Annotated in this window: 49 protein-coding genes and 3 tRNA genes (2 of these 52 running past the window's edge); 32 read left to right on the top strand and 20 right to left on the bottom strand. The window is 36.3% G+C overall.

The features are described from left to right. On the top strand, nt 1-847 hold the 3' portion of the coding sequence (locus tag DEU39_RS22380) for an MBL fold metallo-hydrolase (RefSeq protein WP_120233423.1). The gene continues 326 nt to the left of window position 1, outside the view; the window shows 847 of its 1173 coding nt (coding positions 327-1173); its start codon lies beyond the left edge, outside the window; its stop codon occupies nt 845-847. 312 nt (nt 848-1159) lie between these two features. On the opposite strand, the gene DEU39_RS22385 is transcribed toward DEU39_RS22380, so the two are convergent. Beyond that, a complete protein-coding gene (locus DEU39_RS22385; protein WP_082798828.1) occupies nt 1160-2191 on the bottom strand; it encodes a M23 family metallopeptidase in 1032 nt (343 codons plus the stop codon). A 224-nt stretch (nt 2192-2415) separates the two neighbouring features. On the opposite strand from DEU39_RS22385, the gene DEU39_RS22390 reads away from it, so the two are divergent. Further along, the gene (locus DEU39_RS22390; RefSeq protein WP_062675514.1) at nt 2416-3456 is read left to right on the top strand and encodes an NAD(P)H-dependent glycerol-3-phosphate dehydrogenase; all 1041 of its coding nucleotides are present in this window, start codon (nt 2416-2418) and stop codon (nt 3454-3456) included. Nucleotides 3457-3532: 76 nt separating this feature from the next. Here the strand turns inward: DEU39_RS22390 and DEU39_RS22395 are convergent, their stop codons facing one another. The 3 genes from DEU39_RS22395 to DEU39_RS22405 are packed head-to-tail and all read right to left on the bottom strand — an operon-like array spanning nt 3533 to nt 6255. Next, the gene (locus DEU39_RS22395) at nt 3533-4276 is read right to left on the bottom strand and encodes a hypothetical protein (protein ID WP_147367636.1); all 744 of its coding nucleotides are present in this window, start codon (nt 4274-4276) and stop codon (nt 3533-3535) included. A 38-nt stretch (nt 4277-4314) separates the two neighbouring features. Continuing rightward, on the bottom strand, nt 4315-5136 hold the full coding sequence (locus DEU39_RS22400; RefSeq protein ID WP_062675512.1) for a hypothetical protein: 822 nt from the start codon (nt 5134-5136) through the stop codon (nt 4315-4317). A 15-nt stretch (nt 5137-5151) separates the two neighbouring features. Further along, on the bottom strand, nt 5152-6255 hold the full coding sequence (locus DEU39_RS22405; RefSeq protein ID WP_147367637.1) for a hypothetical protein: 1104 nt from the start codon (nt 6253-6255) through the stop codon (nt 5152-5154). Between the two features lie 501 nt (nt 6256-6756). On the opposite strand from DEU39_RS22405, the gene mqo reads away from it, so the two are divergent. The 3 genes from mqo (at nt 6757) to DEU39_RS22420 (ending at nt 9599) form a co-directional block, all read left to right on the top strand. Then, nucleotides 6757-8262, top strand: coding sequence for a malate dehydrogenase (quinone) (mqo, locus tag DEU39_RS22410; RefSeq protein WP_062675510.1), 1506 nt, complete (start codon nt 6757-6759; stop codon nt 8260-8262). 67 nt (nt 8263-8329) lie between these two features. Further along, complete coding sequence (locus DEU39_RS22415) at nt 8330-8731, top strand: hypothetical protein (RefSeq protein WP_034693615.1); 402 nt, start codon at nt 8330-8332, stop codon at nt 8729-8731. A 1-nt stretch (nt 8732) separates the two neighbouring features. Continuing rightward, nucleotides 8733-9599, top strand: coding sequence for an AadS family aminoglycoside 6-adenylyltransferase (locus tag DEU39_RS22420; RefSeq protein WP_120233426.1), 867 nt, complete (start codon nt 8733-8735; stop codon nt 9597-9599). Between the two features lie 2 nt (nt 9600-9601). On the opposite strand, the gene DEU39_RS22425 is transcribed toward DEU39_RS22420, so the two are convergent. After that, the gene (locus DEU39_RS22425) at nt 9602-11182 is read right to left on the bottom strand and encodes a GMC family oxidoreductase N-terminal domain-containing protein (RefSeq protein ID WP_120233427.1); all 1581 of its coding nucleotides are present in this window, start codon (nt 11180-11182) and stop codon (nt 9602-9604) included. Between the two features lie 131 nt (nt 11183-11313). On the opposite strand from DEU39_RS22425, the gene DEU39_RS22430 reads away from it, so the two are divergent. The 4 genes from DEU39_RS22430 to DEU39_RS22445 all read left to right on the top strand — a co-directional run bounded on the left by DEU39_RS22430 (nt 11314) and on the right by DEU39_RS22445 (nt 16071). Further along, nucleotides 11314-11931, top strand: a complete 618-nt coding sequence (locus tag DEU39_RS22430) for a DUF1684 domain-containing protein (RefSeq protein WP_120233428.1) — start codon at nt 11314-11316, stop codon at nt 11929-11931. Between the two features lie 4 nt (nt 11932-11935). After that, complete coding sequence (locus DEU39_RS22435) at nt 11936-12409, top strand: GNAT family N-acetyltransferase (protein WP_228432395.1); 474 nt, start codon at nt 11936-11938, stop codon at nt 12407-12409. 73 nt (nt 12410-12482) lie between these two features. Beyond that, the gene (locus DEU39_RS22440; protein ID WP_120233430.1) at nt 12483-13292 is read left to right on the top strand and encodes a glucose 1-dehydrogenase; all 810 of its coding nucleotides are present in this window, start codon (nt 12483-12485) and stop codon (nt 13290-13292) included. 106 nt (nt 13293-13398) lie between these two features. Then, nucleotides 13399-16071, top strand: coding sequence for an MGH1-like glycoside hydrolase domain-containing protein (locus DEU39_RS22445; protein ID WP_120233431.1), 2673 nt, complete (start codon nt 13399-13401; stop codon nt 16069-16071). Between the two features lie 6 nt (nt 16072-16077). Here DEU39_RS22445 and recO read toward each other — a convergent pair whose 3' ends face one another. The 4 genes from recO to DEU39_RS22465 are packed head-to-tail and all read right to left on the bottom strand — an operon-like array spanning nt 16078 to nt 20726. Beyond that, nucleotides 16078-16764 carry a DNA repair protein RecO gene (gene recO / locus DEU39_RS22450; RefSeq protein ID WP_120233432.1) on the bottom strand — a complete coding sequence of 229 codons (687 nt, stop codon included), beginning with the start codon at nt 16762-16764 and terminating at the stop codon, nt 16078-16080. Next, nucleotides 16764-19016 (bottom strand): hypothetical protein, encoded by a 2253-nt coding sequence (locus DEU39_RS22455; protein ID WP_120233433.1) that lies wholly within the window; start codon nt 19014-19016, stop codon nt 16764-16766. The genes recO and DEU39_RS22455 overlap by 1 nt, the downstream gene beginning before the upstream one ends. Before the next feature lies 1 nt (nt 19017). Continuing rightward, nucleotides 19018-19968, bottom strand: coding sequence for a bifunctional metallophosphatase/5'-nucleotidase (locus DEU39_RS22460; RefSeq protein ID WP_062675502.1), 951 nt, complete (start codon nt 19966-19968; stop codon nt 19018-19020). A 2-nt stretch (nt 19969-19970) separates the two neighbouring features. Next, the gene (locus tag DEU39_RS22465; protein ID WP_062675501.1) at nt 19971-20726 is read right to left on the bottom strand and encodes a 5'-nucleotidase C-terminal domain-containing protein; all 756 of its coding nucleotides are present in this window, start codon (nt 20724-20726) and stop codon (nt 19971-19973) included. 107 nt (nt 20727-20833) lie between these two features. Here DEU39_RS22465 and dapA point away from each other — a divergent pair, with 107 nt between their 5' ends. The 4 genes from dapA (at nt 20834) to DEU39_RS22485 (ending at nt 23643) form a co-directional block, all read left to right on the top strand. Further along, nucleotides 20834-21706 carry a 4-hydroxy-tetrahydrodipicolinate synthase gene (dapA, locus tag DEU39_RS22470; protein WP_120233434.1) on the top strand — a complete coding sequence of 291 codons (873 nt, stop codon included), beginning with the start codon at nt 20834-20836 and terminating at the stop codon, nt 21704-21706. A 118-nt stretch (nt 21707-21824) separates the two neighbouring features. After that, nucleotides 21825-22328: a GNAT family N-acetyltransferase gene (locus DEU39_RS22475; RefSeq protein ID WP_062675499.1), complete on the top strand. Its 504-nt coding sequence runs from the start codon at nt 21825-21827 to the stop codon at nt 22326-22328. A gap of 294 nt (nt 22329-22622) precedes the next feature. After that, the gene (locus DEU39_RS22480) at nt 22623-23204 is read left to right on the top strand and encodes a helix-turn-helix domain-containing protein (protein ID WP_062675498.1); all 582 of its coding nucleotides are present in this window, start codon (nt 22623-22625) and stop codon (nt 23202-23204) included. Further along, nucleotides 23197-23643 carry a response regulator gene (locus DEU39_RS22485; RefSeq protein ID WP_062675497.1) on the top strand — a complete coding sequence of 149 codons (447 nt, stop codon included), beginning with the start codon at nt 23197-23199 and terminating at the stop codon, nt 23641-23643. The genes DEU39_RS22480 and DEU39_RS22485 overlap by 8 nt, the downstream gene beginning before the upstream one ends. A 613-nt stretch (nt 23644-24256) precedes the next feature. Here the strand turns inward: DEU39_RS22485 and recG are convergent. The 6 genes from recG to DEU39_RS22515 all read right to left on the bottom strand — a co-directional run bounded on the left by recG (nt 24257) and on the right by DEU39_RS22515 (nt 33214). After that, nucleotides 24257-26344: an ATP-dependent DNA helicase RecG gene (gene recG, locus DEU39_RS22490; protein ID WP_120233435.1), complete on the bottom strand. Its 2088-nt coding sequence runs from the start codon at nt 26342-26344 to the stop codon at nt 24257-24259. A gap of 165 nt (nt 26345-26509) precedes the next feature. Continuing rightward, nucleotides 26510-27043 (bottom strand): thioredoxin family protein, encoded by a 534-nt coding sequence (locus DEU39_RS22495; protein WP_120233436.1) that lies wholly within the window; start codon nt 27041-27043, stop codon nt 26510-26512. Nucleotides 27044-27084: 41 nt separating this feature from the next. Next, nucleotides 27085-28596 (bottom strand): peptide MFS transporter, encoded by a 1512-nt coding sequence (locus tag DEU39_RS22500; protein ID WP_062675494.1) that lies wholly within the window; start codon nt 28594-28596, stop codon nt 27085-27087. Between the two features lie 23 nt (nt 28597-28619). Continuing rightward, nucleotides 28620-29612, bottom strand: coding sequence for a YhcG family protein (locus DEU39_RS22505; RefSeq protein ID WP_120233437.1), 993 nt, complete (start codon nt 29610-29612; stop codon nt 28620-28622). Nucleotides 29613-29669: 57 nt separating this feature from the next. Then, complete coding sequence (locus tag DEU39_RS22510) at nt 29670-31424, bottom strand: peptide MFS transporter (protein ID WP_120233438.1); 1755 nt, start codon at nt 31422-31424, stop codon at nt 29670-29672. Nucleotides 31425-31558: 134 nt separating this feature from the next. Next, complete coding sequence (locus tag DEU39_RS22515; RefSeq protein WP_120233439.1) at nt 31559-33214, bottom strand: peptide MFS transporter; 1656 nt, start codon at nt 33212-33214, stop codon at nt 31559-31561. 262 nt (nt 33215-33476) lie between these two features. On the opposite strand from DEU39_RS22515, the gene DEU39_RS22520 reads away from it, so the two are divergent. The 3 genes from DEU39_RS22520 (at nt 33477) to DEU39_RS22530 (ending at nt 36132) form a co-directional block, all read left to right on the top strand. After that, a complete protein-coding gene (locus tag DEU39_RS22520) occupies nt 33477-33665 on the top strand; it encodes a hypothetical protein (RefSeq protein ID WP_120233440.1) in 189 nt (62 codons plus the stop codon). Nucleotides 33666-33738: 73 nt separating this feature from the next. Continuing rightward, complete coding sequence (locus DEU39_RS22525) at nt 33739-35298, top strand: vitamin K epoxide reductase family protein (RefSeq protein ID WP_120233441.1); 1560 nt, start codon at nt 33739-33741, stop codon at nt 35296-35298. A gap of 6 nt (nt 35299-35304) precedes the next feature. After that, nucleotides 35305-36132 (top strand): GLPGLI family protein, encoded by an 828-nt coding sequence (locus DEU39_RS22530; RefSeq protein WP_120233442.1) that lies wholly within the window; start codon nt 35305-35307, stop codon nt 36130-36132. A 56-nt stretch (nt 36133-36188) separates the two neighbouring features. Here the strand turns inward: DEU39_RS22530 and DEU39_RS22535 are convergent, their stop codons facing one another. After that, nucleotides 36189-38318 (bottom strand): S9 family peptidase, encoded by a 2130-nt coding sequence (locus tag DEU39_RS22535; protein WP_120233443.1) that lies wholly within the window; start codon nt 38316-38318, stop codon nt 36189-36191. Between the two features lie 221 nt (nt 38319-38539). Between DEU39_RS22535 and DEU39_RS22540 the strand changes: the two genes are divergently transcribed. The 5 genes from DEU39_RS22540 to DEU39_RS22560 all read left to right on the top strand — a co-directional run bounded on the left by DEU39_RS22540 (nt 38540) and on the right by DEU39_RS22560 (nt 44018). Then, nucleotides 38540-39013 carry a hypothetical protein gene (locus tag DEU39_RS22540; RefSeq protein WP_062675487.1) on the top strand — a complete coding sequence of 158 codons (474 nt, stop codon included), beginning with the start codon at nt 38540-38542 and terminating at the stop codon, nt 39011-39013. 13 nt (nt 39014-39026) lie between these two features. Continuing rightward, entirely contained in the window at nt 39027-39215 is a 189-nt protein-coding gene (locus tag DEU39_RS22545; protein WP_062675486.1) for a DUF6496 domain-containing protein, read from the top strand. A gap of 440 nt (nt 39216-39655) precedes the next feature. Then, nucleotides 39656-41251 (top strand): sulfatase, encoded by a 1596-nt coding sequence (locus tag DEU39_RS22550; RefSeq protein ID WP_183037463.1) that lies wholly within the window; start codon nt 39656-39658, stop codon nt 41249-41251. Nucleotides 41252-41267: 16 nt separating this feature from the next. After that, complete coding sequence (locus DEU39_RS22555; protein WP_228436880.1) at nt 41268-42878, top strand: sulfatase; 1611 nt, start codon at nt 41268-41270, stop codon at nt 42876-42878. A gap of 42 nt (nt 42879-42920) precedes the next feature. Further along, nucleotides 42921-44018: a formylglycine-generating enzyme family protein gene (locus DEU39_RS22560; RefSeq protein WP_228436882.1), complete on the top strand. Its 1098-nt coding sequence runs from the start codon at nt 42921-42923 to the stop codon at nt 44016-44018. Between the two features lie 2 nt (nt 44019-44020). Here DEU39_RS22560 and glgP read toward each other — a convergent pair whose 3' ends face one another. Further along, nucleotides 44021-45685 (bottom strand): alpha-glucan family phosphorylase, encoded by a 1665-nt coding sequence (glgP, locus tag DEU39_RS22565; protein WP_062675482.1) that lies wholly within the window; start codon nt 45683-45685, stop codon nt 44021-44023. A 205-nt stretch (nt 45686-45890) separates the two neighbouring features. Between glgP and DEU39_RS22570 the strand changes: the two genes are divergently transcribed. From DEU39_RS22570 to DEU39_RS22590, 5 genes are all read left to right on the top strand, one after another. Then, entirely contained in the window at nt 45891-46688 is a 798-nt protein-coding gene (locus tag DEU39_RS22570; RefSeq protein ID WP_062675481.1) for a hypothetical protein, read from the top strand. 191 nt (nt 46689-46879) lie between these two features. Further along, entirely contained in the window at nt 46880-48982 is a 2103-nt protein-coding gene (locus DEU39_RS22575; RefSeq protein ID WP_120233463.1) for a T9SS type B sorting domain-containing protein, read from the top strand. An 84-nt stretch (nt 48983-49066) separates the two neighbouring features. Next, nucleotides 49067-49585 carry a DUF1572 family protein gene (locus tag DEU39_RS22580; protein ID WP_183037464.1) on the top strand — a complete coding sequence of 173 codons (519 nt, stop codon included), beginning with the start codon at nt 49067-49069 and terminating at the stop codon, nt 49583-49585. A 138-nt stretch (nt 49586-49723) separates the two neighbouring features. Beyond that, nucleotides 49724-51070, top strand: a complete 1347-nt coding sequence (gene mtaB / locus DEU39_RS22585; RefSeq protein WP_120233447.1) for a tRNA (N(6)-L-threonylcarbamoyladenosine(37)-C(2))-methylthiotransferase MtaB — start codon at nt 49724-49726, stop codon at nt 51068-51070. Between the two features lie 54 nt (nt 51071-51124). Then, nucleotides 51125-52642 (top strand): FMN-binding glutamate synthase family protein, encoded by a 1518-nt coding sequence (locus DEU39_RS22590; protein ID WP_120233448.1) that lies wholly within the window; start codon nt 51125-51127, stop codon nt 52640-52642. A gap of 67 nt (nt 52643-52709) precedes the next feature. On the opposite strand, the gene DEU39_RS22595 is transcribed toward DEU39_RS22590, so the two are convergent. Further along, a complete protein-coding gene (locus DEU39_RS22595; protein WP_062675477.1) occupies nt 52710-53483 on the bottom strand; it encodes a hypothetical protein in 774 nt (257 codons plus the stop codon). Between the two features lie 55 nt (nt 53484-53538). On the opposite strand from DEU39_RS22595, the gene DEU39_RS22600 reads away from it, so the two are divergent. Then, complete coding sequence (locus DEU39_RS22600; RefSeq protein WP_062675476.1) at nt 53539-53976, top strand: RNA-binding S4 domain-containing protein; 438 nt, start codon at nt 53539-53541, stop codon at nt 53974-53976. A gap of 18 nt (nt 53977-53994) precedes the next feature. Here DEU39_RS22600 and DEU39_RS22605 read toward each other — a convergent pair whose 3' ends face one another. Continuing rightward, nucleotides 53995-54510 (bottom strand): shikimate kinase, encoded by a 516-nt coding sequence (locus DEU39_RS22605; protein WP_034693808.1) that lies wholly within the window; start codon nt 54508-54510, stop codon nt 53995-53997. A 115-nt stretch (nt 54511-54625) separates the two neighbouring features. Here DEU39_RS22605 and DEU39_RS22610 point away from each other — a divergent pair. The 3 genes from DEU39_RS22610 to DEU39_RS22620 all read left to right on the top strand — a co-directional run bounded on the left by DEU39_RS22610 (nt 54626) and on the right by DEU39_RS22620 (nt 54944). Then, nucleotides 54626-54698: transfer RNA gene (locus DEU39_RS22610), tRNA-Lys, on the top strand. 35 nt (nt 54699-54733) lie between these two features. Continuing rightward, nucleotides 54734-54816 (top strand) — tRNA-Leu (locus tag DEU39_RS22615). Between the two features lie 55 nt (nt 54817-54871). Next, nucleotides 54872-54944 (top strand) — tRNA-Lys (locus DEU39_RS22620). A gap of 248 nt (nt 54945-55192) precedes the next feature. Here DEU39_RS22620 and panC read toward each other — a convergent pair. After that, nucleotides 55193-56041: a pantoate--beta-alanine ligase gene (gene panC, locus DEU39_RS22630; protein ID WP_120233450.1), complete on the bottom strand. Its 849-nt coding sequence runs from the start codon at nt 56039-56041 to the stop codon at nt 55193-55195. A gap of 171 nt (nt 56042-56212) precedes the next feature. Here panC and DEU39_RS22635 point away from each other — a divergent pair, with 171 nt between their 5' ends. Together DEU39_RS22635 and DEU39_RS22640 are read left to right on the top strand one after the other, a co-directional pair. Next, on the top strand, nt 56213-56983 hold the full coding sequence (locus DEU39_RS22635; RefSeq protein WP_034693703.1) for a glycogen/starch synthase: 771 nt from the start codon (nt 56213-56215) through the stop codon (nt 56981-56983). A gap of 13 nt (nt 56984-56996) precedes the next feature. After that, nucleotides 56997-57671, top strand: partial view of a DUF4270 family protein gene (locus tag DEU39_RS22640; protein ID WP_120233451.1) — the 5' end (the start) only. 969 nt of this gene lie beyond the right edge of the window; the window shows 675 of its 1644 coding nt (coding positions 1-675); the start codon lies at nt 56997-56999; its stop codon lies off the right edge, out of view.

Consider the following 57671-nt stretch of genomic DNA (forward strand, 5'->3'; position numbering starts at 1 on the left):
TGCTTACCTTATATCAGCATCAAAAGATGATAAAATGGGAGTGTGGAAACCACAGCTGAAGGCAGATGCCCCATCAGAAATTATAATTCCTGAAGCAGTTACTTCAATTCCTGATCTTGAAGGAAACAAAATTGAAATCAGACAAAATCCTGAAGATCCTGCACATAGCTTTCTTTGGATTCCGTCCATCAAAACCATTGCAGGCGGGATTTCAGTTTCTGTTGGCTCACATCTCTGGATGGCAGATACACAGAATGTCAAAGCCATTGATCAATGGATAGGGCAGATTGATGCTATGAAAGGTTTGAAACCGGAAAAAGTTATTCCTTCTCATTTTGCAGAGCTTTCCACATCACCACAATCTCTTGATTTTGTGAAAAACTATCTGGAAAATTATAAACAGGCAGTTACTGAAAACAAAACTACATCCGCAATTGTAGATTTCATGGTAAAAAAATACCCTGATCTGCCAGGAAAAGAAGAGCTGGAAATGGGAGTAAAGGTTTATCTTAAAGAAATGGACTGGGATCTTAAATCACCCTATCCGGCAATAGGACAAAAAGTGGAAGTGGACTTTGGAGAAGTTAAATTCGTTCTTGATTTTAAAGATAATAAAACCATGACATTCACAGGAACAGCCGGAAGTTCAAAAAACAGTACGGACACTGTAGAATATACTGCAGTAGAAGTAGCAAAAAATGTTTTTATGATCTACTGGCATGAGCCACACCTTGGTTTCAATGTAACCCATATTCAGGATTATAATAAAAATATCATCTTCTCGAATATTGCAGGTCCCGACGGTACATTTACCCACCCGAAAGGAACGCTTAAAATTTTAAAATAAAAAGACAGCTGCATTGGCAGCTGTCTTTTTTGTATCATAATAGTTACAATAAAATATCACTAAAGCTCATCAAATCAGCTTGCTGATTCTAACTTTGCCTCTTTAGCCTCAAAAGAAAGCAAATTAAAAACTTTGAATTAAAATAATCTCTCGCAGATTTTATAGATTTTGAAGATCTATGATCATGAGAATTATATTAGTGATTGGTTATATTCGTGGAACTATTCGTGTTCTTCGTGTTTAAAAAAGGTCTTTAAATGAATACTCTATTTTGTAAAACTAAAAAACTGTCTCATGAGAGACAGTTTTCTTTTATAGATTCATAAACAATTTCGGGTTAATCGGAGTATTGTTTTTGTGTACTTCATAATGAAGATGAGGTCCTGTAGAACGCCCGGAATTTCCGGATTTTGCAATGACCTGACCAACTTTTACTTTATCATTTACTTTTGCAATAAGCTGAGATAAATGTCCATATAAAGTAGCCAGCCCGTTTCCGTGAGAAACAATTACACAGTTTCCATAGCCTCCTTTTTGTCCGGAAAAAATGATTGTTCCGGCAGCAGCAGCTCTTACATCAGAACCATAGGCAACAGCAATGTCCAGTCCTTTATGGAACTGCATCTGATCAGCTTCAGCAGGTGGATTGTTTTTTTCAGCGACAGCAGTTTTAGTTGCAGGCGTTCCGGAAGCAGCTTTTGTTGTGGTTGCAGGAGCAGAAGTTGCAGCTACAGGAGCCGTTTTTGGGGTTACCATTACTTTTACTTCTCTCTTATTTCCATAGCTGTCTGTAAGTTCTATAATTTTCTCAACAGGTTCAGCTTTTACTTCAGGCTTAGCTGCTGCCACTACTGTTGGTTTTGCCTCTGTTGCTGCACTAGATCTTACCGAAGCAAAAACAGTTTTGAAAGGAATAGGATTTTTTCTTATCCCGAAATTAGAGGAAATATAGCCATCAGTAGGCATTCCTAAGGGAACCTGCATGAGTTTTTTCTGAAGATCCATCAGATATTGGCTGTATCGGTTAGCCTGTTTGGAAAGATAAATAGAGTTTGAAATACTGTCCTGGTTGAGCATCATTAGTTTTTCATTAGTGATGTCTTTGGACTTCAGGAAGGAGTTGAGCTGAGCAACGGTTTGATCTACAAGAGTAAGATCACTTTTCATTTTTAAATAATCTACACTGTCTTTTTCAGTGTTTATTTTTACAAGGTTTACTTCGTAGGTTTTGTCATCTCTTTCAGAAAAGAGTTTGGCAATGAATACACCTTGTGCAAAAACTACTAGTAAAAGTCCTCCCAGGAGAATGTTTACGTTCTTCTTGCTGTTTAGAAATTTTTTCATATTTCTTCTCTTAGTAAGTTAAAACGGTTTTGAAGCTGCAAATTTAATTAAAAATAAGCTTTGTGAGTTATTTTTAATTAAAATTCAGTTTTTTCTGTATTTAACGGCTAATTAGCTATTTAATTGTGTTGTAGTGTTAATTTTTTCAGAAAATGGTTTTTATCATAGTTTCAAAGCCTGCGTTACGTCTTTGTTTTAATATCTTTGCAGTTCACATTCCAATTATGGCTAAAAAGAAAATTATTTCAGAATCTTCGAATCCAAAAAAGAATAAAAAGGATATTTCTGTAGGAGTTGTAGGAAGCGGAAGTTTTGCAACCGCTATTGTAAAAATGCTTGTTGAAAACTGCAAAGTAGTACACTGGTGTGTAAGAAATGAATTTGTAAAAGGAGCTATTGAGCTTCGTGGACATAACCCAACTTATCTTACGGCTGCCCATTTTAATCTTAAAAGTTTAAAACTGACAACAGATATTAACGAACTGGTTACTGCCTGTGATGTTATTGTTCTTGCAACACCGTCTATCTATCTGTCTGATACGTTGGATAAAATGACCTGTGAATATTCAGATAAGATCTTTATTTCAGCAATTAAAGGAATTATTCCTAAAGTAAATGACGTGGTAGCGCACTATCTGCGTGATGAATTTAAAATTGGTTTCAGAAATCAGGCCGTTATTGCAGGGCCATGTCATGCTGAAGAGGTGGCTATGGAAAGACTTTCTTATCTTACTATTGCGGCTGTAGAAGATGAGACTGCTGAAAAACTTGAAGGAATCTTCAGTTCAGATTTTATTAAAGTTCATACAAGCAAAGATATTTTAGGAAATGAATACAGCGCCATTCTTAAAAATATTTTTGCCATCGGAGCGGGAATAGCAAGTGGATTGGGTTATGGTGATAACTTTACAGCAGTCTTTGTTTCCAATGCTATCCGTGAAATGGAAACATTCCTGGAAGCGATTTATGAGGCACCAAGAGACGTGAATGAAAGTGCATATCTGGGTGACCTTTTGGTAACGGCATATTCACTTTTCTCAAGAAACAGAAACCTTGGAAACCTTATTGGGAAAGGATATACCGTAAAATCTGCCATTCAGTCTATGAACATGGTAGCAGAAGGATATTACGCTGCAGATTCCATTTATAAAACGGCAAAACAGAAAAATCTTAAACTTCCGATTATTGATACCGTATATGCTATTTTGTATGAAGGTAAAAATGCTGAAAAGCAGTTTAAAAAATTGACCGCAAAATTGAATTAAAAAACAGGACTTTAAAAATTAAAGTCCTGTTAAACATAAATAATGAAACTTAAGCATTTTTCATGCTTAAGTTTTTTTATAGACTCATCTTGGTAATGACAAGTGATAATGATGATCTTACATTAAGATTACTGGCGGTAAAACCGTTTCCTGTATCAAATTCGAACTTCTGACGGATCGTTGTTGGAGAAGCCAGTGTTAAAAAATAACTTCCCTGGAAAAATGTAAATGAGCTTGATAACTGGCACATTCTGTTGGTTTCCGTAATGGTTGCACTGGTAGCGGAATTAATCAGATAAGAACGGGTACAGGTAAAATTTTGAGAAAGATACTGGGTGTTAGCCGTTCCGTTATTATTATTCGCATTGCTGGAATCCACAGAATACCGTACAATATATGTTCCGGCAGGCAAGGTAATCGTGGAATTATCCGCGCCTAGTGAAGCTCCTGTAATTTTATTCGAAGTAACCGCAAAGTTCCCTAATGTATTATTCGTGCTTCCGGTAGGAATAAGTACTCCCGGACTGATAAGCAAAGACATGATCTGAGGTTCTGAACCGGAAACTATAATACGTTGCCATTGATTTCTTACCCAAACATAATATCCTTTCGGAAAAGTAGATGCTCCTCCGCTATTGTAAATAATAAGCCCGTCTGCAGGATTCACAATGGGAGTGGAGGTACTGTTCAGAACAAGCAGATCATATTGTGGAAGAAGAACTCCTTTATTAGAAGAACTAATGTCCAGAACACTGCTTGAATTAGGCGTGTTTGTATTAATACCAACTTGTGCATTTGAAAAAATGCTTAACAGTATCATACCGATTATGTAAATAGATGTTTTCATTGTGCTATAAATTATTGATTAAGTGCTGATCTTTGAATATCAACTTTAGCATTCGTGATGATGATTTCTCCGTTATTAGGCGTTGTTCCTCCGGATCCGTTCTGGTAAGTTCCTCCCGCATCATGAGCAATGGCAGGAACTAAAAGAATAGGAGCTGCTGAAGTAGTTACAAAAGAGAAACTCATATTCAGAGTATGGGTCTTATTACTGGCAATTGATTGTGCATTGATACTAATTGTTTTACCATATTGATTTCCTGTGGACGGATCAATAAGTTTTACAAGATACTGATGCAGATGAACAGAAGTTCCTCCTATTCCGGCAGTCGTACTTTCAAGAGCTGTTCTGATGTTAAGACATACATTCACCAGATAACCGCTGTTTCCGGGAAGTGTGATAATTCCTGTAGAAGTATTGTATAAAGCTCCGATATCATTAGATACAACAGTAAATGCGGCATCATTGAAATTTTTGTATGTACCGTTGGCAAGACCTCCAAGTATTGAATAATCAGAGGTGCGTTGAAGCATCATATAACTTACCAGGTTATACGTATCAGAAAGCTGAGTCCACATATTGCTTTTCCAGATATAAAGACCGGGGCTAATGGAGTTCCCTTTATTATAAACAACCAGTCCTTCTGCCGGATTATTTACCGGAGAGGTATTATTCAAAACATCTATAATATCTACTCTTGGCAGAAGTACTCCTTTATTGGTGGTCTGTGAAACTTCCAGCACAGCTGAGCTGTTTACTGAGGTTTTCCCAATAGCAACCTGCGCATATATGGTATGAGCTATAATCAATAATAGCAGGATATAACTTTTTTTCATATGTTGATTGTTTTTTTATAGCTGAGATATTTTAATATAAGAGCCAGTAGGAATTACATTCACAAGATCGTAGAATGTACTGTTCTGCATTCTTCCAAGATTGAGTCTTAATCCTCCTATAATATTGGCGTTCACATTAGCCGGAACAGTGTAATAATAGGACCAGGTGGCAAGATGATTGGTGTTGACTTTAGAAACAATAGGAACTTCTTTCCTTGTAGCACCTCCTCCGGTAAAGGTATTCGTTGTATTATTATAGGTATCGTTGATGAAATCTATAAAATATCCCATCAGATAATAAGTACTCCCGGAAAGAGGTGCTGTACCTCCCTGTCCGGATGGACTTTCCTGAGGTGAATTTAAATTCAGGTTAACCTCTACCAGATATTTTCCCTGTGGAAGAATCAGGGAATATCCTCCGGAAGTGTTCGGAAGAACTTTAAATCCACTGATATTTGATACCCCCGAAACGGCAGGATTATTAACTATAAGCTGAGTGCTGGCACCTGCTATCGCATTGTCAAGAGCCGATAGTGATCCGGTAAAATCAAGATAGGCAACCTTGGGAGTGTTTTGTGCATCAATTGTGCTTTGCCATGAATTGGTCGTGCTATTAAAAAAATGAAGAGCTTTGTTGTTACTGTTAGTTCCTCCATTGAATCCAATAAGTCCATTGGCAGGCGAGACAACAGGACTTGTCGTACTGGTTAGGTTAGCAATATTCAGGTTGGGGAATAATACTCCTTTATTACCTCCGGAAACAGTTACTTTAGGAGCTGTAGTATAGCCACTACCTCCGTTGTTAATCGTTATACCTGTTAGCTGACCGTTGGAAATGACTGCTGTAGCACGGGCTTTTGAACCTCCATTCACCACAGATCCTCCTCCATAAAAATTAATTGTTGGTACCGAAGTATAGCCGCTTCCTCCGTTGCTGATGGTAATCCCGATAACAGCACCTCCCGAAATGGTGGCTGTAGCTGTAGCTGGGGTTCCACTGAAGTTCTCAATGTGCAGAATAGCACTGGGGTCCGGTGTGGACGTGTTGATTCCTACACTTCCGCTCTGGGCAAATCCCATTGTAGCGAACAATGTACTCGCGAAGTTAATAATTCTCATCTTTAGTATGTTTATGAAATAATTTTAATTAAATACTTGTTGGAATAGGTATTAAATCAATTGAAAGGTACGTAAAAAAAACAGTTTTTCAATGTGGCATGTATAGAATTGTATCTATAAAATTGCATATTTATCAATAAAAAGTGATATTTTATAATTTTAGTATAATTATTTGTCACTTGTTGTTGATAAAATAAAATAGTGTAAATAGTTATGATTGCAGTATTTAATATGATGAACTTAAATAAACTTAAATTTTTTAAAATTTTTACTCTTGAATTATTCATTAATTAGTTACCATTCAGTGAAATAAAAAAATAAAAAATTAATATTTTTATAAAGAAATATTTTACATTATCAATCATTTCAATGGGACTTTATTGAAATTTTCCATGGTTTTTTGTTGTGTACTCAATAAGTGTTTTGAACAAAAAAATAACGTGTTAAAATCGTTCCGCTTTTTAAAACTTTTCCCGAAATTTGAAGTAAAATTTTAAAATTATGTCACAATCGCTTACAAGCAGAACACCGAAACCTAAATACGACGTTGTACTGATAGGCGGCGGAATCATGAGCGCCACTTTAGCAACGCTGCTTCATGAATTTGATCCAAATCTTGAAATCGCTATCTTCGAAAGACTCGGAAGGTTTGCCAAAGAAAGTACAGCTGCATGGAACAACGCCGGAACAGGACATTCCGCTTTTTGTGAGCTAAATTATACTCCTGAAAAACCAGACGGATCTATTGATATTTCCAAGGCAGAAAGCATTGCAGAGCAGTTTGAAATTTCAAAACAATTCTGGTCTTATCTGATTACCAAAGGATATATCCGTGAGCCTAAAGAATTTATCAATTCCTGTGCACACATGAGTCTGGTATTCGGAGAAAAAGATGCTGAATACCTTAAAAAGCGCCACGATAAAATGGCAGAATCTGTCCTTTTTTCAGGAATGGAATTTTCTACAGATCATGAAAAGCTTAAAGAATGGATTCCTTTGGTGATGAGCAAAAGAAATCAGTCTGAAGTAATGGCTGCAACGAAGATGGATATGGGAACAGATGTGAACTTCGGAACATTGACGAGAAAAATGGGAAGACATCTTCTGGAAGATTCCAATGTTGAGGTTTTCTTATACCACGAAGTAAAAGATATCAGCCCTAGAGAAAACGGGACATGGGAAATGAAAGTGAAAGACAGAATCCATAGCCATAAACAGGAAGTGGTAGCAGATTTTGTATTTATCGGTGCGGGAGGATACGCGCTTCCGTTACTGGACAGCTCAGATATTAAAGAAAGTGAAGGATACGGAGGTTTCCCGGTTTCCGGCCAATGGTTGGTCAGTCATAATCAGGAGCTGGTAGAAAAACACCATGCTAAAGTATATACTCAGGCTACGGTAGATGCTCCGCCAATGTCTGTTCCACACCTTGATCTTAGAATCATCGATGGGAAAAAAGCCCTTCTTTTCGGACCCTTTGCAGGATTTTCAACTAAATTCTTAAGAGAAGGAAGCTATCTGGACCTTCCTGAAAGTGTTAATACCAAAAACTTAAAATCACTTTTCGGAGCATGGTGGCACAACATTCCATTAACGAAATATCTGATCCAGCAGGTTGCCATGACGAAGTCTCAGAGAATGCAGCATTTGAGAGAATTTATAAAAGATGCTAAAGAAGAAGACTGGGAACTGAAAGTAGCAGGACAGAGAGTTCAGATCATCAAAAAAGATGAAAAAGAAGGAGGTAAGCTGGAGTTCGGAACCGAAGTTGTGGTGAACAAGTCTGGAACCATTGCTTCTTTATTGGGAGCTTCACCAGGTGCATCCACAGCAGTATATGCCATGCTGAACGTGCTGGAAAAATGCTTCCCTGAAAAACTGCATGGAGAATGGAAAGGAAAGCTGCTTGAAATGATTCCTTCTTACGGACAAAAACTGGCTGATAACCCTGAGCTGACCCATGAAGTACGAAATTACACCAAAGAAAAATTAGAATTAGAATATTAACATCAATAATGAGCAATAAGTAATAATCGCTATTACTCATTGCTCATTACTTATTACTCATAAAAAGGTGGAAGAAGTAATTGTAAAACCAGTCATTGCAAAGGAAATCCTGGAATCTCTTCAGGCGAAAACAGAAGAGGAGAGGCAGGTTATTGTACACTGTTGCTTTCCGGCGTCACCGTTTCTGGGAAACCTGATTAGGATCTGGCATTCGACCTATCTTTTTGACAACCAGTCTGAGCATAGAAGCAAAATGATTCATGCGGAAAATATTTCAATTTCGCCCTATTGGACACCAGTTCCCTTTATGAAAGACTTTTGGTTTACCCTTATATTTTCAGGTCTCCCGAAAGACTGCAAAAGTTTTGATCTGAAAGAAGTTATTCCTGAGGAAGGAGGATTCTTTGTAGAATCAATCAAGAGAAATTCTTCTGACGTATATCGTGTAAAAATATCAGAATCTTATTAATATGAAAGTAAGGGAAGAAAAGCTGGAACAGATTATTCACTGGGCTGAAAACAATCCTGATATCCGTGCTGTTCTCCTGACCAGTTCATTGGTAAATCCTTATGCTCCGGTAGATGATTTCAGTGATCTAGATGTAGAACTTGTTTTTGGTAACAGAGCAACTTATGAATCCGGAAATGAGTGGATCAGACTCTTTGGTGAACCTATTTCCATGATTGAAGAAGACGATCGTGTTTTTGCCGGAAGGCATGCTATGAAAATGGTGTTGTACAAAGACGATGTGAAAGTTGATTTTAAGCTGTATCAGGTAGCAGAGTTTATTGAAGAAATTAAAGAAGAAAATCTTCCTGAAGACTGGGATGTAGGGTATAAAGTTTTAGTAGATAAAGATGACCTGACTAAGAATCTGAAACCACCAACGTATCAGTCAATCATGATTCAGAAGCCAAAGGAAAAAGAATTTCAGCAGCTGATGAATGATTTTTGGTGGGATACAACCTATGTTGCAAAGTGCCTGAAGCGTGGAGATATTTTTTATGCCAAATTTATGTCTGAAAACATTCTCCGCACAGATTATCTCGTCCCTTTGATTGAGTGGCATATTGCCGGAAATCATGAGTGGAATAATATCACAACCAATAAACACGGAAGGCTTTTCAAAAAATACCTGTCCGCTGATCTATGGAATAAAGTGGAAAAAACTTTCTCAGGAAGTAATATTGAAGAAAACTGGAATGCATTGTTTGCCTATGCAGATCTGGTTCATGAGTTGGGAACTTCACTGGCTGAAAAGCTTCATTTTATCTATCCGTCAAAGCTGGAGGATGATATTCGGAACTATCTTAAGAATGTGAAGACAATGTCTTAATTTCAGGCAAATTCATTCTGTTTAATAAGGTTTTCAATACAATATTCTGCAATAGCCGTAATAGTTACAAACGGATTCACACCAATGGTTCCCGGAATTAAAGATCCGTCCAGAACATAGAGATTTTCATGATCTTTGAGTTTTCCATATTCGTTGGTTGCTTCTCCTAAAACACACCCGCCAAGCGGATGATAGCAAATATCTGCTCCAAAACCATTATCGAAAAGAAGATGACTTCTGGTACCGCCATTGGCTTTATTCATTTTCCGGATAAAATATTGGGCATTTTCTTTCATTTTAACAGTATTGCTTTCGTTCCAATTCAATGTAAGAGACTGGCTGGCTTTATTGTATGTGACTTCACCTTTTTTCTCAACTCTGTTGATAAGCAGATACAAAGCGGTAGCGACATCCATTCCCATAGGCAAAGGAGCAATTTCTGTGAAAAACGGATGTTCAGGATCATCCCAGTTATCAATTCCTCCCACAGGGATAGTAGATTGCTTAGCTCCGGTGCCACCAGACAAAGGCTTCACCCAGTTTCGCCCCGTCATAAAATTTCCGTTATTTCCCCAGTTTTTACCAATCTTTTCATGGATGGGAAATCCGTTCTCTGCATGAGATTGTAACAGAAGTTGTAAAGTGCCCATTGTTCCTGCAGAAAGAATCAGTTTTTTACAGGTAAAGACTTTGTCAGTAAGCAAAGCACCTGAAGTATCAATCTGCTGGACATTCAATGTATAGCTTTTGTCATCATTCAAGTGAATGGTCTGGACACGATGAAGATCAAGGATTTCCAGATTTCCGGTTTCAAGGGCTTTTCTGAGATAGGTTTTATCTAAACTGTTTTTCCCGTGATTGTTTCCATAAATCACTTCAGTATTAAGAGCTGAACGGGGAACTTCATTCCGGAATTCTTTTTCCATGTATTTAAAGTCATACACATTGGGAACCCTTATTGTTTTAAAACCAGCTTTATGGGCTTCTTCTTCACCTACCCGGGTGAATTTATAATAAGGACAGTCTTTCAGAAACTGTTCGTCAATAACATTTACTTTTAGTTCTTCCTGTACCAGAGGAAAATAATGATTATAAAATTTTTCAGCATCAAGATCAGGAAAAACCTCTTTGAAATAGCTTTCTTTGGGAGTAACAGCCATTCCGCCGTTCACCAGAGAACCTCCGCCAACCCCTCTTCCTGCCCAGATTTTAATATGATCAAAATCCAGACGGTCCAATGTTCCGGTAAAAGGAGTTAGCGAAAAGATATTCATAAAAGGAGCAATGCTTTTGTTTTTCAGCCATGCAGAACTTTTTCCGGGTTTCAAAAGATTAGAAAATGGAATTCCTGCTTTTTCCCAGTTAAGACCCATCTCCAGCAGTACTACTTTTTTTCCGGCTTCACACAGGCGAAGGGCAGATACAGCACCTCCATATCCACTGCCAATAATAACAATCGGAACATCATGGTATTCCTGTATCTGATTGTTTCTTCTTTCCGAAGCATGAAATAATTCAGATTGAAGAAAATAAAATCCCGATATTGCCAGAGCACTGGTCTTAATGAAGCTTTTTCTGTCCATGAGCATTCTTTTTCAAAAAGTATGCTAGAGGTGAAGGTGCTTATTTTATTTATCACAGATTATATTTTTTATTACAATTTTAACTTTTGTTGGAATGAAAATTCATAGCTTTACTTATAATTTTTAAATTCATGAAAAAATATATCATACTCTTTCTACTGCTTCCACTATGGGGCTTTTCTCAAAAAAAGATGTCAAAGGAAGAGAAAGAGGTCCAGAAATTTCAGAAAGAACTGAATGCGGAATACCTTAACCCAAAAGAGACTCCGTTAAGAGGTGATAATTTTAAAAATTTTAAAAAACATCCTTTCTTTCCTTTTGATGCTAAATACAGAGTTACTGCACAATTTGTAAAATCAGAAGATACAAAACCCTTTGATCTTCCTACATCTTCAGGAAAAACCAAGTCTTATCAGGAATATGGAAAAGCAACATTTACGCTGGATGGGAAACCTTATACCGTTACTTTATACCAAAGTCTGGACTTGATCAAACAGGAAAAATATAAAGACTATCTTTTCCTTCCGTTCCGTGATGCTACCAATGAAAAGGAAACCTACGGAGGAGGGAAATATATGGATCTTAAAATCCCGAAAGGAAATACCATTGTACTTGATTTTAATCAATCCTATCATCCTTTCTGTGCTTACAACGCTTATGATTACAATTGTCCTATTGTTCCGGAGGAAAATAAACTTCCAATAGAAATCCGTGCAGGGGTAATGTATGAAGATATTTACCATCACTAATACTATGATACATTTAGATTTCTTTAAACCGGAAGACCTTTCCGGAGTCAGTTATACTTTGGATGAAAATCAGATGAGGTTTACAGCGACTGCTCAGCAGGCCTTACAAAGCATCAGCGAACGGAATGATGATAACGCATTTCCAGTGACGATATTTCAAAATGATCTGCCTGTAGGTTTTTTTGTCCTTGATTTTGGAAAAGATAAATTAGATCTTACGGATAATGAGAATTCAGTTTTACTGCGTTCACTATCTGTGAATCCTCAACTGCAGGGAAAGGGAATTGGAAAAGTTGCTATGCAGGAAGTAGGTACTTTTGTCCAAAATCATTTCAAGACCTGCGATGAGATTGTACTGGCTGTCAACCAGAAAAATGAATCTGCTTACCATATTTATCTTCAGGCAGGATATATTTACGACGGTAAGACCAGAATTGGAAGAAGCGGACCTCAATACCTGATGTACAAAAAACTTTAATAAAATTTTAAAATCATAATTTTTTATCTGCTGATATCTTTCCATAACTTTGAGTAACATCAAATTACAAAACATGGAAATATCACTTCAAAATCAGGTGGCTGTAGTCACAGGAGCTTCCAGTGGAATCGGTTCAGGAATTGCAAAATCATTGGCGGCAGCAGGAGCAACAGTCATTGTTAATCATTCTTCGGAAAGATCTACAGAAGAAGCTAAAGCTGTTTTAAAAGAAATAACGGATGCCGGCGGTAAAGGAATAACCTACCAGTGTGATGTTTCCAAAGAGGATCAGGTTATCAGGATGTTTCAGGATGTTGTTTCTGAATTCCAAACGGTAGATATTCTGGTCAATAATGCAGGCATTCAAAAGGATTCAAAATTCACTGAAATGACTTTGGATCAATGGAATGCGGTCATAGGAGTCAACCAGACCGGACAATTTCTTTGTGCCAGAGAAGCTATTAAAGAATTTCTAAGAAGAGGAATCGATACTTCCCGCTCTGTTGCCTGTGGGAAAATTATTCATATCAGTTCAGTCCATGAGATTATTCCGTGGGCTGGTCATGCTAATTATGCTTCCAGTAAAGGGGCTGTAAGAATGCTGATGCAAACCCTTGCTCAAGAATATGGTGCCAACAAGATCCGTGTCAATTCCATTTGTCCCGGGGCTATTCAGACCCCTATTAATAAGAATGCGTGGGATACTCCGGAAGCCCTTAATTCTCTTCTTACTCTTATTCCCTATAACAGAATCGGACAACCGCAGGATATCGGAAACTTAGCTGCGTTCCTTGCCAGTGACCTTGCAGATTATATCACAGGAACAAGCATTTTCGTGGATGGTGGAATGACTACGTTTGAGAGTTTTTCTACCGGAGGATAAAGGAATTCGAAGTTCAAAGTTTAATGTTCAAGGTTTAAAGTTTTTGAGGTTGTTTTTAGAACTTGAAACGGAATTAAATATTACTCACTACTCATAATTATCGTTTATGTCGGAAAAACAGAGAATTTCAGATATTTCATGGAAAAAATGGGGGCCTTATGTCAGTAACCGTGAATGGGGACTTGTTCGTGAGGACTACAGTGAAAACGGAGATGCATGGAATTATACCAATCATGAAACTGCAGAAGCCAAAACTTACCGTTGGGGTGAGGAAGGAATATGTGGCATCTGTGATGATCTCCAGAAGCTTGTATTTTCTTTAGGATTCTGGAATAAGAAAGATAAAATGGTCAAAGAACGATTCTTTGGTCTCACCAATGGTCAGGGAAATCACGGTGAAGATGTGAAAGAATATTATTACTATCTGGATTCCACACCTACCCATTCTTACATGAAAATGCTGTATAAATATCCTCAAAATGCTTTTCCTTATGAACAGCTTGTAAAAATAAATGCGGAAAGGGGAAAGGAGGAAGCTGAATATGAGTTGATTGATACAGGGATTTTTGATCACAATGAATACTTTGACATTTTTATTGAATATGCAAAAGAAAGTCAGAATGATATTCTTGTAAAACTAACAATATTCAATAAATCTGAAAAAGAAGCGTCTCTCGTAATTCTTCCGACTATTTGGTTCAGAAATACCTGGAACTGGGGATATGATGATTATAAACCACAATTGTCTGCTGAAGATGCAGACCATATTAAAGTCAATCATCAGGATATCGAGGTTAAAAATGTATATGCAAAACAATCTTTAAAAACATTATTTTGTAATAACGAAACCAATAATGAAAGGCTTTACCAGTCTTCTAATGAGTCAAAATACTGTAAAGACGGGATCAATAATTTTGTGATGACGGGAAATTCCCAGTCTGTGAATCCCAAAAATGCAGGAACCAAAGCTTCTTTCTTTATTGATGAAGATTTTAAAGCGGGAGAATCAAAAATATTTGAATTCAGGCTTTCAGATAAAGATATAAGAGAACCTTTTAAAGATTTCGATATTCTTTTTAAACAAAGAGAAAAAGAAGCCGACGAGTTTTATGCAGAAATTCAGAAAGGAATTGCTTCGGAAGATGAAAAACTGGTTCAGAGACAGGCTTTTGCAGGAATGCTTTGGAATAAAATGTTTTACCATTACAATGTAGAAAAATGGCTGAATGGTGATCCTTCCGAAATGCCTCCACCAAAGTCCCGCGAAACAATAAGAAACTACGACTGGAAGCATCTGAACAATGAGCATATCATTTCAATGCCTGATAAATGGGAATATCCATGGTATGCAACATGGGATCTGGCATTTCATACTATCAGCTTCTCCCTGATAGATCCGGATTTTGCAAAACATCAGCTGAAACTTTTCCTGTTTGAATGGTATATGCATCCCAACGGACAGCTGCCTGCATACGAATGGAACTTAAGTGATGTGAATCCACCTGTACATGCCTGGGCGGTTTTCAGAGTATTTAAAATTGATGAATATTTAAAAGATAAACCCGATCTGGAATTTCTGGAAAGCGCTTTCCAGAAGTTATTGATCAATTTTACCTGGTGGGTTAATAAAAAAGACCTTAATGGCAATAATATCTTTGAAGGAGGATTTCTGGGACTTGATAATATTGGGGTTTTTGACCGGAATTCTGTTTTGCCCAACGGAGAACAGCTGGAGCAGTCCGATGGAACGAGCTGGATGGCTATGTTTGCCCTCAATATGATGAGAATTGCGCTGGAACTGGCTCTTTACAATAAGGTGTATGAAGAGATGGCTATGAAATTCTTTGAACATTTCCTGTCGATTGCCCATTCACTGGATAATATGGGTGATGAGAAATTCAGTCTTTGGGATGAACAGGATGAATTTTTCTATGATGCAATTACTTCCAGCGACGGAACTCATATGTATCTGAAGCTAAGGACTATTGTTGGATTAATTCCAATGTTTGCCGTTGAGGTTATCGATGATGAAATGATTGAAAACCTTCCCAATTTCAAGAAAAGAATGAAATGGGTACTGGATAATAAACCTGAACTGGCTTCTCTGGTTTCAAGATGGGAAGTGAAAGGGCAGGATTCCAAACACCTTTTATCTCTGCTTCGGGGACATCGTTTGAAAAGACTGTTAAACCGAATGTTGAATCCTGAGGAATTTCTCAGTGATTACGGAGTAAGAGCTTTATCCAAAGAATATGAAAGCAATCCTTACACGTTAACGTTGAATGATACGAATTACAGCGTAAAATATACCCCTGCTGAAAGTGATAGCGGCCTTTTTGGAGGAAACAGCAACTGGCGCGGCCCCGTGTGGTTTCCTATCAATTTTCTTATTATTGACAGTCTTCAGCGTTTTTTCTTTTATTATAGCCCGGATTTTTTGGTGGAATATCCTACGGGAAGTGGTAATTACTCAAACCTTGATCAGATTGCAGATGCTTTAAACAAGAGACTTGCCAAGATATTTTTAATGGATGAAAATGGGAAACGACCAGTTCATGGGCAGTATGAAAGGTTTCAGACCGATCCTGATTTTAAAGATTATATTTTGTTCTATGAATATTTTCACGGAGACAACGGCCGTGGAGTAGGAGCTTCTCATCAGACTGGCTGGACAGGACTTATTGCTAAGATCCTTCAACCTAGATTTTCCAAAAAAGAAATGGCAGAATCCGAAACAGAAATGCCGGAAGATATTGGAAAAACAACAGGGAAGGAATAATATTATTTATTCAAATATCTGCTGTATGATTTCCAAAGAGGCTGGAGTTTTGAAATCCGTGATGTGGTAATGATAGTATACTAAAAGACTGTCAAGGAAATCTTTTCTCAAGGAGGAATGGATTTTTGTGGCATAAAAATCTTCTGCACAAAGAGCTTCTTTCCATAGCATTGAAATTTCTTCATTGAAGAGCTGGTGACTTATTCCCAGTGAAAAAGTTCCGGTTTCCGGATCTAAAAACCTGCCTTCGCTCAATAAGGGTGCAACACCCTGAATTTTTAAAAAAGCCAGCAAAAACAGAAGATGCGCCTGATAATTTTTATTAGTCAGCTCGCAGATTAAATGATCAATACAGGAATAGATAGGAATATTTTTATTCTCATGTTTAAGAATATGGCTCAGAAAATCTGAGATAAAGAAAATAACGGTATTGACCTTGATGTCTGTATAAATATCATTGTTTTTTACCAGTTCAAACTTTGAAACAGACGGAATACCGTTGCCACGTGATGGATTTACAGAAAAATTGAGCTGGCTCAACGGTTGAAGCAAGGCTTTCTTTTTATTCTTTTTGGAATAAATTCCCTTTAGAAAATAGCTCTGAAAACCTTCTTCTTCTGTAAAACAATGCAATACAGCATCATTTTCTCCATATTTGATAAATGAAAGTAAAAAACCGTTTTGTGAATTCATTAATTAACCACTCCTATTTTAGCGGTAGCTTTATCAGATCCGTCTTCATTCGTCATCAGGACAAAATAAATCCCTGAAGCTACTCTTGTTCCTTTCTGATTATTGAGATCCCATTCATAATATCCACCTCTTGCGACTGCAGAGTGAACTACATTACCTGCGGCATCTACAATTCTTATATTGGTTTTTTCTGCAAGACCTTTAATGGTTACTTTTCCTTTGAAATTAGAATAAACAACAGGGTTTGGATATACTACCACATCACCGAAATTGGAAGTTACATCTGCAACATCTCCCTGATACGTTACAATACCATTATATGTTACAAAATATACCTTACCTGTTTTTTTATCAACTTTTATATCGGTAACACTATTCGTAGGAAGAGGGGAATTTTCTTTTGTAAAATGCTTTATAGTTCTCTGACCGTCGGCGGAGAGGTAATAAACACCACCACCATCAACAGATACCCACTTATAGTCACCTGCATCTACTGCAATCTGAAGAATTGCGGATTCTCTGAAAAGCTCTTCCCCCAAACCATTCTGCTCTATAACTATAGGCTCTACTTTAGGCTGCGCGCTTTTTATTTCTGTTGCTGCGTTAGACATAATTCTTAGTCCTCCATCTGTACCGATCCAGGCATCTCCAGACTTATCAAATGCTACCGATAAAATACCTCCTGAACTGTTAAATCCATTAGCCGTTCCCAGAATATAATCATTGTCATCAGAAAGATTAGTGGCATTTTTATAGTCATATACCCAGAAATTGTTAGATCTTGGCAGCGGAGTCCACAACATATTTTCGTGGAAAACCGGTTTTTGAGTACCATCACTGGCCAGAACTATTTTCTTGATAACAAAATCATCTGCTGCTTTATCATAAATTCCCATAGAAGGATTCCCATCATTGAAACCAAAAGAAACAAAAAGATTACTCTGAGAATCTGTGGCAAAACCTACAGGACGTCTGAAATATGGCTGTGCTCCAAGATTATAATATTTTACCAGTTCAAAATCTTTGCTGGTAGCATTGTACTTCATTCTGTATACACCATTATCAAACATCGTATAATTGGTGAAAAATACTTCATTATTACTAACAGGACTTAATGTAGCATCCAGTACATTGATGGACTGTGGGTTATTAATAAAAAAAGAAGGATAAATCCATTCTGTACCGGTGAAATAATAAAATCCTGGTTTTTTAGGATTGCTAACCGGTTCGTTATAATTATTAGCTCTTGCTCCGGTAGACACCAGAAGCTGATTGTTATCAAAAAGATTAATGTTGTAAGCAAAATTGAAGTAAGGGCCGGAAGGTTTAAAAGTATTGTTACCTTCATCCTTAATTCCCGATAATACCGTTCCTCCTAAAATCTTTCCGCCAGCTGTTAATGCAGTATTACATTCTTCACCAAGACTTACCGCATTTTGCGATACTCCATTGATTCCATAGGTGTATACTCTGTTATCTGTAACCACAATACTATTTGAAGTCATGACAACATCCCTGATTTTTTCAAAAGTTGTAGGAAGCTGTGTCGGGTTACCATTATTATAAATATAAGCAGCTGTAGCCGTTGAGTAAACCAATTCTGATTCTGAATCTATATGTTTGAAAGCTCCCGGAACTTCCGTTGTCCATGTAGAATATACGGGAAACGTAGTATTCATTTGATGGCTTTTCAATCCTGTATCCGTTACAGAATATACTTTATTCCCGAATATCGTAGCTTCATTACTTGCCTGATAAACACCACCAGAAAGGAAAAATGCAGAGTCACCAAACTCTTTATTCTGAAGGTTGAATATGGAAACACCGTACCCAACAGAAATGACAGCCTGATTTCCGGTTATCGAAATGTGGTTAATCTTTTTATCTCCATTATATCCTGTAGCAATAGGAATATCAACAATATATTTGATCTCCTGTGGTGTAATAACATCCATAGATCCGTTTTCATAACCGATAAGCCCTGTTTTAGTCTGCGGATTGTAATCGAAAGCAGTAATTCCAATGTTGTGCAGGCCATTGGCTTTGGATAACTTCGTAATTTCTCCTGTTGATATTGTATAATAGAATATTCCGTTTTGAGTAGCTGCAATGATTTTTCCATTGTCTTCTTTCATGGCTAAGACATTATTGTAGGAAAACAGATCTGCCCACTTTTTGGATGAAATAACCTGAGCTTTTGTCAGCTGCAGGGATGCTAAAATACCAAGAGAAATTATAGAGAGTTTTTTCATATTATGCGGTTATGCTGCTATCTATCACCTGATTGTTCCAGGAAATATGCTGTACGTTTTTGTTTGTATCAAAATAAAAATCTATTCTACCTAAAAGAAGACCTGCCCATCCCACCTGATTAACAAGGACATTTTTGCCCTGTCTGTTGGTAAAGGTCTGAGGTTCCGGTAAGAATGTATGAGTATGGCCTCCTAAAATAATATCAATATTTTCTGTATTGGCCGCTAAAATTTTATCACTTATTTTATCAGGTTCATCTTTGTAATCATAGCCGATGTGCGAAAGACAAATCACAAGATCACATTTCTTCTCTTTCTTCAGGAAATTTGAATAATGCTGTGCTACATCAATGGGGTTGGAGTAAACGGTTTCTCCGTACTGTTTTTTGCCTACAAGGCCATCCAGCTGGATTCCCACTCCGAAAATTCCTACTTTGATGCCATTCTTATTGAATATCTGGTAGGGAGAAGTTTTCCCGTCAAGAACAGTGTTTGTAAAATCATAATTGGAACAAATAAAAGGAAACTTCGCATTAGGAAGTACTTTTAAAAATCCATCAAGTCCATTATCGAAATCATGATTTCCCATGGTAGAGGCGTCATATTTCATCATAGACATTAATTTGAACTCCAGTTCTCCTCCGAAGAAATTAAAATAAGGAGTTCCCTGGAAAATATCTCCGGAATCAAGAAGAAGAACATTACTTTCCTGACTTCTGATCTGTTGGATTAAGCTTGCCCTCCTTGCAAAACCTCCCTGATTGGGATTTTTTGTATAGCTTGCATCAAAAGGCTCTATTCTGCTATGTTGGTCATTGGTATGTAGAATAGTCAGTTTATTTGCAGATTTTAAATTAAGAATTTTTAATTCCTCCGCCATCATCATATTGGGAGCCAAAGCCATTGCTAAAGATCCGCCTCCTATTGCTTTTAAAAAACTTTTTCTATCCATTATTACTTCCCGATAAAATTTAAACGAACATCCGAATTGACCACCACTTCAGGTGATTTTTTAAAATAATCGATAAATAAATCTCTCATTTTAATTCCTGTTGCAATGGATTCTCCTTTAGCAAAGAATTTCATATTGTCTCCTCCCAATGCAAGATAGTCTGAAGTCGCAATATAATAATCTTTAGCAGGATCTACTGTATTACCATTGATTAAGGCTTTGGTTACCTGTCCGTTTTTTGTTTCAATGTATAAATGAGAAACAGGATTGTTGACCTGCGTTTTTGCATAATACTCAAAAAGCCCCTGTAAATCTGCTCCCTTCATTTTCACAATCACTACTTCATTTTCGAAAGGCATTACTTCAAATACATTTTTAAGTAAAATATCTCCTTTTCCGATAGTGGTTCGGATTCCTCCGATATTGATCAATGCAGCATCTACATTTTGCTTAAGATGAGTTTTGATCCATTCATTACCTCCTTCAAACGTATAGTCAGCTAAAAGATTACCCAGATTGCTGTTATCGCCCTGTTTGGTAAGATCCACATTGGTGTGTGAGATCTTCTGGTTCATTTCTTTATCCAGTTTCTGCTTATACGGTTCGATAAATTTTACAAACTCCTCATCATTCTTTAGCTCATTATTAATAGAAATATTTTTCTGGGTCTTTACATTCACAAGCTGCGGCACAGAAGCCGTTTTGCATGCAGTAAGCGACACCAGAGCAATTCCTAATAACAAGAATTTATTTTTCATAATCTCTTTTAGTATATGCAAATATAACTATATGTATAATAAAACATTATTATTTATTACAAATTCTTACTGTAAATTATTAAATTTGGCAAAAATAATTCTAACAGATGAGCATTTTAAAAGGAGTAGGTGTTGCATTGGTAACGCCCTTTAATGAAGATTTATCCGTTGACTTCGACAGTTTAACAAAACTGGTGGAGTACAATATCGAAAACGGAACCAATTATTTAGTTGTATTGGGAACAACGGCAGAAGCCGCAACGCTTTCTGCAGAGGAGAAGAAACAGGTAATTGAGCACATCATTAAGGTGAATAATAAACGTCTTCCTTTAGTTTTGGGAATTGGCGGCAACGATACTCTTGAGGTCAAGAAACAGATTGAAGAAGCAGATCTTTCTGCGTTTGAAGCCGTACTTTCAGTATCTCCATATTATAATAAACCGAACCAGGAAGGTCTTTATCAACATTATAAAGCTTTAGCTTCCACAGGAAAAAATATTATTATTTATAACGTTCCGTCAAGAACAGGGCAAAATGTAGAAGCAGAGACTACGCTTCGTCTTGCAAAGGAATTTCCTAACTTATTCCTGATTAAGGAGGCTTCTCCTAACATTCTTCAGTATTTTGATATTCTGAGAAAGAAACCTGAAGGATTTTCTTTAGTTTCTGGAGATGATGAATATACATTACCTGTAACATTAGCTGGTGGTGATGGTGTAATTTCCGTAATCGGACAGGCGTATCCTAAAGAGTTTTCAACAATGGTACAGCTGGCTTTTGAGGGTAAAGTAAAGGAAGCTTATGAAATTCATAACAAACTGGTAGATATTACCCGTTTGATTTTTGCTGAAGGTAATCCTTGTGGTATTAAAGTAATCCTGACCGAAAAAGGAATCATCAAAAATTATCTGAGACTTCCTTTGGTAAAGGCTTCAGAAGGTCTTCATGCAAAAATTAAAGCTGAAATGGCTACAATTTAATAATGAACCGGCAAAATGAATTTTAATTATGTTAAAACTCATGAGTCATCATTGAACAATATAAAGGGTGAAAAGCTTAGGCTTTTCACTTTTTTTAATCATCATAATACAACCAATCATGAAATTACAACAGGCAACAGCTGCAGACATCCCGTTGATTCAGGATCTTGCAAGACGATCATGGGAAAATGCCTATGCAGACATTCTTTCTAAAGAACAAATGGAGTTTATGCTCGCAGAAATGTATTCTGAAAATGAAATTTTACACCATTTTCAAAATCCGTATTATCATTATTATCTTATTCAGGATGAAAATAATAATACTTTTGAAGGCTTTATCGGATATGAGCACAACTATGCAGAGAAAACCACCAAACTGCACAGAATTTATCTGGTTCCTGAGAGTAAAGGAAAAGGATTTGGGAAAGGAGCACTTCAGTTTCTGAATGAGAAAGTTTCTGAAAACGGAAACAACAGAATTATCCTGAATGTCAATAAATACAATTCAGCCAGAAACTTCTACGAATCTCAGGGATATAAAGTGTATGACGAAGGTGTTTTTGATATTGGTAACGGTTTTGTGATGGATGATTTTCTTATGGAATATCTAATTCACAGATAAATGACTTAAAATTTTGTAACTTTATCCTGTAATTCTATAACAAGTGATTTCTTTTTTTGATTCATCTTTGCTTCAGAACCAAATCACTTATACAATACATTCATATGCTTGGTTTTGAGCTGAAAAGCTTTTTATCAGTATATTTTTTTCATCCTTAGTGTTTAAATTCCTGTATTCTAAAATACAGGAGTTTTTTCGTATATATGGTAAAATATTAAAAATATACACCTATTTCACATTTACTTGAAATAAATTATTATATTTACTAAATAATATTGGCTTATATATACTAGGATGAAAATGTATGTTAAATTTGATTTCAATGCTCTTTGTAAAAAGGTATTGGACGAGAAACTTAAAGAACACGGGCTGAAGTACAGATTACTGAACTTCGGTGAAGTGGAATTCTATGAGCCCCTTACACAAGAACAGCACAATCTTTTTAAGAAAAATCTTGAAGATTATGGTATCGAGATCATAGAAAGCCAAAAAAGTGCACTGGTACAGAAAATAAAAGATGCTATTGTAGAGCTCGTGTTTTCGGATGAAATTATACCGGTAAAAGCCTCCATCTATATTTCTGAGAAGCTGAATCACAGCTATGGTTATCTTTCCAATCTTTTTTCAGAAGTTGCTTTTACCTCTATTGAGAATTTTATTATTCTGCAAAAGATTGAGCATGCAAAAGCCCTGATCATAAGAAACAAACAAAGCCTTACAGAAATTGCCCATAAGCTGAACTATTCCAGTGTGGCGCATTTAAGCACCCAGTTCAAAAATACAACAGGAATCACTCCATCCCAGTTTCAAAAAATTATTGGCAAACGAAGAAGAGTACAAAGCACTGTAATAAACCATAAAATGCAGTATGAATAAAGAATTTCTGAACGTAATAGTAGCAGATAACGATGAAAACACTTTGATTTTTTTTAAAAATATTCTGAAGGAGTTGAAGATCTCTATAAAAGTTCAATGTTTCAGTAACGGGAACAGCCTGATGGAATACCTGAATAATGATGATGCTGTAATTCCGGAACTTGTTTTTATAAATTATATGATTCCCGGAAAAGAGAGTATGGAATGCCTGGAAGATATTGGTTCGAATTCAAAATTCAACAATATGGTGACGGCCATTTTTTCTGACCCTATTCCGGAAAATGAAGTAGAAGATATTTTTGTGAAAGGTGCGCATATTTTTATGAAAAAACCGGACTGTTTTGAGAAGCTCAGAAAGGTACTTACGGAAGTTATTACCATCAACTGGCAGTATCACACTTCGGGTTTGAATAAAGATAATTTAATTCTGAAAGTATGATGAATAAAGGATTTATTAATTTAATATTAATAATTTAAAAATCGTATTTATTGCATACTATTCACAAATAGGTGAAAATTTTATAACTAATCATTAAAATAATATAAAAGGCATCTGAATTAATATACGGACATTTGTAAAAGTAAACTCAGACACAAATTTATTATATAGTACAAGATACAGATGAATGAGAAGTAATTGTTTCTAAAAATAAAAAAATTATATAAATCACGATGTTAGTTAAACAAAATGGATTATACTAATTTTCCAATTATAAAGCACAGAAGATCTTTAAACAAAACGGTACAATCATGAAAACTCAATAAGTAGTTGGAGATATTTTTATTCGTTTCATTCCCTCATCTCCACCGAAACACAGTTAGTTTTTATAATAAGCAAGTTGGAAAAAATAATTCATTTTGTTTTTTATAATTTATTTTAATAGTTATGGTTTTAGCTCATTATTATATTGTTATATAAATATTTTCACACCACATCACAAAATATTAAGCCTGAACTATTAAAATAAATTTTTTTTGGACATACCAAAAGTAATTTCTTCTAAATAACAGTTTTATAAGGGGGCCGCAGGAAGTTTTTTTCTGCGGTTTTTTTATGATATTTTGCTCCACTTATTTTTTCCTTTGTAGTATCTGATATAATAATTTTTGATGATCAGATTGTCGGATCTTAATAGCATAGGATCAGCTTCCAGTATTCTTTCTACCGTATTTTTTGTTGTTTTGATGATCGCAGAATCATTAATGAGATCCAGTCTCTTAAAATCTACCACACCACTTTGCTGGGTTCCCAGTATATCTCCGGGACCGCGAAGCTGCATATCTACCTCAGAAATTTTAAAACCATCATTGGTTTCAGTCATTGTTTTAATACGTGTTCTGCTTTCTTTTGATAATTTATCGGAAGTCATCAGGATACAGTAACTCTGTTCAGCACCTCTTCCTACACGTCCTCTGAGCTGGTGAAGCTGTGATAGTCCGAACCTTTCAGAACTTTCAATCACCATTACCGAAGCATTCGGAACGTTTACCCCAACTTCAATTACTGTGGTTGCAACCATTATTTCAGCTTTTCCTGAAGCAAAATAAGCCATGGCAGCATCTTTTTCATCCGGTTTCATTTTCCCATGAAGCATTGTCACATTGTATTCGGAGAAAAAATCCATCACATGCTCCAAACCTTCCATCAGGTTTTTATAATCCAGTGTTTCTGATTCTTCGATGAGAGGATATACGAAATAAACCTGTCTTCCTTTTTTTATTTCATCTTTACAAAAGTTATAGACATACAATCTGTCTTTTTCCCGGCGGTGCGCTGTGATAATAGGTTTTCTCCCCACTGGCATCTCGTCAATCACGGAAACATCCAGATCAGAATAAAAACTCATGGCCAGAGTTCTTGGAATTGGTGTGGCGGTCATCACCAGAATGTGTGGAGGAATCTTGTTTTTAGCCCACAGTTTAGCCCTTTGAGCAACCCCGAATCTATGCTGCTCATCAATAATGGCTAATCCCAGATTTTTAAATTTAACCTTATCTTCTAAAACGGCATGAGTTCCTACCAAAATAGAAAGAGTCCCATTTTCCAGTTCTTCATGGATAATTCTTCTTTCTGCTGCTTTGGTAGAGCCAGTGAGAAGGCGGATATTGATTCCTGTTTTTTCCAACAGTTCTTTAATACCATTGTAATGCTGTTGGGCCAGAATTTCAGTAGGAGCCATCAGGCAGCTCTGAAACCCATTGTCCATTGCGATAAGCATGGTAAGAAGGGCAACCATTGTTTTTCCTGATCCTACATCTCCCTGTAAAAGCCTGTTCATCTGAATCGGCCTTTTCATGTCCATTCTTATTTCCTTTAAAACCCTTTTCTGTGCATTGGTAAGCTCAAAAGGAAGATGGTTTTCATAAAAATCATTGAAGTGATCTCCAATAATCGGGAAAGGATTACCCTGGGATTGTGTTTTATGATGAAGTTTCTTTAAGCCATATCCTAACTGAAAGAAAAACGATTCTTCAAATTTCAGTCTGTAATCTGCTTTATCAAAATGCTCCTGATCTTTTGGAAAATGTACATTCAGAAAAGCATGCTGCCTGGACATGAATTTAAAGGTTTTCATCAGATATTCCGGAAAATTTTCTTCAATAAGACTCGGAATCTCTCTGCAGATATTTCTTAAAGCATTCTGGAAAAATCGTTGATTTAACCCTCTTTTGGTTAGTTTTTCAGAACTTGGATAAATAGGTTTAAGGCGGGTATCACCCTCTTTTTTTTCTTCCGCTTCAATTTCCGGATGCGGCATAGAAAACTGGCGGTTGAAAACATTAATCTTTCCGAAGATATAAACTTCCCTGTTGATGGGAAGCTGTTCTTTCAACCACTTGGAATATTGAAACCAAACCAGATCTATACTACCTGTTTCATCATTGAACTTTGCAGATAATCGCTTGGTTTTACCGGTCTGAATTTCCTGTACCTGAGTAATTCTTCCCTTCAGCTGTATTTCCTGACTGGTCTCGTCTCTAAGCTGAGAAACAGTATAGATTTTACTTTTGTCCAGATAACGGATAGGGTAGAAATTCAACATATCTTCCACAGTAGATAAGCCCAACACACTTTTGATGAGTTTAGCTCTTTCCGGACCTATTCCTTTTACATATTCTATGGAGGTTTCGAGATTCATTTTCAGGTTTCAGGATACTGTTTTTCGAACTTTTTGATTCTTATTTCGGATGATAAAAAATAAAGGTTCGAATTTCGGTAAAATAAAAAAGACTTCCAAAAAATTGGAAGCCTCTATAGTGAATTTTTAGCATTGAAACACAAAATCCTGTTTCAAAGTTCTGAATTAATCTTTTATTTTAGATTTGAATTTTTTCTGGTAATCCTCCCATTGTTCTCTGGTTTTAATCTTTTTAAACAAATCTTTGGAGATCAGTTCCAGATAAGGTTCCAGTTCTTTGGCAGACAATTCTCCCTGAAGAATGGTGATGGGATCGCCATGCTCGTCCAGAAATACCGTACTTGGAACAGCCCCTACATTCATATACTGGGTAAACTCATGAAGAGAATTTTTTCCCTTTTTATGTTCAGAATTAGGATTGGAAAATGTTCTTCCGAAAATTTCAATACTCTTTTTTTCTTCCGCATTAAACTTTACAGGATAATAATTATCATTTAAAACCTGAGCCAGTACAGGGTGGCCGTATGTTTTTTTATCCATGATTTTACACGGACCACACCAGTCTGCGTAGAAATCAATTAATATTTTTTTGGGACTTTCCTTTTGGGCTTTTAAAGCTTCTTCAATGGTCATCCACTTTACTTGGGCAAAACTAAAATTTAATAAAAATAAGAGTGTTATGCTTAAAATTTTCTTCATATTGTGATATTTGGATAAAAATAAGCATAATTACTTATTTTTTATTTTACATCTTGCATTAATTTTTTCACGTACGGAGATATCAAAATTAATACCACTCCGGCAATTACCGCATATAATCCTAATTGTTTATATCCATCAGTATAAGTGATCAATTCATCATAGTTGGTAGAACCTTCTTTGGCTGTGGCAAGACTGGCCCCAATAATTCCTGCAACATACTGCCCATACGCTGATGCAAGAAACCACATTCCCATCATCATTCCCTGAAGATTCTTGGTAGAAAGCTTGGTCATGATGGATAAACCGATAGGAGAAAGGCATAATTCCCCAAGGGTAATAATAAGCAATGCCAGTGTGAAGAAGTTCAGTGAAGTGATTCCCTGAAGGTCTGCGAAGAGGCGCGTTGCAAATAAAACATAATATCCTAATCCTAAGAAAATAAATCCTAATCCGAATTTGATAATCGTGTTGGGTTCAATTTTTCTTTTGTTCAGCCAGATCCATAGAAGTCCGATCAATGGGGCAAGGAAAATAATGAAGAAAGCTCCTCCTGAGTTATTCACTCCATTTGGGTCTAATCCAAAAAGATCTTTATTCAGATTTTTAGCTGCGAAAATACTTAAAGAACCTCCGCTTTGCTCATAGATTCCCCAGAAGATAATGGAGAATATAATGAAAACCAAAGCTGCCCAAAGTTTTTTGCGCTCAGAAGCTGTTACTTTAGACATTTCATAGAACAGATAGATTAAAGTTAAAGGCCCGATGGTCCACATAAAATAATCTGTATACTCTGTCTTGGCTACCATGGTCATGATGATGGGTACAAAAACCAATGACAAAACATATACTCCGTATTCTTTCCATTTGGGTATTGGAGCTGTTTTTACTTCTGCTAAAGGATGTCCCGGCTGTAAACCGATAGTCCCTAATGTTCTTTGTGTAAATACAAAATTAATTAAGCTTACTACCATTACTATTGAAGCAAGACCAAAAGCAATATGCCACCTCATTTCTTCTGCAATAATGTTGCTTAAGAATTCTCCTTTACCAATGGCAATACATAAATAACCGCCTAGCAATGCTCCAAGGTTAATTCCTGCATAGAAAAGTGAGAAACCTGCATCTGCTCTTGAATCATTAGGCTTGTAAAGCTGTCCCACCATAGATGAAATATTAGGTTTGAAGAAACCGGTACCTACTACGGTGAATGCTATTCCTAAGAAAAAGAATTTATGGGGATCGGTAGCCAGGATTAAACTTCCTACGATCATCAGCAAACCGCCCCAGAACAAAGATTTTCGGAATCCTAAAATTTTATCAGCAAAAAGACCTCCCACAAAGGTAAAGGCATAAACAAAAGCCTGGGTGGCACCATATTGAAGGTTGGCTTCTTTTTCATGGAAATTAAGCTGTGAGATCATAAAGAAAACCAGCATTCCACGCATTCCGTAGAAACAGAAACGTTCCCACATTTCAGAGAAAAACAGGCTCCAGATTTGTCTGGGATACTTTCCTTTGAAATTTTGTATTTCATCTAAAGTTAAGCTCATAATGATATATGATTAAGTTCTAATTAAGGGTTTTTATCTTTCTGATCCAGTTCAAAGCGGATTCTGTCCTGGTCAATAATTTGTTTTAATTCTTCTTCTTTTGGGAGGTACAGCAGATATTTGCTGGCAAATAAATTATTTTTATCATTCAAAACGGAGTATTTTACAATGGTCTCATCTTTTTCTGAACATAATAAAATTCCGATGGTCGGATTATCTCCTTCACTGCGTTTCAGATCATCATACATTCTTACATACATATCAATCTGTCCTATATCCTGATGAGAAAGTTCTCCTGTTTTTAAATCAATAATGACAAAGCATTTTAAGATGTAATTATAGAAGACAAGATCAATATAGAAGTCTGATGTATCCGTAGAAATATGTTGTTGTCTGGCTACAAAGGCAAAGCCTTTTCCGAACTCTAGTAAAAACTTTTGAATATGATCAATAATGGCTGTTTCAATTTCTTTTTCAGAAAATTGTTCATCAGCTTTTAATCCAAGAAACTCAAAAATATAAGGATCTTTTAAAACACTGTGAATAGTTTCCGGAGAAGATTTTTTATGTTCCAAAACCCTTTCGTAAGCAAGCGAATTGATTTGTCTTTTAAGATCTCTGTAATTCCAGTTATTTTGAACGGATTCATTGAGATAGTAATTCATTTTATCAGCATTGTCAAGCCTTATCAGTAATCTGTAATGGGTCCAGCTCAATTCGTGACGCAATGCGTCACATATTGGAAATGCATGATAAAAAGAGCGCATGTTTCTTAAGTTACTTTCATCAAATCCTTTTCCAAATTCTAAGGTAAGTTTCTGAGAAAGTTTTTTCAGCGTATATTTTCCGTATTCTGCGCGTTCTTTTCCCTGTTGTTCATCTTCAACAATCAATTTTCCAATCTGCCAGTAAGTGAGCAGTAGAGTAGAATTCGCTATACGAAACACTTTTTCGCGCGACTGCCTAATGATTTCCTTTACGGATTGGAATAAAGAATCTTCGGAAATTTCCATCATACGAAAATAAAAAAAACCTCTGACTTGGCAGAGGTTTTATGATATTTTGTTGATACATTAGTTTACACCATGCATCATTTTCTTTAAGATAGGTGAAATTAATCCTAAAATTACAGAAGCAATCCCACAAAGTACTACGAATACCATGAAGAATTCAAATAAGTTATGGATTTCGAATCCTACAAAAGTAGGGTTGTGTAATGGTAACTGAGCTTTATCAAAAGCAGCCACCTGATCCGCTGTCAGGGTCACTTTTTTATCTAAAACATCCTGCAGATTAACACCCATTTCTTCAGCTTTCTTGAATTTATCACCTGTTGCAGGGATAAGTGCTCCTAATGAACCTGCTAATGCATAACCAGCAGCGTTAGAAATGAAGAAAACACCATATAATAATGAAGCAAATCTTTTCGGAGCCAGTTTACCAACCAATGATAAACCGATTGGAGAAAGACAAAGCTCACCACATGTCTGGATGAAATAGAGTAACATTAACCATTTGATGGCCAATAAACCTGAGTTTCCAAGATCTTTTACATTGTGTGCAATGATGAAATAAGAAAGAGCGATCAGTGCTAATCCCATTGCCTGTTTGAACGGAGATACCGGCTCTTTTCCTTTAGCTCTTAACTTGTCCCAGATTAAACTGAAAGGAACAGCCAGAATAACAACGAAGATTCCGTTGAAGATCTGAACCATTGAAGGCGGCATATTCCATCCGAAAATGTTTCTGTCAGTTTGGTTATCTGCAATAAATGTTAATGAAGATCCAGCCTGCTCGAACGCAGCCCAGAAGAAAATAATAAAGAATGATACGATATAGATTACCCAGATTCTCTGTCTTTCAACCTTATTTTCAGCAGAAGACATAATTAAGAAGGCAAGAGAAATACCCGCTGAATAGATGAATGGGTAAATGATTCCTTTAATCAATTGCCCCATTTCTACAGAATTGAATCCAAACTCACCTACAAGAAGATATCTGAAAAGGAAGAATAAAACTACAAATATTCCACCAGTGATTCCTAAAGCCTGGCCAGAGAATTTAGCAGTCTGCGTTTCTCCTTCTTCAAAGTCAGCACTTGTATTATTTTTTGGTAATCCTCCGATAGGCCTTCCTTCCGGAGTTACTACGTATTTGTTTTTAAGGATAAAGAATGTTACCGTTCCGATAACCATTGCGATAGAAGCTGCCAGGAATCCCCATTTGAATGCGAAGATATCTCTTACTCCGGTTGCAGCATCTTTTACGTCACCTACGTATGGACAGATAAACTGACCAAGGAAAGCTCCGATGTTGATCCCCATGTAGAAAATAGTGAAAGCGGAATCCAGTTTAGATTTTTCCTGCTTTGGATAAAGGCTTCCCACCATAGAGGAAATATTCGGTTTGAAGAATCCGTTACCAAAAATGATCACGAATAATGCCAGCCACATGATAAGTTTGGCGCTTCCGATATCTGCTGAGAAGGTAGAGGCACTGATAAATAGCAAGAACTGGCCAATAGCCATTAATGATCCACCAATGATAATCGCGTATCTGTTTCCGATATATTTATCAGCAATAAATCCTCCCAAAAGAGGTGTTAAATAACATAAAGCTAGAAATCCACCATAGATGATCGCTGCATCAGCTTCTTTTATTAATAAGGAATTTACCATGAAGAGCGTCAAAAGAGCTCTCATTCCATAAAAGTTGAAACGCTCCCACATTTCTGTTCCGAAAAGAACCCATAATCCTTTAGGATGCCTGGAATTCTTATTCTCTACAAATTCATCCGGTTTCGGACTCAATGCTTCAATATTATCCATTTCTATTGTTAATTTTTGTTAAGACTGACAAATATAGTTTATTTTGGGTTTTTGGCAAGGTTTTAATTTTATTTTTAAATAAAAAAGCTGCGGGACTCTTCCGCAGCTTACTTTTCTTTATAATATTAAGGATTTTAATGCCCTTTTTCTGTCATAATTCTATTTAGCCTTTTTAACATAGAAAGACCTAAAAGTGTAGCAAATATTAACAAAGCGAAGTTTACAAGGAAATAATTCGTCTTGTTTTCATAGTTATACCATGTACTTGCCAGGATTCCTGAAAGCTTATTTCCCACAGAGTTGGCCAGGAAAAATCCTCCCATCATCAATGCTGTAATCCTTGCAGGAGAAAGTTTAGAGACAAAAGAAAGCCCCATTGGAGACAGGCATAGCTCCCCGATAGTAATGACTCCGTAGCTGGCAACCAGCCATAGAGGAGATACTTTTACAGCGCCATTGTCTCCGGCCATTACGGCTAAAACCATGACAAGGCAGGAAAGTCCTGAAATAAATAAACCTAAAACAATCTTGGTAGGCGTCAATGGTTCTTTTCCTTTTCTTCTCAACAATGCCCAGAATCCTACAATAACCGGAGTTAGCGCAATAACCCAGAACGGATTGATAGACTGAAACAGTTCTGTATTGTACAGATAAACTTTGTTTTCAGGGTTTTTCTCAAGAGCAGCACGCTGCTCTGGGGATATGTTCTTAAAATAAACATCTTTCCCCATTTCCTTTTTAGTCTCCCCATTATCATCTTTTTGAGAACGGAACTGATTGTCATAAACCGGAACTTCTTTATCTTCATAGTTTTTCCCTTCCACCATATAAATTTCCTCCAATGGCTTTTCAAGAGAAGCAGGAACACTTCTGTCCGTGTAATAATTAGCCCATCTTGTCAATGCTGTACCGTTTTGTTTGAAAACCGCCCAGAAGAACATACTGATCAGGAATACAGAAAGTAATGCTCCGATAGAGGCTTTTTCATCAGGTTTAGCTTTAAAGTAAAGTGATGCATAGAAATAAATAACCGGTACACATGCAAAAATAAAGGCATCTGTACTGTCACTTCCGAAAATATTATCAGGAATAAACCAACCTATTGCTCCGGCAACGATAGCAGGAACAAATACTTTGATCAGAATCTCTGAAAGTTTTGTATCACCTTCCTGTACAGGTTTCATCTGTGCAGCATGAATGTAATGCTTTCTTCCGATGGTAAAAATAACCATTCCGATAAGCATTCCTACACCCGCAGTGATAAAAGCTTCACCCCAACCGAATTTATTACGCATGAAAGCGGCAATAATATTACAGATAAATGCCCCGATATTGATTCCCATATAGAAAATATTATACCCGGAGTCTTTATTCGCTTTATAAGGTTCTTCAGAGTAAAGATTTCCTAAGAGAGTTGAAATAGTAGGTTTAAAGAAACCATTTCCAATAATAATTAATGCCAGAGAGGTATAAAACAGGGGTAAATCTTTAAAAACTCCCATACCTATATATCCTGCAGCCATTAAAAAACCTCCAAGATAAATAGATTTAATATACCCTAACACTCTGTCTGCCAGGAATCCTCCAATAAAGGGAGTCAGATAAGTTAAGGCAATATAAGTTCCGAAAATGTCATCAGCAGTTTTATCCGGAAGTCCAAGTCCGCCCTTCATGCCTGTAGGCTCAATAACATAGAGAACAAAGATTCCAAGAATCAGGTAGTACCCGAAACGCTCCCACATTTCTGTAAAAAAGAGATAGGGCAGCCCTTTAGGATGTTTAGTCTTCATATAATCAATTTTCAAATTTCCCAAAAATAGCTTTTTAATTTTAATTGATAAAATAAATAATAGCTGCGTAAATGATTAATGACATAAATAAGAAAAATGAATGTGCAGACAGGTTTTCTTTATTTAAAAACTTGTACATATTTCACAAATTAAAATACAATGAATAAACATAAAATATGCATATGTATTTCCTTTGTGAGTGATATTTGTTTTCTATTTTCGCCTATGTCAATAGTGACACGTAATTAAAAAAACATTTATTATGAAAAAGATCAATTTAAAAAAGATGAAAGGAAGTTTATCCCGAAATGAGTTGAAAACCATTAAAGGGGGATTAAGAGAGGAAGATCCTATTTCGGATGCAGGATGTGCATGTACCAATGCAGCATGTGCAAATACTCATAATGGGAATGGTGATTCGTATTGCAACGGTACTTTTTGTTGTGGGTAATTAAAGTAAATCTTTTAAAATGGCAACAGGAAACTGTTGCTATTTTTTTTAAAATACAAAAAGTTATAGTAAAATGACACGCAAAAGCTATACTGCTGTTATCAATTACCTGGATGATAATAAAATACATATTGATAAGGATGAGTTTGAACTTCAATTGGAAGGGCATCCCAATTTTCCAAGCCTTCTGGCATTTTCTGATGCTTTACATTTTTTCAATATTGAAAATTACAGTTACAGAATTGATAATGATGAAAAAGATATTTTACCTGAGGATTTTCTGGCTTTAGTAAAAGGAGAATTGGCAGTGGTGAATAATATAGGTGATAAAATAACAGTCAATGGTTCTCAAACGGAAGATTTTTTTTCAGAATGGGAAAATATAATACTTATTATAGAAAAGCCTGAGGAGCAGTTCAATACAAAATTAAAACTAGATTATACATACATTAACTGGGGAATTGTAACGCTGCTGTTTCTGTTCCTTTTCGTTTATGATGATTCCAATCTGGTTTTGAAACTGATCTTTGCGGCTACAGGACTTATCGGATTCATATTTGCCCGTGAAGCCTACAAAAAAACGCATGGGAAAGGAACATTCATACCGGTTGGAGTATGTAAAAGCAATTATCAGAATACGGATTGTGACCTGGTTTTTAATTCGAAAAAATGGAAGATTTTTAATAAAATAGATTTATCTGAGATTTCACTGCTGTTTTTTACCAGTCAGATCGTGTGTTTTATTTTATTGAGTCTGATAAAAAATATTGAATTCTTTTTTGAGATCTATCAATATGGATTATTTGCATTCATACCCGTTGCTTTCTTATCCTTATTCTATCAGGTATTTGTTGTTAAAAAGTATTGTCCTGTCTGCATGGTAATCATAACCTCAGTATGTATTCAGCTGGTGGCTGCCAATCTTATCTCATTTACCAGTAAAAAACCGGACATAACTGTTGTTCTGTTTCTAATAGGAAGTTTAGGTTCGCTCATTGTTTTGATGAATTTTAGGATAAAAAATAAGAAGGGACAGAAAGATGAAAATACCCTAAAAAGAAATCTGAAATTCAGGAGAAACTATCAGTTTTTCAAAAATAATTTGTCTTTACAGAAAAAAGTTGAGAATAAAGATTTTTCGAACGCTTTTGTGTTTGGAAATGAAAAAGCAGATCAAACTTTAACCTTTATTACCAATCCTTTTTGTAAACATTGCAAAGAATTTTATCCTGTTTTTCTAAAGCTGGTAAAAAAGTATTCTAATGAGTTGAGAATCAATATTTTCTTTGATATAGATCTTAGCAGGGATGATCTTGATAATAGAACGGTTCATGTCAACCTTACCAATATTTATATCAATAGTGAAAATAAAATAGAATTTCTGGAAGCGTTGAGCAGCTGGTATGATGTTCAGGGCTATAATGAAGACAAAAGTGGCTGGTATCATAAGTATTCTAAATATTTTGGAAGTTCAGAGAATGCACTTGCATTATTAAAAGGACATGAAGAATGGGTAAGCAGCAATGGGGTGCATTTTACACCCAATATCTTTATCAATGACACGGAATACCCGGTTCAGTATGAAAGAGCAGATCTGGAATTCTTTATCCCGGAATTATTATCCGAAAATTAAATTGTTATGAAAAGCTTATTATTTATATTGCTGGGAACTGTAATGTTTTTTTCCCAGAACAACAGGTTCATCTATGAGGTGAAATACAAGAAAGATTCAACCTCAAAAGATATTACCAGGGAAAATTATTATCTGGATATCACAAAAGAGGATATAGCGTATTACAACAGACTCAATTATATTAATGATTCAGTATTTACCGCTACCGGGCACTATGGATTTAAAGGTAATAGATTGACTTCTTTTTTAATAAAAAAGAAGGATGATAATATATACCAAAACTATGAATATATTGGAGATGTGAATTTTTATAGACTGTCTGAAGAAACGAAGCAACATTGGAATATTACAGACAGTATAAAGATTTCCAGTAATTTCCAACTTCAAAAAGCTACTACACAGTTCGGAGGAAGAAACTGGATCGCATGGTTTACTAAAGATATCCCAATGCCCTACGGACCTTATAAGTTTAACGGATTACCGGGATTGATTATGGAATTGTATGATACAAAAAAGAATTATTATTTTAATGTAATTAAGAGTGAAAAGATTCCGGATGAATATCAACGTAATTCATTAAATGCCTCTATATCCAGAGCAATTCCCGTTACTCAGAAAGATTTAAATAAACTAAGGCTGGACCTCTATTCCAATCCCTTTAAATATGTCTTGAATGGAAATCTGACCATGCGCGAAGGACAAAAATTACAGCTTGATGATGGTACAATTCTCTCCAAAGAACAGCTGAAACCCGCAGAAGCCAACGAAAGAAAAAAGTTAAAAGCCTTTAATAATCCTATAGAACTGGATAAAGCGGTGAAATACCCTAAATAATAAAAATCCCTTTCAGAATTTCTGAAAGGGATTTTTTATGAGTTATAAATTTAATATTATAGATTATTCAGGATGAAATCCGTCATTTTCTGGTATAACTGAGGTCTTGTCAGTCCACCGTAAATTCCGTGGTTTTTATCAGGATAAGCCATGAAATCAAACTGTTTTTTGTTTTGAATCAAAGCTTCAGAGAACTCCATAGAATTCTGGAAGTGAACGTTATCATCAGCCGTTCCGTGAATCAGAAGGAATTTCCCCTTCAACAGATTAGCATATTCCGTAGGAGAATTTTTATCATATCCATCCGGGTTTTCCTGAGGTGTTCTCATAAATCTTTCTGTGTATACAGAGTCGTAATATCTCCAGTTGGTTACCGGTGCTACAGCAATTCCCACTTTGAAGACATCAGCTCCTTTAGTCATTGCCAAACTTGTCATATAACCACCGAAGCTCCATCCGAACATTCCGATTCGGCTCTTGTCAATATAAGATTGATTCCCGAACCACTTGGCTGCTGTGATCTGATCTTCGATCTCATATTTTCCTAAATTCATATAGGTTACTTTCTTATATTTTGCTCCTTTATAGCCTGTTCCACGGCCGTCTACACAAGCAACAATATATCCTTTTTGTACAAGGTGATTGAACCACATGGCGTTTCCGTTGTCCCATGAGTTGGCAACCTGCTGAGATCCAGGTCCGGAATACTGGAACATAAATAAAGGATATTTCTTGTTCGGATCAAAGTTTTTAGGCTTCATGATCCAGGCATTCATCTGATCACCTACAGCGTTTGGAATCGTAATGAATTCTTTTTCAACAAAATTATCAGCTTTTAGTTTCTGTAACTGGTCATTGTTGTTCTGAAGTTCTTTTACCGCTTTTCCGTTACCGTCTTTTAAAACATAGGTATAAGGTTTAGATGCTGTAGAAGATGTTTCAATGAAATAATTATAGTTTTTACTGAAGTTTGCAGAGTTGTTTCCTTCTGCATTAGAGATCAGCTGAGTTTTTCCGTTGTCAATATTTACTTTGGAAATCACCTTATTAATGCTTCCTTTTTCAGTTGTCTGAACGTAAATTTCTTTAGATTTTGGATTAAAACCATAATAATCCGTTACCTCCCAGTTTCCTTTTGTGATCTGTTTTTTCAACTTACCATCTTTGTCATACCAGTACAGGTGACGGTTTCCGTCTCTCTCAGAAGCCCAAAGGAAGGAATCATCTTCAAGGAATTCAAGAGTAGGACTGTCTGTATCAATCCATTTATCATCCGTTTCAGTAAATAACTTCTGAACTGCTCCTGTTTTGGTATTTACCTTTAAGATATCCGAAGCGTTTTGTATCCTTTCAGACGTAATTAAAACAATTTCGTCCGGTTTTGCAGTCTGGAATACATTCGGAATATAATAGTTTTTGAAAGAACCTAAGTTCAGCTGCATTGTTTTTCCGTTATCAAGACGGTATAGCTGTGCTGAAACTACAGAGTTTTTCTCACCTGCTTTTGGATATTTATAACGCATTTCAGCCGGATAAAGGTTTTTTCCATAAATGGGAATATAGATTTCCGGAACCTGGCTTTCATCAGACTTCACAAATACGATAGCATCAGAATTTTTTGTCCACTCATATTGTCTTGCATGCCCGAATTCTTCTTCATATACCCAGTCTGCCAAACCATTCAGGATAGAGTTCTTTTTACCATCCGTAGTAATCTGTGTGATTTTTCCGGAGCTAAGATCCTGATAGAAAAGATTATTGTCAGCAATAAAGGCCACTTTTGTAGCATCCGGTGAAAATGTAGGCTCCTGAACCGGTTTTCCTTCATTAAGGCTGATTACTTTCCCGGATTTTAAATCTTTTACATCAAATTTCCCCAGAAAAGAATGTCTGTAAATAGGCTGGCTTCCTGTCTGTAAAAGGATTTTAGATTCATCATCAGAAAAAATATAGCTTTCAAACCTTCCATCCACAAGATTTCCTTCCTTCTGTGAAGTTTTGTAAGAATATTTTGCAATTCCCGAAGGTTCAATTACAAGATAGTTTTCTCCGTTTTTCATAGAAGAGATTCCTGCAATCCCTTTTCCACGGTAATATCCTGAATATATTTTATCTAAAGTAATTTCCTGTGCTGAGACATTTTGAAATACAGCAGCAACAGTAAGAGTTAAAAGGAGTTTTTTCATTTTCAATTTTAATGATTCCAAATTTAATAATTCTTACTTACATAACCATATAAAATAAAAATCGCGACCTGATATCATTTTTTCTTACTCTTTCAGGAAAATGTTTTTTAGTTTTCGAATCTGAAGTAATTGAAAATATTCATTAATGAAATTTCTTTAAAAAGGCAATTTGGCAAAAAAATTGAATATATAACAAGTATAAATCAAATGAAATAATAATTATGGAAACGAATGCATACAACCAGAAACTGAACCGTTATGTATTGAACGATCAGATTGTTTATACAGGTTTTTCCAGTTTTAAAGACGCTGAAGAATGTGCCCATAAAAAAGGAGGAACATTGGTGGAAGTCGTTTTTAGAGACGGAAATGATAATCCCGAAATTACTGATGAGGCGGGGTTGATAGAGAAAAAAATTCATTACTATGTGTATGCAGGCGATGAGTATAAATTTATCCATTCCTCAGATCCGGGATTTAGAAAATATGCAGATGAGCTGCAGAAAATAAAAGCAAAACTGCAACAATCTCCACCGGATGAAAGGTATTTAGCCAATTTTGAGATTGAAAATGCGGAAGACCCGATTATTGTGATCAAAAATGATCATTTTGAATCGGTAACATCGAGAGAGCGTTCAAAATATTTGAAACATGCGTGTGTCTATGAATTAGGGGTATCCCTGCCAAAATCTTAAAAAAAATCTGATCATGAGCAAGACTAAATATTCAGAAAAAGCTCAGGACAAAGTAGGAAAGGTAATGCACGAATTCAAGGAAGGAAAATTAAAGTCTTCTTCCGGAAAGAAAGTAACAAGCAGAAAACAAGCCGTAGCCATTGGTATTTCTGAAGCGCGGGAAAAAGGTATGAAAGTACCATCGAAAAAGAAAAATAAGTAATTCATCATCCGGAAAGAAAAACTTTCCGGATTTTTTTTATTTCATATCCTATATTTTATCTGTTTCGAACAATAAATAGGCAAAAGAAGTAATGAGAAAATTAGCTGGTTTTGTTTTTTTATGCAATTTTTCCTGTATTTTGATGTTGTTTATTTTATTTTAAATACTTGTAAATGTGTGTTTTGTGTTATTGATGTATATATGCTGTAGTTCACTTTGCTAGAGTTTGTAGTTTTTTGTTGCAAATTCGCATCACATTCATAACTCATTATCTTATTTCGATTCAAAACACAAATGATGAAAAAGAATTCTTAATGTTTTGTGGATGTTTAAAGTTTTTCTTTTTTCAATATTTAATCAATAACAGCCTTGGGGATTTTTTCTTTACTATTACGGTGCAACTCACATTCTTACAAGGCTGGTTTTTAAAACTAATTGATATGTTCAGAGTTTCAACTTTAAAATCAGTTTATATTCTTCTATTGATTTTATCATTTAATATAATTGCAGGACAATCACAAAAAAAGTCTAAGCCCAATGTAATTTTTATTGTCGTTGATGACCTGAGGCCGGAACTGGGAGTTTACGGTAATTCAACCATTAAAACACCCAATATAGATAAGCTGGCAAGAAGAGGTACAACTTTTACAAATGCATATTGTCAGGTAGCAGTTTGTGCCCCTTCCAGAGCCAGTGCCTTAACGGGTTTACGGCCGGATTCCACTAAGGTATGGGTGCTGGGAGAAGAATTTCGTAAAATACATCCTGATGTGGTAACGATTCCCCAGCAATTTGAAAAATTCAATTATCATACAGTATCTATCGGAAAGATTTTTCATAATCATATGCCTGATTCTATCTCTTTTCGTGAACCGGATCTCCGTCCTGAAGGATATGCCGTTAAAAATATGATAGACAGAGATCCGGAATCTTTTTATTTCAGTGGTGAACTTAAAGCTGAGCTTGCTGCCAAAAGATTGGAAAGATTAGCCAAAGATCCTAAAAGATATGGGAATGGCTGGGCATACGGACGTTCTGTAGAAGTTGCAGACTGTCCTGATGATTCGCTGTATGACGGAGCTCAGACATCACTTGCTATTCAGACCATCAACCGTATTAAAAATAAAAAGAAACCCTTCTTCCTTGCATTGGGGTATTTCAGGCCGCATTTACCTTTTGTAGCTCCCAAAAAGTACTGGGATCTTTATGATCCTATGCAAATACCTATGGCGGATAACAATTTTATTCCGTTCAACGCACCAAGTATGGCTATGTATAACCAAAGAGAGATGACTGCTTGCTATGATCTGGAATACGTAAAACATCCTGCCTACTTCCGGATGCCTGAAAAGGAAGCCAGAATGCTCAAACATGGGTATTATGCTTCTGTAAGTTATGTTGATGCCTGTATTGGGCGGCTTGTAGATGAGCTGGAAAAACAAAAACTAATGGACAATACCATTATTGTATTATGGGGCGACCATGGCTGGAAACTGGGTGAGCATAACGCCTGGGGCAAGCAGACTAATTATGTAAATGATACCCGTGTTCCTCTTATTGTATATGCACCTGGAATGAAAAATCCGGGAAGTAAAAACAATGAACTGGTAGAGATGGTAGATCTTTATCCTACCCTCTGTGATCTCGCAGGAATAGAAACACCTGCTTATCTGCAAGGCATAAGTTTTAAAAAGCTTCTGAATGAAAATAGTGTCGAATGGAAAGGAGCAGTATTCAGTCAGTTCTTACGCCCTGCCGGAGAAGGAATAGATCTTAATAAAAAAAATTACATGGGATATTCAATGGTGACCAAAAGCTATCATCTGATAGAATGGTACTATTGGGATAAAGTAACCCAAAAACCGGGGGAACTTGTGGCACGGGAACTTTATAATCTTACCTCAGATCCGAAGGAGAATTTCAATATAGCAGTTTATCCCGAAAATAAAGACATTCTGGAAAAGCTTTCTGAACAACGTAAAAAAGGATGGAAAGAAGTGAAAAATAAGCTGATAACAAATAAGTCTTATCAATAAAAGAAAATTATACCTCATGAAGAATTTCAACTTTTTAAAAATAGTATTCATTATATTGATTTGTAATTGCATGGCGGTGAGAGGTGTAAGCTTTAATAAAGATAATCCCAAACCTAAAAAAAGTGTAAGATCCGCTATCAAGCAAACAAGACCCAATATCCTGTTTATTCCTATTGATGATTTAAGACCAGAAATGGGCTGCTATGGAAATACAGTTATAAAAACTCCTAATATGGACAAACTTGCAGCAAGAGGAGTAATCTTTAATAGGGCATACTGTCAGCAGGCGGTATGTAATCCTTCGAGAGCAAGCCTTCTGACAGGTCTAAGACCAGATTCCGTTCGTGTATGGGATCTTCAGACAGATTTCAGGAAAAATCTGCCGGATATAGTAACCCTTCCGCAGATCTTTAAAAATAATGGTTATTATACAGTAGGAATTGGAAAAACCTTTCATAACACTTTACCTGATGATAAATCCTGGAATGAAGAACTTCATGTAAATGGATACCCTTTTGATCCGGACGCAGTGTATCAGCTGGAGAAAAACAAGATGATTCAGAAAGAAAAGGAGCTTGCCCTTGAGAAAATAGGAAAAGGAAAACCGGATGCTTATGGATTTATCTATACAAAGGCTAATTCTGTTGAAATGGCAGACGTTGATGATGATGCCTATTATGATGGAGCGCAAACAACCATGGCCATTCAAAAGCTGAAAGAATTAAAAGGAAAAGATAAACCTTTCTTTTTTTCAGTAGGTTATTACCGTCCGCATTTGCCATTTAACGCTCCTAAAAAATACTGGGACTTGTATAACAGAAACGACATACCTCTTGCGAAAAATCAATTCATACCTGAAAATGCTCCGGAATTTGCCGTACATGGTGATGCTGAACTGAGAGGGTATACGGACAGATCAGACCTGCCTTTACCATCGGAAAAGCCATATGATTTGGAAAAGCAAAAGGAAATTCTCCATGCTTACTATGCCTCTGTCTCTTATACAGATGCTCAGATAGGCAGGCTTTTAAAAGCCTTGGATGAATTAGGACTGAGTGAAAATACCATTATTGTATTGTGGGGAGACCATGGCTGGAAACTTGGAGAGCATAACAGTTGGTGTAAACAGAGCAATTACGAGATTGATACCAGAGTGCCGCTTATTATCAGCGGGGCAGGAGTAAAGGCAAAAGGAAAATCAAGCAATGCACTTACAGAGTTTGTTGATATTTATCCTACTTTATGTGATATGAGCGGAATAAAAATTCCCGATTATCTTCAGGGAATCAGTATGAAACCTTTGCTTTCGGATCCTGAACGTAATTGGAAAGCAGCAGCCTACAGCCAGTTTTTATTAGGCAGATTCGGAGTAAAAACGAGAGGTGTGCAAAATGTAGAAAGAATGGGATATGCGATCCGTACCGACCGGTACCGATATGTAGAATGGTTCGAATGGAATAAAGAAACGGAAAAGCCCGGAGACTATCTGGCCAGAGAACTTTATGATCATAAAAATGATCCTGATGAAAATATAAATATTGCTGAAGAAGTTTCTTCTAAAAAATTAGTCAATCAGCTTTCACTTCAGTTGAAAAAAGGATGGAGATACAGTAAACCGAAATCATAAAAAACTGTAAATATTCAGATAAAGATGATGTTTTCCATAAAGATGATAATTTGTACAGGAGTATTAAGTTTGGTATGTTCCTGTAGCAAAAATAAAGCCGTAGAACCTGTGGGAAATAAACCCGGGCATACCTGCATGACTATTCCGAAGAGATTAGGGACAACAGATTCTTCTCATATCAGTTTTAATGGAAAAACTTCTCTGGAAGCAATGGTGCTAATCCCTGGAGGAGAGTTTGATATGGGAGGCGATAATAGTCAGGCTGATCCAGATGAATACCCTAAACATAGAGTGAAGGTTTCTCTGTTTTATATGGATATAACAGAAGTGACGAATGCACAGTTTAATAAATTTGTAAATGCTACAGGCTATATCACAACGGCAGAACGTAAACCCGATTGGGACGAATTAAAAAAAAACCTTCCTAAGGGTACTCCGAAACCTCCGGATAGTATATTGGTAGCTGCTTCATTAGTATTTAAACCTACCAGCGGACCTGTGGATCTGAATGATTACAACCAATGGTGGAAATGGGTAAAAGGTGCTAGCTGGAAACATCCTGAGGGACCGGGAAGCAATATTGAAGGAAAAGACAACTATCCTGTAGTACATATAAGCTGGGATGATGCACAGGCTTATTGTAAATGGTCCGGTAAACGTTTGCCCACAGAAGCAGAATGGGAATTTGCAGCACGGGGCGGATTAAAAAATAATATATATCCATGGGGAAATGAACCCGTCAATGAAGGAACTCCTAAAGCAAACAGCTGGGAAGGAAAGTTTCCGTACCTCAATGAAAAGAAAGACGGTTATAGTACCCTTGCACCTGTACAATCATTTAAAGCCAATGGATATGGATTGTATGATATGGCGGGAAATGTTTGGGAATGGTGCAGCGATTTATATAATTATGATTACTATAAAAAACTGGAAGGCACAATGGCTCTAAATCCGAAGGGTGCTGACAAGTCTTATGACCCTCAGGAACCTTATAGTGTAAAGCGCAGCCTTCGTGGAGGAAGCTTTTTATGCAATGATAGCTATTGCAGTGGATACAGGGTGGCCCGGCGTATGAAAAGCAGCCCTGATACAAGTCTTGAACATACCGGATTCAGGTGTGTTCAAGACATTACTTATTAATTCTATTTTTGATTATTATAGAGGATCCGGTAGTATTCATCCGCCATCCTGTCGCTGTTGAAATGATCTTTCACATCATTCATGGCATTATGCTGAATTTTTCTCCATTCATCAGGGCGATCATAATACGTGGGAAGAATTTCGTTTTCAAGGATTTCATATAATGTATTTAAATCATAATTATCCTGTTCATAAATGCTCATATTCTGATAATCTGCTTTAGGAACAACGAAAGAATTTTCTCCGTGTTTGGCAAATTCCGGAATCCAGCCGTCGTCTGTGGATAAATTGACAGAGCCGTTCATAGCAGCCGTCATACCAGAAGTTCCGGAAGCTTCCCTTGGAACTCTTGGGTTATTAAGCCATACATCAGAACCTTGTTTTAGAGACTTACTTAAAGAAAGCTCGTAGCCTGTAAGAACAGCTATATTTTTATGATTTTTACTTTCTTCCACCAGTGTATTGAAGGTGGAAATAGCAGAGTAGTCCATTGGGTAAGGTTTTCCTGCCCAGATGATCTGTACCGGATATTTGGGATGGTTCAGAAGTCTGTAGAATCTCTCCTTATCATGCAAAAGAAGCTCTGCTCTTTTGTAGCCTGCAAATCTTCTTGCCCATACAATCGTAAAGATATTAGGATTAAATAAATTTCCTGTTTGATCGGCAACAATACTGAACAGTTTTTTCTTTAAATATTTCTTACGGAAATCGAAAGCAGTGGCATCATTTTCATCTTTTGCATTGTATAAAGGTTTATCAGACCAATATTTAAATTCCTGAGCATTAGTAATAGAAGTGATTTCACAGATTCCCGGATATTTATTCCACATGGCTCTGGAAACGACTCCATGAAGCTGTGAAACGCCATTGGCCATTCTTGCCATTCTTAATGCACAGAGAGAGTGATTGAAACGGTCATCATCAGATCCTTCAATCTTTTTCACTTCTTCCATGCTGTATCCCGAAAAATAGGACATGTCATAACATAATCTGAAGCTGTGCTTTTCATTACCAGCTTCTTCAGGAGTATGAGTGGTGAAAACCAGTTTTTCTTTAACTTTATCAAGATCTCCGTTATATTTTCTCAGAAGATAAAAGGCTGCCGGAAGTCCATGAGCTTCATTAAGATGGTAAACCTCTCTCTCAATGTTCATTTCATCCAGTAGCTTGGCTCCTCCTTTCCCCAATAAAATATATTGAGCAAGTTTTGTAGATTCATTCGCATCATACAGCTTGTGACAGATTGTTTTGGAAACATGATCATTTTCCGGAACATCTGTAGAAAGGAAAAACATGGGTGCCGTATTGAAAATTTCAGGATCAAGGTACCAAACTTTTACCCAAACCGGAGCACTATGGATTTCAATTTGGAATTTTATTCCGGTGTCTTCAAGAAAACTGTACATCTTTCTCGTCCATACAGGTTGTAAAGTCTGATCGTGGTTTCTTGCCTGGTCATAATAACCAAATTTCCATAGGATACCGATTCCAATAAGATCCTGCTTAAGATTATAAGCACTTCTCATGTGAGATCCTGCCAGAAAGCCAAGTCCACCCGAATATATTTTCAGTACCTGCTCAAGAGCAAATTCCATTGAGAAATAAACGGCTTTTTTTGAATATTGAGGATTAATCGTGTAAGGTATTCTGAAATTCCTGAAATCCATAAATGTGGGTTTGTGTTTAAAAAGGCAAAGGTATTAATTATGAAAATAAACTTTACATTAATTAATCGATAAATTAATAAAAAAAACTAAGTATTGAATTGTTTTTTTACTTACCTTTAAGAGGGTAAATTTTTGATTATCAAAAACTTTTAATGATGAAAGCCATTGGCTGCATGTGTTCTTTAATTAAATAAAAAAATCACACATGAAAAAGACGTTTTCTGAAGAAGATCTGATAAAGAATCTTAGCTTATACTACCTTAATCGGCATTTGAAAAAAAAGCCAATGGAAAAGTATCACCGTACCATAGATGAATCTCCGCTGCATGACCGTGAAAAATACAGAAAGAAATCCGAGATTCTGCTTCTCAATTCTTTTATGCATCATTTTCCCGAAGTGAAATTTGAAAACCTTACCTGCGAGAGTCCAGACTTTATCGCCAAATTAAACGACAAAAAAATCGGAATAGAACTGACTGAAGTAATCAATCATCTGGAAATGAAAAAAGTAGAAAGTACTTTGAATAAAATGTTCCGTCAGGCAGAAATATTATTAGAACAGGAAGACACTACGAAATATCGTGGTGTTTATTTTTTAGAATTCCACCCGGAAACCAAATTTGATAATCTGGAAATACAACAGGAAAATATCATCAGCATTTATAAGAGCATCAAAAAAAATAAAGGAGTGGGATGTGTAAAAAGTGTAAGAAAATCTTTCCATCGCAGAAATGTATTCATAACCCATGAATACAGCATGAATCTGTTTGATGAACTATGCTCAGAAAAGATTCTGGAACTCATCGAAAAAAAGAATGAAAAATTCCCATATTATGACACCTCAGTAGATGAATGCTGGCTGGTCATTGTTTCCGATATGAATTCTATTGCTTCACGATATACCTTCATTCAGGATAAAGAACATTTAAGAGAAGTAAAAAGTCCTTTCCATAAAATATTTCACCTGGAAAATCTCTGTGGAAATATTACAAGTATAAAATAAATATTGTGTATTTGATTATTTGTTGTATAATTTGATATAATGTAGATTATTTTGAATTATTTAATGTTTTAATTTGTAATAGTTTAAAATTGTTTAGATTTTATTGTTTTTAATTAAAATAAAGTTATATTTGATGTGCATTGATTATCAATGCAATGTATAAGTGCTATAACCATAAAAACATTCAATCTATGAGAAAACTTTTACTTTTTATACTTCTATGTCTCTCTCATACTTTCTATGCTCAGGCCGATTGTGCTACCGCTCTTTCCGTTTGCGGAAATTCAAATATCACGTATAGCCCTACTGGGTATGGTAATATAAAAGAATTGGTTAACTCAGGAAGCTGCATAGACTTTACAGGGGAGCACAATTCAATCTGGTATAAAATTACAATTGCTACAGGAGGAACGCTTACCTTCGATCTGGTTCCTAATAATCCGGATGCTGATTACGACTGGGCAATTTTTGGTCCCAATGTAAACTGTGGAAGTCTGGGATCACCTATTCGTTGTAATGCGGCAACCGTTATTGGGCCTGGTCCTGCAACAGGATTAAATATGACAAGTACGCTTTTAAGTGCTGCAGGAGGTTCTTTAACTCCTTATTGCAGATATCTTGATGTTTTGCCGGGACAGACTTATTATTTATTTATCGATAACTGGGTGAGCAGCACCAGTTCTACTACAGCACCGTTTTCTTTAACGTGGGGAGGAACTGCCACACTGGCTTCACCATTTACCGATCCAAATATTCAGACTCAGCCATTTATTCCTCCGGGTATTCCGGCGGCAAATCCTGCAGACCCAAGAGAGGTTGTAATATGCTCTGCTACAGCTTTGTTTGATTTTTCTACCTTATCCTCCGGAATTCTCAACGGAAATCAAAATTTTGGGGTAAGTTATCATCTGAGTCAGAATGATGCCTTAACAGGGAATAATCCTATTACAGCTCCTATTACAGTCAATACAACAACTGTCTATTATTACAGCATCAATTATACCGATCCGGCCAATGCATCTAATCCGCTTAATAAATGTAAACAGGTTGGAACATTTAAATTTAAAAATGGTTCTATTACAGCCAAAAATGCGATTTTGACCCAATGTAACAATAATAATGCAGGGACTGCTTTATTTGACTTAACCACAGCGGACGTTATTGGAAACCCAAATGTTACTAAGAAATACTATCCTACAATGGCGGATCTCAATGCCGGAACCAATGAGATTACCACCCCAATGGCATTTGTTTCTGCAGAAGGAATTATCTATGTAAAGGTAATCTCAGAATTTGGTTGTACTGCAGTCGCACAGATTACTTTGAAATTTTATCCGGTAGTGGTTGTGAATGAAACAACCCTGAGATCATGTTTCATCGAAGCCAGCCCAGCCACCGCTTCTTTCAATCTTGTCAATGCTTCAGTAACCGGGCAGACCAATCCGACAAAAAAATATTATCCTTCATTGACAGATGCTGTTAATCAGACCAATGAAATCCTGAATCCCAATAATTACATTGCACCCAATGGTTTTGTATACATAAGGGTTTCTAATGCTCAGGGTTGTTATAATGTCGCTAAAGTTACTTTGATCGTTATTCCGCCTGTCTATTCTGATAAACTTAAAGATGTGACTATTTGTGCAGAAGACCAGACTACGCTGGATGCAGGACCCGGATTTAAAAGTTACGAGTGGAGTACAGGAGCTACTACACAAACCATTAAAGCAGGAATAGGAGTATATTGGGTAAAACTTAAAACAGGAGAATGTGTTACCACACAAACTGTAAAAGTACTTCCTTCCGAGCAGCCGGTTGTTTCCGGGATTGATATTTCGAATAACACAATCACAGTATCCGTAATAGGTGGAACTCCTGCCTATAAATATTCAATTGATAATATCATCTGGCAGGATTCCAATGTTTTCAGTAACCTTTCCAGAGGAGATCATAAAGTATATGTAAAAGATGCCTATGACTGTGATCCGATAGAAATAGGAATTGTTGTCCCTAATCTGATCAATGTGATTACCCCGAATGCAGATGGAATAAATGATGTGATTGATTATTCAGCCTTAGCGAACAAACAAAACCTGATCATGAATGTCTTTGACCGCTATGGAAATAAAATCTTCCAGGCAGACAAATCCAATGGCTATAAATGGGATGGTACCCAGGGTGGAAGAAGAGTCCCTACAGGTACATACTGGTATTCTATCACATGGAATGAAAATGATAAAAAGAATACGGCCATTAAATATACAGGCTGGGTTCTGGTGAAAAACAGAGAATAATAATAAAACAGATAGAAAAAACCACTTCAATTGAGGTGGTTTTTAGTTTTAAAAGTTATTAAATTAGGAAATAAAATAGAAAGAATGAAAGACCTGCTTGTAAAACGCTTTGAATACTATAAATCTCTTGGTGATAAAACCTTTGAACAGTTAACATATGACCAGATGTTCTGGCAGTATAATGAAGAAAGTAATTCTATTGCCATTATTGTAAAACATCTTGCAGGAAATATGCTTTCAAGATGGACCAATTTCCTGACTGAAGATGGTGAGAAATCCTGGCGTAACCGTGATGGAGAATTTGTCAATACTTTTACCACTAAACAACAGGTTCTTGATTTTTGGGAAAAGGGCTGGAAATGTTTTTTTGATGCTCTTGATAAAATAAACGAGGAGAATCTCTATTCCACAACGTACATCAGAGGAGAAGCACATCCGGTTATTGATGCCGTTCTTCGTCAATTGGCTCACTATCCTTACCACATCGGACAGATTGTTTATATTGCGAAAATGATAAAGAATGAAGATTGGAATACGCTTTCAATTGCCAGAAACCGATCTCAACAGTTTAATACAGAAATGAAAACCAAATTTTCAAATTAGGATCCGGATACCAATTCATCGCCTGTCTGCCTTCAAAACAGCCCCGAGGTAAGAGACGAATATAAACAATAGATTGAATCAATCTTGGATTCTTATTAAAATTACTATCTTTGCACCCATAAAATTCAGGAGTAACAAATGTCTACTTTTCACAGAACTGCCGCGTTTCATACACTTGGCTGCAAATTAAACTTTGCAGAAACATCTACTATTGCCCGTCAATTAACAGATGCAGGTTATGATAAGGTAAGCTTTGATGAAAAAGCGAATGTGTATGTTATCAATACATGTTCCGTGACAGAAAATGCTGACCGTGAATGTAAACTTCACGTGAAAAGAGCAATGAAAGCCAATCCGGAAGGACTGGTGGTAATTGTTGGATGCTATGCACAGCTAAAGCCTGAAGAAATTTCACAGATTGAAGGAGTGGACCTGGTTTTAGGAGCAAAAGAAAAATTCAATATTCTGAGCTACCTGGATGATTTGGAGAAATCTGAGAGTGAAGGCGTAGTGCATTCATGTGAAATTGAAGAAACCGATTTCTTTATCGGAAGTTATTCTATTGGGGACAGAACCAGAGCTTTCCTGAAAGTACAGGACGGCTGTGATTACAAATGTACTTACTGTACCATTCCATTAGCCAGAGGAATTTCACGTTCTGATACCATCGAGAATGTTCTTAGAAATGCCACGGAGATCGCTGCGAAAGATATCAAAGAAATTGTTCTTACAGGGGTGAATATCGGTGATTATGGTAAAGGAGAATTTGGAAATAAAAAACACGAGCATACTTTCCTTGATCTTATTTCAGAACTGGATAAGGTAGAAGGAATAGAAAGAATCCGTATCTCTTCCATCGAACCTAATCTTTTGAAAGATGAAAGTATTGAACTGGTTTCTAAAAGCAAAAGCTTTGTTCCGCATTTTCATATTCCGTTACAATCCGGAAGCGATGATCTTCTGAAAAAGATGAAACGTCGTTACCTGACCAAGCTTTATCATGACAGAGTGAACAAGATCCGCGAGGTTATGCCTCATGCGGCTATCGGCGTGGATGTTATTGTAGGATTCCCGGGAGAAACAGAAGAAAGATTTATGGAAACTTATAATTTCCTTAATGAGCTTCCTATCACTTACCTTCATGTATTTACCTATTCTGAAAGAGAAAATACGGAAGCTGCAGCAATGGAAGGAGTAGTTCCTGTTGCGGAAAGAAAAAAACGTAATAAAATGCTGAGAATTCTTTCTGAAAAGAAGAAAATGGCATTTTATCAGACACAACTTGGAAAAACGCTTCCTGTTCTTTGGGAGCACGAAAATAAAGACGGGAAAATGTTTGGCTTCACAGAAAACTATGTGAGAGTCCAGAAAGACTTTGATCCTGCATCCATCAATCAAATTGAATTTCTAAATTTAGAAAAAATACTGTCAGATGGCACGGTTTCTGTGCAATCTTCTTACCAAAATTTTTTAGCAAAAGCATAGGCTCTTTGCAAAAATTCTACTAAATTTATTTTTAAACTTTTAAATACTACATTCATGAGAGATAAGTTTTTATCTTGGGGAATTGTATTAGTAGCTGCTACATGGATTATAGCAATACTGATCAGAGCGCATTATTGGATACCTACGCTGTTATCCGCAATTTATGCATTGGGTGTTTACAATGCTTACCAATCGAAACATGCTATTTTGAGGAACTTTCCTGTATTGGGATACTTCAGGTATTTTTTCGAAAGTATTTCACCCGAAATGCAGCAATACTTTATTGAAAGGGAAACAGATGGGAAGCCATTTCCAAGAAACCAGCGTTCTGCAGTATACAGACGTGCAAAAAATTTAAGTGATACGGTAGCTTTTGGTACGCAGCTGGAAGTAAATCACAGAAAGTATGAAGGGATCAAGCATTCTATTTATGCAAAATCACCATCAGAAGAACTTCCGAGAGTATGGGTTGGAGGAGAACAATGTACACAGCCTTATCATGCTTCTTTATTTAACATCTCAGCAATGAGTTTCGGGGCCTTGAGTGACAGAGCACAGATTTCACTGAACAGAGGCGCAAAAAAAGGAAACTTCTATCATAATACAGGGGAAGGAGGAATTTCACCTTATCACCTGGAAGGAGGAGATCTTTGCTGGCAGATCGGTACAGGGTATTTCGGATGTCGCGACGGCGAGGGAAAATTCAATCCTGAATTGTTTACAAAATATTCCACCCTTCCTAATGTGAAAATGATTGAAATCAAATTATCACAGGGAGCAAAACCAGGACACGGAGGAGTGCTTCCGGGAGTAAAAAATACACCGGAAATTGCAGCGATTCGTCATGTCACACCGGGAATGACCGTTATTTCACCACCCTCACACAGTGCTTTTTCTGATGCCGCCGGATTGCTGAGGTTTGTACAGCAGCTAAGAGAACTTTCAGGAGGAAAGCCGATTGGTTTTAAACTTTGTATCGGTGATACCAAAGAATTTGAAGATATCTGTGTACAGATGAATGTATTGAAAATTTATCCTGATTTCATTACCATAGATGGTGCAGAAGGAGGAACAGGAGCTGCACCACCGGAGTTTTCAGATGGAGTAGGGATGCCATTGGAGCCTGCTTTGATTTTTGTGAACAGAACGCTTAATAACTATAACCTGAGAAGTAAATTAAGAGTGATTGCCAGTGGTAAAGTTCTTACCAGTCTTGATATTCTGAGAGCAGTCGCAATGGGTGCAGACATGTGTAACAATGCCAGAGGATTTATGTTCTCTCTAGGATGTATTCAGGCATTGAGATGTAACTCTAATAACTGTCCTACAGGGGTGGCAACACAGGATAAAATGCTTATTAAAGGACTTGATGTGACAGATAAGGCAGAAAGAGTATATCATTTCCACAAAAATACACTCCATACCTGTAATGAATTAATTGCTGCTGCAGGAAGAAGCTCTTATGAAGAAGTAGATGCCACCATGTTTATGAGAGGTGATGAGTTTGATCACCTTGCAGACCTTTATTTCCCTGATATCTTAGGAAATGTAAAACAGAAAGCAAGACCGTAATTACAGTTTACATCATAAAAAAACACCGTTTGAATAACGGTGTTTTTTTATATAATTATTTTTTATTTTATTGCTGTTGTTCCTGTGTTTGTTTGTCATCACTTGGTCTGTCCTCTCTTCCATAAATCTGAAAGTTGAATACAAAAGATTTATTTCTATAAGAAGTATTTAAATACGGATAATGAGGATTTCTTGCAAAAGCAGCTCTGGAAGGAACGATGATTACTCCTTGTAAGTTATAAGGTGTTTCACCGGTAAGATTATCAAATGCTTTGAATTTCTGTAAAGCTTCTCTAAATCCTGGAATTTGATAATATTTTGCTTTTTTTGCGGCATCCGGGGTAGTAACAGTGCTCAATATTGATTTCTTTACATAATAATACATTGGGTCAATAACAGGTACACCCGTTCCGTCAATGGTATTTAAAAAGGCGGCTTTTGCTTGAAACGTAGTGTTTCCATCAGAATTAACGGCCAGATACGAGTATCCTCTTCCCATAATTTTGATAATATCATCATCCTTGATGGTTTGATTAGGTGTAGGATTAACAGGCTGAGCACCGCTTCTCATTATATAGATTGTTCCTGAAGGAAGCGTTACAGGCGAAAGCTCAGATAATTTTTTTTCATTATCATCTGACGTGTCCGTAGAGCTGAAAGCTTTTATATTACCCTGCGCATCCAGATAATTCTCATCCATGAATTTCTTAATTGCCTGATCATCATAGGTGTTTTGCGTAGCAATATCTTCCGGTTCTACATAGGGTGATGTATCATCATCTTTCTTACAAGCAGAAAAACACAAAGATCCTGCAAGGATATATAAAAATATTTTTTTCATTTCAAAAAACTTTAATTACTTTACAAATAATATAACGGCAAAAGTATAAAAAATTATGAGAATAGATAAATTTTTATGGAGCATTCGTTTTTATAAGACGAGAAGTATTGCAGCAGAGGAGATTAAAAAGAATAGGGTTTCTATAGGAACGTCTGCCGTAAAGTCATCTAAAGAGGTAAAAGAAGGAGATACGATCAAAATCCGTAAGAATCAGATTGATTATAAAATAAAGGTAATTCAGATTCCTAAAAGCAGAATTGGGGCCAAGCTGGTTCCTCTTCATATTCAGGATGTGACAGATAAAGAGCAGTACGAACTGTTGAAGCTCCGTAAAATGTCACAAGACTATTACAGAAACAAAGGAGAGGGAAGACCTACCAAAAAAGACAGAAGAGAAATGGATGAATATGTAGGCAATGATATCGACTCCGATTTTACAGACTGGGATGATTTCTTCGGAGAGACCGGCGGTGAAGATGAGGATGAAGATTAATATAAAAATAGAAAAGCTCTAGAGATAGAGCTTTTCTATTATTTCGTTGACAATGTCTTCCGGTTCTCTGGAATCTGTCCCTACAGTGAATTGTGCTTTGCTGTAAAATTGATTTCTTTCAAATAAATGCTTGGCAATGAATTCCGGCAGGTCTTCATCGGATATATTGGCAATTAATGGCCTTTTTTCTTTCTGTTTTGAAAGTCTTTCCACCAATGTCCCAACTCCTGTTCTTAAAAAAATACTCTTGGAGTTATGATTAATAATCTCCATATTATTATAATATACAGGAGTTCCTCCACCAAGGCTTAAGACAACATTTTCTTCAGAAGCCAATATCTCTTCAAGCGCCTCTCTTTCCAGTTTTCTAAAGTAAATTTCTCCCTTTTTCTCGAAAATTTCAGGGATGGTTAATTTATTTCTTCTGGAAATCTCTTTATCAAGATCAATTAATTTAAAATCTATTTTTTCGCTTAATATTTTGGAAATGTGAGATTTGCCACTTCCCATGTATCCGATCAATGAAATTACCATGAAATTTTTTTTAACAAATTTGCGAAAAAGTTTTGAGATAAAGAAAAAAGTCATATCTTTGCACCACTTAAAACAAGGGACATTACTTAAATGAAAACTTGTTGCACAAGTGGCCGACTCGGTAGCTCAGCTGGTAGAGCAATACACTTTTAATGTATGGGTCCTGGGTTCGAATCCCAGCCGGGTCACTAGCAATAAAAATTACTGAATTTGTAATTTTATTGCCTGCGTGGTGAAATTGGTAGACACGCCATCTTGAGGGGGTGGTTTCCTAAGGATGTGCTGGTTCGAGTCCAGTCGCAGGCACTGCAAAGAAAATTTTATAATTAATATTGAAATTTATTTCATTTTAATTGCGGCCGACTCGGTAGCTCAGCTGGTAGAGCAATACACTTTTAATGTATGGGTCCTGGGTTCGAATCCCAGCCGGGTCACAAGTTTACTGAAAAGTAAATTTTTTTCATATTAATATTTTGTGATTTGGTGTTTCAAAGGCTTCCTTCAGGAGGCCTTTGATTTTTGTATGAACTCAAGTCTAAACTTCATCTCGTTTTGTTTTTTTGTATTTAATAATAATAATAATAATAATAATAATAATAATAATAATAATAATAATAATAATAATAATAATAATAATCCCCAGCTGAAATAGCCAGGGATAATATATTTTAATAGATAAAGATTAATCCAGATGTATGTTGTCAATTAATCTTACTCCATCTACTACAACTACGATGAAGGCTCTGAAATTTCTGTCTTTATAGAAAAAATCTGTCTCCTGTAATGTATTTTCATCAGCAATCAGAAAGTATTCAAGCTTCATACCCTTCTGATCATCAAAAATATCAGCTACTCTTTCCTTGATTTCCGGAATACTGACAGTTCTGAACCAGTCGTTTACTTTTTTTAAAGTCTCATAAATTACTTTAGAAGCTTCTTTTCGGTCTTCATGAAGTCTCTGGTTTCTTGAACTCAGTGCCAGTCCGTTTTCTGCCCTATAAATAGGAACTCCGGTTATTTTAACGGGAAGATGTTTTTTCTCCACCATTTTTTTAATAATAGCAAGCTGCTGAAAATCTTTTTCACCAAAATAAGCATTATCAGGCTGTACCTGTCTGAAAAGCTCTTCTACAACAGTTCCTACTCCGTTGAAATGTCCCGGTCTGGATTTGCCTTCCATTTCATTTTCCAGTCCGTCAAAATCATACGACTGGCTTTCAGTTTTTTCAGGGTAAATATCTGCTACCTCTGGGATGTAGACAGCATCTACAAGGCCTGAATTCTGAAGAATAAGGATATCTCTGTTAACATCTCTTGGGTATTTTTCAAGATCCTCAGGATTGTTGAACTGAGTTGGATTTACAAAAATTGAAGAAATGACAAGATCATTTTCTTTTCTTGCCTCTTCATACAGAGAAAGATGGCCATTGTGCAGGGCACCCATAGTAGGGGCAAAGCCAATTCTTTTTCCCATTTCTTTCTGTCTTTCAATGAAATCCTGAAGGACTTTTCTGTTTTTTAGAACTTCCATAGTTTATTTTAATACTATTTCAAAAATACTAAAAATATCGCATAATAATATGTACTTTTAATAATTTGAAAAAGGGAATTTTCGTAAAAAAATGTTAATTAAAATAATGTTGGATGTTTTTTTGTAATTTTGCACATTAAAGCATTTTTACAAAAATTAGATAGAAAGTTTATGCCGAATCAAAAAATACTGTACATTACTACAGAGATGTATCCATATCAGGAAGATACAAATATGGCTGCAGTGGTAAACAAAATGGCACTTAAGATGCACCAAGAAGGCAATGATGTAAGAGTTTTTATGCCAAGATTTGGACAAATAAGTGAGAGAAAGTTCCAGCTTCATGAAGTAATCCGTCTTTCAGGGATGAATATTATTATCAATGATCTGGACCAGCCTCTGATCATTAAAGTAGCGTCTCTTCCGGGGGAAAGACTTCAGGTTTACTTTATTGACAATGAAGAATACTTCAAAAGAAAACAATATTATTTCGACGATGAAGGAAACCCTTTCGAAGATAATGATGAAAGAGCTATTTTCTTTGCCAGAGGAGTTATTGAAACCATTAAGAAACTAAACTGGGTGCCGGACGTTATCCATTTAAATGGATGGATGTCTTCTTTTGTTCCAATTTATCTTAAAACTTACTACGAATCCGATACTTATTTCAAAGACGCAAAAATTGTACTTTCTCTTTACAATGAGAAAGATGCTGACCTGGACAAAAAGATCGATGAAAAGTTACAGTTTGATAATATTTCGGGATTAAAAGCGTTAGATAACCCAACTATTAAAAGTTTTGTTATCGAAAGTATGAACTATGTAGATGCCGTTGTAAAAGGTGACGAGTTTCTGGATGAAGACCTGGATAAGGCTTTCAATGAAACAGCAACCCAGAAATCGGAATATCTGGACGTAGATTCTATAAATCAACTTTATTAAAAACACATTTTTAATGACTCATAATCTTAAAAAGACCTTCGCCATGCTTGTATTGGCGATATTTGGAAGTGCACTCCTTTATAATTGTGAACCGGATCCGGATTCTCTTGGTGAGCAGCTGTTTAATGGTGATGCAGCACAGGGCAATGAAATTGCCTACCCTGTTATTGCATACAATTATGATAACAACGATTCAATCAGAAGTGATGCTTCAAGACTAATCAGTGGGTTGAGTGAATCAGGTGTTACTACAAATGTTGCTGTTCTTGGAGCCTTTACTGAATCCCAGTTTGGAATGCAGAGAGCATCTTATGTTACGCAGCTAAGAATGCCGACAGATAATTTTGACTTCAACGGTGCGAATCCAAAAGTAGATTCCGTAGTCCTTGTAGTAAGACCACCTGCAAATACAGCTTCGAATACTTACTTCTTTGAAGGTGATTCATTAAGAACAAATACATATACAAAAACAGATTTCCCGGTAGACGGAGTAGCTACGGAAGTTTCCATTGAGAAAAAAACTTATCCTGTTCGTAAATACGGTAAAATAGGGGGGGCTTCAAAATCAATGAAAATCAATGTACACGAAGTAACTACGTTCTTAGATACAAACGATGATAGTTTCAAACGTTCCAATAAACCCATAAGTACTGGTGAACTACTTGGATCAGGGGTATTTGACGGTAAC

The sequence above is a fragment of the Chryseobacterium sp. AG363 genome (genome assembly GCF_003610675.1).
GTDB lineage: Bacteria > Bacteroidota > Bacteroidia > Flavobacteriales > Weeksellaceae > Chryseobacterium > Chryseobacterium cucumeris.

What these genes read in the sequence shown, in the direction of transcription:
- DEU39_RS22385 (WP_082798828.1), bottom strand. Translation starts at nt 2,191, where the DNA reads ATGAAAAAATTTCTAAACAGCAAGAAGAACGTAAACATTCTCCTGGGA.
- DEU39_RS22390 (WP_062675514.1), top strand. Translation starts at nt 2,416, where the DNA reads ATGGCTAAAAAGAAAATTATTTCAGAATCTTCGAATCCAAAAAAGAAT.
- DEU39_RS22395 (WP_147367636.1), bottom strand. Translation starts at nt 4,276, where the DNA reads ATGATACTGTTAAGCATTTTTTCAAATGCACAAGTTGGTATTAATACA.
- DEU39_RS22400 (WP_062675512.1), bottom strand. Translation starts at nt 5,136, where the DNA reads ATGAAAAAAAGTTATATCCTGCTATTATTGATTATAGCTCATACCATA.
- DEU39_RS22405 (WP_147367637.1), bottom strand. Translation starts at nt 6,255, where the DNA reads ATGAGAATTATTAACTTCGCGAGTACATTGTTCGCTACAATGGGATTT.
- mqo (WP_062675510.1), top strand. Translation starts at nt 6,757, where the DNA reads ATGTCACAATCGCTTACAAGCAGAACACCGAAACCTAAATACGACGTT.
- DEU39_RS22420 (WP_120233426.1), top strand. Translation starts at nt 8,733, where the DNA reads ATGAAAGTAAGGGAAGAAAAGCTGGAACAGATTATTCACTGGGCTGAA.
- DEU39_RS22425 (WP_120233427.1), bottom strand. Translation starts at nt 11,182, where the DNA reads ATGGACAGAAAAAGCTTCATTAAGACCAGTGCTCTGGCAATATCGGGA.
- DEU39_RS22430 (WP_120233428.1), top strand. Translation starts at nt 11,314, where the DNA reads ATGAAAAAATATATCATACTCTTTCTACTGCTTCCACTATGGGGCTTT.
- DEU39_RS22435 (WP_228432395.1), top strand. Translation starts at nt 11,936, where the DNA reads ATGATACATTTAGATTTCTTTAAACCGGAAGACCTTTCCGGAGTCAGT.
- DEU39_RS22440 (WP_120233430.1), top strand. Translation starts at nt 12,483, where the DNA reads ATGGAAATATCACTTCAAAATCAGGTGGCTGTAGTCACAGGAGCTTCC.
- DEU39_RS22445 (WP_120233431.1), top strand. Translation starts at nt 13,399, where the DNA reads ATGTCGGAAAAACAGAGAATTTCAGATATTTCATGGAAAAAATGGGGG.
- recO (WP_120233432.1), bottom strand. Translation starts at nt 16,764, where the DNA reads ATGAATTCACAAAACGGTTTTTTACTTTCATTTATCAAATATGGAGAA.
- DEU39_RS22455 (WP_120233433.1), bottom strand. Translation starts at nt 19,016, where the DNA reads ATGAAAAAACTCTCTATAATTTCTCTTGGTATTTTAGCATCCCTGCAG.
- DEU39_RS22460 (WP_062675502.1), bottom strand. Translation starts at nt 19,968, where the DNA reads ATGGATAGAAAAAGTTTTTTAAAAGCAATAGGAGGCGGATCTTTAGCA.
- DEU39_RS22465 (WP_062675501.1), bottom strand. Translation starts at nt 20,726, where the DNA reads ATGAAAAATAAATTCTTGTTATTAGGAATTGCTCTGGTGTCGCTTACT.
- dapA (WP_120233434.1), top strand. Translation starts at nt 20,834, where the DNA reads ATGAGCATTTTAAAAGGAGTAGGTGTTGCATTGGTAACGCCCTTTAAT.
- DEU39_RS22475 (WP_062675499.1), top strand. Translation starts at nt 21,825, where the DNA reads ATGAAATTACAACAGGCAACAGCTGCAGACATCCCGTTGATTCAGGAT.
- DEU39_RS22480 (WP_062675498.1), top strand. Translation starts at nt 22,623, where the DNA reads ATGAAAATGTATGTTAAATTTGATTTCAATGCTCTTTGTAAAAAGGTA.
- DEU39_RS22485 (WP_062675497.1), top strand. Translation starts at nt 23,197, where the DNA reads ATGAATAAAGAATTTCTGAACGTAATAGTAGCAGATAACGATGAAAAC.
- recG (WP_120233435.1), bottom strand. Translation starts at nt 26,344, where the DNA reads ATGAATCTCGAAACCTCCATAGAATATGTAAAAGGAATAGGTCCGGAA.
- DEU39_RS22495 (WP_120233436.1), bottom strand. Translation starts at nt 27,043, where the DNA reads ATGAAGAAAATTTTAAGCATAACACTCTTATTTTTATTAAATTTTAGT.
- DEU39_RS22500 (WP_062675494.1), bottom strand. Translation starts at nt 28,596, where the DNA reads ATGAGCTTAACTTTAGATGAAATACAAAATTTCAAAGGAAAGTATCCC.
- DEU39_RS22505 (WP_120233437.1), bottom strand. Translation starts at nt 29,612, where the DNA reads ATGATGGAAATTTCCGAAGATTCTTTATTCCAATCCGTAAAGGAAATC.
- DEU39_RS22510 (WP_120233438.1), bottom strand. Translation starts at nt 31,424, where the DNA reads ATGGATAATATTGAAGCATTGAGTCCGAAACCGGATGAATTTGTAGAG.
- DEU39_RS22515 (WP_120233439.1), bottom strand. Translation starts at nt 33,214, where the DNA reads ATGAAGACTAAACATCCTAAAGGGCTGCCCTATCTCTTTTTTACAGAA.
- DEU39_RS22520 (WP_120233440.1), top strand. Translation starts at nt 33,477, where the DNA reads ATGAAAAAGATCAATTTAAAAAAGATGAAAGGAAGTTTATCCCGAAAT.
- DEU39_RS22525 (WP_120233441.1), top strand. Translation starts at nt 33,739, where the DNA reads ATGACACGCAAAAGCTATACTGCTGTTATCAATTACCTGGATGATAAT.
- DEU39_RS22530 (WP_120233442.1), top strand. Translation starts at nt 35,305, where the DNA reads ATGAAAAGCTTATTATTTATATTGCTGGGAACTGTAATGTTTTTTTCC.
- DEU39_RS22535 (WP_120233443.1), bottom strand. Translation starts at nt 38,318, where the DNA reads ATGAAAAAACTCCTTTTAACTCTTACTGTTGCTGCTGTATTTCAAAAT.
- DEU39_RS22540 (WP_062675487.1), top strand. Translation starts at nt 38,540, where the DNA reads ATGGAAACGAATGCATACAACCAGAAACTGAACCGTTATGTATTGAAC.
- DEU39_RS22545 (WP_062675486.1), top strand. Translation starts at nt 39,027, where the DNA reads ATGAGCAAGACTAAATATTCAGAAAAAGCTCAGGACAAAGTAGGAAAG.
- DEU39_RS22550 (WP_183037463.1), top strand. Translation starts at nt 39,656, where the DNA reads ATGTTCAGAGTTTCAACTTTAAAATCAGTTTATATTCTTCTATTGATT.
- DEU39_RS22555 (WP_228436880.1), top strand. Translation starts at nt 41,268, where the DNA reads ATGAAGAATTTCAACTTTTTAAAAATAGTATTCATTATATTGATTTGT.
- DEU39_RS22560 (WP_228436882.1), top strand. Translation starts at nt 42,921, where the DNA reads ATGATAATTTGTACAGGAGTATTAAGTTTGGTATGTTCCTGTAGCAAA.
- glgP (WP_062675482.1), bottom strand. Translation starts at nt 45,685, where the DNA reads ATGGATTTCAGGAATTTCAGAATACCTTACACGATTAATCCTCAATAT.
- DEU39_RS22570 (WP_062675481.1), top strand. Translation starts at nt 45,891, where the DNA reads ATGAAAAAGACGTTTTCTGAAGAAGATCTGATAAAGAATCTTAGCTTA.
- DEU39_RS22575 (WP_120233463.1), top strand. Translation starts at nt 46,880, where the DNA reads ATGAGAAAACTTTTACTTTTTATACTTCTATGTCTCTCTCATACTTTC.
- DEU39_RS22580 (WP_183037464.1), top strand. Translation starts at nt 49,067, where the DNA reads ATGAAAGACCTGCTTGTAAAACGCTTTGAATACTATAAATCTCTTGGT.
- mtaB (WP_120233447.1), top strand. Translation starts at nt 49,724, where the DNA reads ATGTCTACTTTTCACAGAACTGCCGCGTTTCATACACTTGGCTGCAAA.
- DEU39_RS22590 (WP_120233448.1), top strand. Translation starts at nt 51,125, where the DNA reads ATGAGAGATAAGTTTTTATCTTGGGGAATTGTATTAGTAGCTGCTACA.
- DEU39_RS22595 (WP_062675477.1), bottom strand. Translation starts at nt 53,483, where the DNA reads ATGAAAAAAATATTTTTATATATCCTTGCAGGATCTTTGTGTTTTTCT.
- DEU39_RS22600 (WP_062675476.1), top strand. Translation starts at nt 53,539, where the DNA reads ATGAGAATAGATAAATTTTTATGGAGCATTCGTTTTTATAAGACGAGA.
- DEU39_RS22605 (WP_034693808.1), bottom strand. Translation starts at nt 54,510, where the DNA reads ATGGTAATTTCATTGATCGGATACATGGGAAGTGGCAAATCTCACATT.
- panC (WP_120233450.1), bottom strand. Translation starts at nt 56,041, where the DNA reads ATGGAAGTTCTAAAAAACAGAAAAGTCCTTCAGGATTTCATTGAAAGA.
- DEU39_RS22635 (WP_034693703.1), top strand. Translation starts at nt 56,213, where the DNA reads ATGCCGAATCAAAAAATACTGTACATTACTACAGAGATGTATCCATAT.